Raw genomic sequence first — 52629 nt, forward strand, 5'->3', positions numbered from 1 at the left:
TATTAACGCTGGTTTGTTTCTGAAAAAAAGAAAAAATAACTGCTGATTCGCTATATTATTATGTAATTTCTTAATTTTTTTTCAAGTTTTAGTTTGTATTGATATTTAGAGTATTAGCAGTTTTATTGGGTTTTAAGAAAAGGTATTGAATTAATGAGAAATTGAGAAGAAAAATTTTTAACGTTTTTTTTGGATATGTTATTATTTTACATACATTTATCACATAAACGATAAAATGCCACACTTTGTCGATTATTTATAATTGATATAAATTATTTTTAATTAAAAAATCCAGATTAATGAATCCAAATTTACAAATTGAACTTAGACGTTTTATTTCTTCAAATGTTGTTTCAAAACTGAATAAATTTTATTTTGAAAATGACGCCTTATTAATTAAAGCTATTGATGCTTCTATCGGAACTATCTTAATAGGAGTTTATAATAAAATACACGAAGTCAGTTTGTATAATGAGTTGGTAGAGATTGTTGGGAATACAGATTTTTATAAAGAAATAGATTTTGAATCCGGAAGACTATTATCAGTCGATGAATGTTATAAAGACGAAGGCAATAAGTTATTAAAACGAATTTTTGATAACAAAAAGGGGCGAATTACCGAAATGGTCTCTAACGAAGTAGGTATTAAAAGCGAAACTGCTCGCGAAGTATTAAATTTTTCAGCACTATTAGTTCTTTCTTATTTTAGCTATAAAAAGCAAGTGCAAGAAGATCTCCAATTATTGCTAGAAGAGCAAAAAAGAGGTGTTTTAAATAGTATTCCTCTCGGAATCAAAATTATCTTAGGTTTTTCATCTTACGAAGTTGTCGAAGAAAAAAGGAAAACCAGATTTTCAAACTCAATTTTCAATCACATTTTTTCAAATAGTAATTCTTAAGAACTGTCTTTCGTTTTTAAGTCAAAAAAAAATCCCATTTTACATTTTGTAAAATAGGATTCTCTCGTTTATGTATAATTTGAAGATTTATACGTTCTTCAAATTGATAACTTCTTGTTCTGTTAAAAAACGCCAGTTACCTCTTGGTAAATTCTTTTTGGTTAAACCAGCAAAAGATACACGGTCAATACGTAAAACATCATATTCAAAGTGTTCGAAGATAGCACGAACTACTTTTACATTTGATGAACGTAACTTTAACCCAATTTCGCTTTTTGGCTCATTGTCGATATAGCTAATGTCTTCAACAAAAACACGGTGTCCGTCAAGAACTAATCCTTTGTTTATTTTTTCTAAATCTTCAAATTTCAAGTTTTTATCTAATGAAACCTGGTATATTTTAGATGATTTCTGACTTGGTAAAGTAAATTTACGAAGCATATCAGTATCATTTGTAAACAATAATAAACCTGTAGTGTTTTTATCCATTCTACCAACTGCAGCAATCTTTGCATTAGTCGAACCACGAACCAATTCTAATACGTTACGGTATTCCTGACCTTCGTCAAAAGCAGTCGTAAAGTTTTTTGGTTTGTTTAATAAGATGTATTCTTTCTTTTCTGGAGTTAAAGTTGCTCCGTCAAAATTTACTGTATCTCCTGGTTTTACTAAGTATCCCATTTCTGTAACAGGTACTCCGTTTACTTTTACATTCCCAGATTGGATGTAGATATCTGCATCACGACGAGAACATGCGCCAGAATTAGCAATATATTTGTTTAAACGAATCTCATCAGCAGCCTTTTGTCTTTTAGGTGCTTGATTCGGTTTTTTGGCAGCTTTTGCAGCAGCTTCTTCCTCTACTTTAGTAATCGGTTTCGCTTTTTTTGGCCCTTGTGCACGCTTTTGCATGGCAGGTTTTGGCTTATTTGAGTTAGGTCTTGAGCTATTTGCTCTTGGTCCTTTTCCTTTATTATTGCCTTCCTTATTATTCATAAATCCTGTAATTTGTGCAAAGATAGTTTATTATTGGTTAATAGCAGTAACTTGATTGTTGTTAGATTACTAGCTTTTAATACTATTACCAGCCTTTTAATTGAAAATAATCTAAAAATGCTGAAAATTTTAAATCAATTATATTTTTAAAAGTAAAGTTTTTCCATGCCACAAAACACTTGGATTAATAAGTACAATACAAAACACTCCCGAAACGATAAGAAATTTTAAAACATTGTGCAGAAGTAAAAATTGTGTCTTAGAATTTGATTTCCAAAGGTAAAGTAAGAAAAATATTAAAACAATAAAGCAGATGTAGAAATAAATGTCCATATAACCTACATCATATATTTCGATTAGAATGTAAACGGGAACAATAGTAAGAAAAGTTAAAAAGGTAATAATCTTTTTTGAAGTTCTCTCGCCATAAAGAATTGGAATGGTTTTGTAATTATTAACCAAGTCTCCTTTTAGGTTTTCTAAGTCTTTTATCATCTCACGAATAAGCAATAATAAGAATAGAAAAACAGCATGAGCAGAAATTACTGCAAAATGGCCTCTTTGGTTTTCTAAATCATCAAAAGAAATTTGATTGTAAAAATATACTAATATCGCAAAGAATGGTAAAACAGCAAGTAAGGCAGCCGTTAAGTTACCGATTAATGGATACTTTTTTATTTTATGTGAATAAAACCAGATTAAGAATATATATGCCGAAAAGAATAAAAATGCCCTCCAGGACACAATCAGCGCCATTAATGAGCCAATGAAGTTTAGTGTGAAATATACGCTCAGTTTTGTTTTTTGACTTACTAGTCGATCCAACATTGATTTGTTTGGACGATTTATTAAATCTTTCTGACTGTCATAAAAATTATTAATAATATAACCTGCTGCAATAGTAATTGCCGAAGCAAAAACAATTAAAAATAAATTGAAGTCAAGTAGTATGTCAAGCGCCCTTTTTTCGGGAGCCAAAATAAATATTGCCGATAAGTATTGTGCTAAAACGATAATAGGAATGTTGTAGCCTCTTATTACAGAGAACAAACTTATTATTTTCATCGCTAAGATTTTATTCTGTCGGCTTAACATTTCTTTTGTTAGAGGTTAGTGTTCTTTGTAGGATACAGATTATATATTGGTTTTAAAATTACTAAAGTACATCTTTTAATAATTTTGAAGAGCCATATCCCAATTTTCTTATGCATACTAAAGCCTCTTTTTGTGATATTGTGGTTTCTTTTATTCTTTCTTTTTCCATAAAATAGATAGAACCACTCCACGGACTTGGGGCATTTGGGATAAAAACCGTGCAATGTTCTTCGTCGATTTGTTCTATTAAAAAAGCAAATTGCCATCCATCATCTACACGAGCCAAAACAACTTTTAAGTCTTTAGAATTTTCAAGCCCTATGATGTTTTCATTCATGTTCTTCATAAACGAATATCCAGGGATAAGACTTAAAATACTAGTTTCTAATTTAATAATTAAGATTTTTGCTTGTTTGGTTCGAGCTAATAATCCAGCCAAAAAACAAATTAATATAATAATTAGTAGGCCTATTAATTCTTCTAGTGCCATTCCTAATACTCTCACTTTGGGTAAATTGCTAACTAACGGAATGGTAATCTTTTGTAAAATGTGATAGCCTTTCTCAAAAAGGACCAGGATTATGGCTAATGGAATCAGAAAAAGAATTCCGCCTACAAAAGTTGACTTGAGGATGCTTAAAATACTTTTCATATTAAATAACTTGCTAGATTGTGATAATTTTTAAAGAAAAAAAGGCACGTTAGTGGCATTTAATTTTTAGAGTCGAATATATATCGACTCTAAAAATTGTAACTATTTAATATTCTAAAATCTTAGAATTTGTATTCAGTATTTAAAATTGGTAAACTACTTCTAGTTTGTAGTCTTTTAATGATTGCTTAGCGCGTTCTAAATCTTGGGTAAAACCAAGAATATAACCTCCACCGCCAGAACCACATAATTTTAGGTAATAATCATTTGTGTCAATACCATTTTGCCAAATACCATGAAACTGTTCTGGAATCATAGGTTTGAAATTATTCAAAACTACTTTTGATAATTTTTTGGTATTACTAAATAAAGACTTCATATCGCCATGTAAAAAATTCTCTACACAAGCATCAGTATATTTTACAAACTGGTTTTTTAGCATAGTACGGAACCCTTTGTCTTTTAGGTTTTCCATAAAAATATTTACCATTGGAGCAGTTTCACCAACAATTCCTGAGTCTAATAAAAATACAGCTCCTTTTCCGTCAAAACTTTGATTAGGAATTCCAGTTGCCTCAATATTATCTTTAGAGTTTATTAAAATCGGGATGCTCAAGTAACTATTTAATGGATCTAAACCAGAACTTTTTCCGTGGAAAAAACTTTCCATTTGAGAAAAAATAGTTTTTAACTGTAATAATTTCTCGCGAGTTAAATTTTCTAGAACCGTGATTTTATTTTGAGCATATTTATCATAAATGGCAGCTACAAGTGCACCGCTGCTTCCAACTCCATATCCTTGTGGGATACTTGAGTCAAAATACATTCCTGTTTCAACATCATTCTTTAAAGTAACCAAATCAAAAGTAACCAATTCTGGTTGTTCTGCTTGTAATGTTTCAAGGTATGATGTAAATCTGCTTAAACTTGCATTTGAAGAAATGGCTTCTGCCGAAGGATTTTCGGTTCTCTTCAGTGCGCCATTGTAAAAATTATAAGGAATAGACAAACCTTTAGAGTCACGAATAATTCCGTATTCTCCAAAAAGTAATATTTTCGAGTAAAATAATGGTCCTTTCATATATTTATTTAATGTCTTTCTTAATTCTGTTTGGGTCTTGTCGTGTGTCGAAAAATGTAATTATTTCGACTCTTTTTGTGTTGAATTTATAATATATTGTTGTTTGCTTAGACAAGACACATTTGTGATAGTTTTTATTTAGTTCCGATTTAGGAAAAATTTCAGGTTCTATTTGTATTAGATAAATTACTTTGTCCAGATTTGATATAAATTTATTTTTTACTTTTTTTGACCATTTAATTTCTAAGTATTCAAATAATTTAAATAAACTTTTTTCTGCATTTTTTGAAAAGATTATTGTTCTTTTCATTAACGATGCTTTTTCATCATATCTTCATACAAAACAAATTCACCTCGTTCAATTTGTCTTTCCCCTTCTTTAATTTCTTCTTTTTGTTCATCAGTTAAATCGTCCCACCAATCTTTTTTCTTTTTGGTTAACAATTTTTTGACCGCCAAAATGATTGAAAGGTCATCTGTACCTTCCAGAATATCTATCACTTCACGTTTTTCTAATTGAATGTCCATGATCTAAATTTTAATTAAAGATACGAAAATTATAATGCAATTGAACCCAATCCAATTTCGTCGCAAAGGTACTGACCATTCTGACAAAATACAACTAAATCGTCCTGAATAAATTGTAAGACTTTTGCGCTAACGTTTTCGGGATACAAAACATGAACATTTGCTCCTGCATCTAGTGTAAAACAAACAGGGATTTTAGTTTCGGCTCTAAATTTCCAAATTGCGTTAATAATCTGCAGAGTATTTGGTTTCATTAAGATAAAATACGGCATTGATGTCATCATCATAGCATGTAATGTCAATGCTTCGCTCTCAACAACTTTGATGAATTCGTCCAAATCTCCAGTTTTAAAAATAGAAATTAGTTTATCTAAGTTTTCATGCGCTTGTGCAAAACGTCTTTCGGCATAAGGATGGTTGTGCATTAAATCATGACCTACAGTACTCGAAACTTGTTTTTCGCCTTTATCAACTAATAAAATAGTGTCTTGGTAATTTTTAAAGTTTTCATGAATTGTATTTGGAAATTCTACTCCAAATAAATCAGAACTTCCTTTTATATTTGCTTGATTTCCCCAAACAACTACGCTTCCTTTTACACTTCGGCAAGCACTCCCTGAACCTAAACGGGCTAAGAAAGAAGCTTTTTGAAAGAAATAATCATCGGTCATTTCTGGGTTTAAAGTTTTTTCTAAGCTCATAAAATTCATTGCCAAAGCTGCCATTCCAGATGCCGATGAGGCTATTCCTGAACTATGCGGAAAAGTATTTTGAGTGTCAATTGTAAAATGATACTCTTTCAGGAAAGGGAGATAAACGAAAACACGTTCCAAAAATTTCTGTATTTTCGGTTTGAAATCTTCTTTTGGTTTTCCTTCAAAAAGTAAATCGAATGAGAAATTATCAGTTGAAATGTCTTTTTTAGCGAAAGCTAGTTTAGTAATTGTTTTACAATTGTTTAAAGTAAAGCTTACTGAAGGATTTGCCGGAATTTGATTGTCTTTTTTTCCCCAATATTTTACCAAAGCAATGTTACTTGGAGCGCTCCACTCAAAATTGCCTTGATCTATAGTCGAAGTATATTTTTTTGGAATAAAATCGTTTGCTGTAAACATAAAAATATAAAATTTACGCAAAGATACTTTTTTTGAATTATACCTTTTGCACTTTTTGATAGGCTATAAAAATGTTTACCTTTATTAACTCAAAAAAAGAATATAAAATGAATAAAATCACTCGAATTTTAGCTGTTGTTGTTACTTGTCTTGCTATTGGATATTTTTCGGGAATTGTTACCAGAACTAGTGTTGATACTTGGTATCCGACTTTAATCAAGCCAAGCTTTAATCCGCCTAATTGGGTTTTTGCACCAGCTTGGAGTCTGTTATATCTTTTGATGGGGGTTGCAGCTGGATTGGTTTGGGACCGAATAGAATATGAAAAAGAAGCAGTTAAAAATGCATTGGTTTTCTTTGCAATTCAATTGGCTCTAAATGCTTTGTGGTCGTATTTATTCTTCGGATTAATGAATCCGTTATTAGCGCTTCTTGAAGTTTTTGTTCTTTGGCTGATGATTTATGAAACACTTTTAAAATTTATAAAAATCAATAAAATCGCTGGTTATTTATTAGTTCCTTACTTGCTTTGGGTAAGTTACGCCACAGTTCTGAATGCTAGTATCTGGTGGTTGAATAAGTAATCCTGAGTAGCAGTTTACAGTTGCGGTATTCAGTCTCAATCAAGAAACTGAGACTGTTACTGAATACTTTAAACTTTTTTCACAGTTTCTTAAACATTTCGTTTTTTGCATACAAAAAATCCATTGTAGCTAATACATTATTGTTTTCTAAAAGGTTCTTGGATCTTGGATCAGCATCGCAAAATTCAATAAAAAGGTCTTTTTCCTCGGGTTTTAACTTTAAATTTTTGGTGAAAAAATCTGAAGGTATTGATTTTGCTATAAGTTTTTTGAAATCAGTTTCCGAAGTTTTCTTTTTAAGTTCTTCCTTATCTTTTTTAAATAAATTAAAAAGGCCTGTTCCCATTCGGGTGAAGTCCATACCATTTGGAATAGTTCCGTCGTAAACGCCAGTATATTTTTGTAAAGATCCAGCTTCTTTATAGAGTTTTACGTTGTCTAGATCTTTTTGAGAAATTTTTACAGGATTAAATTTCATAGTAGTTACGACTACTTCATCTAATTCTTCGGCTTTGATAGCCATATTAACAATAATATTATTTTTATCAATATTGGCCTGAGTTATTTTTAGTCTTGTGAAAAAGTAATCTTTAGAGAAAAAAAGTAGACTATCTTTTACTTTTACCGGAATGGAAAACTCTCCCAAAGCATTTGTTCTGGTGCTGGTTTTCGCTGTTTTATTAATAACTTCTACTTCTTTAAGAGGATTGTTGTTGGAAAAAACTTTTCCGTGGAGTAATTTTTCAGTTTGAGAAATGCTAAGTTGATAGGTAAGTAACGAAATTGTTGTAAGTAATTTTACTTTCATATATGGTTAATTGGTTGAAAGTAAAATTATTAGAATTGTCTTAACTAAAACTTATAGAATGTTTAAAGTCTTGTTAATTCGGTTTTTAAATCATCAGTCTCAATGTTATTACCAGTCGTAGTTCTTAGAGTTGAAAACTGCGACTGGTACTGAATACTAAATTGCAGAAATTTTATTCACGAATCGAGCTAATTCACCGTTATTTATTAGAACAGGGCCATGACCAAAACATAATATTTTTGGGTTTAACTTGGCTAGTTTTTTTATGGATTCCCTATTTTTTTGTTGATTGGTTGTAAACAAGTTTGGCGGTTCATGTAATCCAAGAACAGTGGTTAATAAATTCATGTTAGTCATTACATCACCAACTATAAGAACACCATCGTGTTCTCTAAAAAAAGATAAATGCCCGCTGGAATGCCCAGGAGTTTCAATTACAGTAAATCCGCCTACGATATCTCCTTCTTTAATAATTTTGGATACTTGACAACCTTTTCCAGCCCAGACTTTTGCCTGAAAATTAGAAATTATATTATTTGGATTTGGGTATTCAATAGTTACATTTCCGCTTTCGGCCGCTTGTTTTTCGGGTTCACTACACCATAATGGGATTTTTAAAGTATCACAAATGATTTTACTGCTTCCCTGATGATCGGCATGAGCATGGGTGAGTACGTGGGTATTTACTTTTTTATTTTTTATAGCATTTAAAATTTTGGATGCCGAGCTTCTTATTCCTGCATCAATAAGTACATCTTCAATTAAATAACAATTAATACTGTTTCTGGGTAATACCGGTATTTGGTACACATTTTTGGCTACGTTTTTCATTTTATCAAATTTTATTATTGACAAAGATGAAAAACGAAAATACTAACCTATTTGATAAATGTTAAGAAATGCTTTGTCTAATGCGACTTAAAGATTCGGGTGTAATACCCAAAAAAGATGCAATGTATATAAGTGGTGTACGCTTGATAATCTTTGATGGTGCGGTTTGTAAAAAAGTAAGGTATTTTTCTTTGGCAGGAATCATTTGTAGTTTCAATAATCGATCTGCCATGCATAGGTAGTTTTGTTCGGCCAGAATTCTTCCAACACGTTCCCAATTAGGAATTTCATTGTATAATTGTTGCATTCTTTGATGGCTTATCGAAAGAACTTCGCATTCCTCAATACATTGTATGTTTTCGAAAGAATGAGTTTGGTTTATAAAACTGGAGTAGGAGGCAATAAAGCCATCATCACAGCTTAAGTAGGTCGTTATTTCTTTTCCGTTTTTTAAATAATAAACTCTGGCGAGCCCTTTAATAATGAAATAAATTTTATTGCTGGTTTTCCCAATAGTAGCTAAATATTCTTTGGCTTCAATTTTATCATATTCAAAACAAGAAACAATCTTTTTAATTTCGTCCTCGGTAAATGAAGCGATTGCTTGTATTTGTTTTTCTAATGAAATTGAATTCATAGTTAAGTCTTTTAGATACTATTTGCTACAATAAAACCACTTGTCCATGCATTCTGAAAATTAAATCCACCAGTAATTGCATCGATGTTTACAATTTCTCCAGCGAAGTATAAGTTTTCATGAAGCTTGCTTTCCATCGTTTTAAAGTTGATTTCTTTTAAATCGATTCCGCCTGCGGTTACAAATTCTTCTTTAAAAGTACTTTTTCCGTTTACCTGGAAAGTTCCATTTGTTAACTGATTAGCTAAATTCTGAAGTTGAACTTTAGATAAATCTGCCCATTTGGTTTCTACTTCTATATTAGAAGCCAAAACTAAACTTTCCCATAATCGATTTGGGAAATCGAAAGGGGACTTTTTGGAAACAGCTTTTTTGGCGTGTTCTTGTTTTAGATCTTTTAGAATCTTTTCGGCATCTTCGGTATCAATATCATTTAACCAATTTACAAAAATCGTAAACTGATAATTTTTGTCATGCAAAATACGTGCTCCCCAAGCCGAAAGCTTTAAGATTGCCGGACCACTCATTCCCCAATGGGTAATTAATAATGGACCTGTTGATTCCAGTTTGGTGTCTTTTACCTTTACTGTAGCTTGTGCAGCAACACCAGGTAACTCTTTTATTCTTGGGTCTTTTATATTAAAGGTAAATAGGGAAGGGACAGGGCTTACTATGGCATGCCCAAAAGTTTGTAGCATTTCCCATATTTTAGGATTGCTTCCTGTTGCTAAAATCAATTTTTCGGCTATATAATTCTGGTTTTGCGTTTCGATTTTCCAGAAGTTTTCTTTCTTAAAGATAGATTGTACGCTTTGACCCGTAAGTACTGTGATTCCTAATTTTGCGGTTGCTTTTAAAAAGCAATCAATGATAGTTTGTGAAGAATTAGATACTGGGAACATTCTTCCGTCATCTTCAATCTTTAGTTCTACACCATGTTTTTCAAACCATTCTATGGTATCTCCGGAACAAAACTGATGGAATGGTCCTCGTAGTTCTTTTTCGCCACGCGGATAAAATTTAACCAATTCATTAGGCTCAAAACAAGCATGAGTTACATTACAACGACCACCACCAGAAACGCGAACTTTTGTTAGTACTTCGGAACCACGTTCTAAAATAGCGACTTTTAATTTTGAGTTTTTCTCTACAATATTAATTGCTGTAAAAAATCCTGCTGCTCCGCCACCTACTATTATTATATCAAAATTTTGAGTCATATTTTTATTTTAACCTCTAAGTATCTTTGTCAAAGTTTTGAACTTTGACAAAGATTAATTGGATGTTGATTTTTATATTCTATCTGGGAAATCACTAATGATTCCGTTTATGTTGTATGTTTTTATTCTTGCAATGTCTGCTGCTTCATTGACTGTCCAAGGAAAAATCTCAAATCCTTTTTCTTGTATTTGTATTGCGTTCTCTTTGCTTAACAAATTAAAATCAGGATTAATTGCTTTTGCTTTTATCGCTTCTGCAAAAGTAATAGCCGAGTCAATATCAGTTTCGGTTAAAACGCCAACGGGTATTTTCGGATTTAGTAAAACTATTTCTTGTAAAAAATCCCATTCGAAACTTGAAACAATAAAAGAATTGTAATTCCAGTTTTTTTCCGAAACGTATAATTCGATTAATACAGCTACAGCATTGGCAGTTCCTTGACCTTTTAATTCTATATTAATAAAACATTGCTGGTTTACTAATTCAAAAACTTCTGGTAATGTTGGAATTTGCTGCTCTTTTTCTGTTCGGAACGCTTTTAATTGCTGCAAAGATAATGTATTTACAAATCCTTTTCCGTTGGTAGTTCTGTCTATTGTTTCATCATGAATTACAATAATATGACCATCAGAACTTAGGTGTACATCTAGTTCTATTCCGTCAGCATTTAAGTCTAATGCTTTTTGAAAGGCCTTTAAGGTGTTTTCGGGTTCGTAACCTCTTGCGCCACGATGTGCTATTTTTAGCATTTATTGAGATTTATTGGCAAAGGTCGGAAAAAATAGATTTGTTGCGTATAGTTTTACCACAAAGAGCGCAAAGTTTTACGCAAAGTCCGCAAAGCTTTAATTAAAAAAAGAATAGCCACAGATTATAATGATTCATACAGATTTCAAAAATCCATTTTATCATTATAATCTATGGCTAAAACCTTGTGTTTAGATTTTAACTTTTATTCTAGTTCTAATACTATTGCAGATTTTGGTTCTAGAGTAATTTCAGATGTTAAATCGAACGTTTTTCCTGTAAGGATGTCTTTTCCTGATTTAAAGTTTTTGATGTTTTCTTTAAAACGATTTGTTTTAAGAGATTGCGCTGTAGCATTGTTATTAAAAACAACCATTACAGTTTTAGCATCAGTATATCTAAAATAAACATAAGTATTATTCTCAGGGATATAATGTGTCATTTTTCCGAAATGAACGGCTTCGTTTGATTTTCTCCATTTGAATAATTTTGAAGTAAAATCGAAATATTTAGCTTGTTCTGCTGTTCTTCCTGCTGCGGTAAAAGCATTGTTTTTATCGCCATTCCATCCGCCAGGGAAATCTTGACGAATATCAGCATCGCCTTTGCTTTTATCACCACCCATTCCGATTTCTGAACCATAATACAATTGCGGAATTCCACGAACAGTTGCCAATAAAGTCATTGCCAATTTGTATTTTACAAAATCATATTTGTAAACATCATTGATTCTATTTGTATCGTGATTTTCTGCAAAAACCAAAATATTGTCTGGGTTTGGATATAGATAATCTAATGCAAAATTGTTGTAGAATTTAATCATTCCGTTATCCCAAGTTGCTTCACTTTCGTTAAAAGCAGAACCAATTTGATTATGTAATGTAAAATCCATTACACTTGGTAAATTAGAATTGTAGTTTTCAATCGCACCTATTTTACTGTCTTTTTGCCAAAAGGCTAAATTTGCCTGATTGTGCATCCAGATTTCTCCAACAATATTAAAGTTTGGATATTCATTAGTAATTGCTTTTGCCCAATTTGCCATCGCAGCAGGATCTGAATAGTTGTAAGTGTCTACTCTAAATCCGTCAAGATCCGCATACTCAATCCACCAAATCGCGTTTTGAGTTAGGTATTTTGCTACTAAAGGATTTTTTAAATTTAAATCTGGCATTGAAGGCACGAACCAACCATCAATGCAAACTTCCTGATCTAATTTTGAGGCGTGGATATCCGTAATTACTTCACGTCTGTGATGCGTCTGTGTGAAAGTTTCAAATTGATTGAACCAAGTTTTTGTTGGCATGTCTTTAATCATCCAATGCGTGATTCCCCAGTGATTGGTTACATAATCCATTACTAGTTTCATGTCTTTTTTATGCATTTCTGCAGCAAGACGAACATAGTCTTCATTGGTTCCGTAGCGAGGATCTATTTTATACACATCCGATTGTGCGTAGCCATGATACGAATGTTGTTTGTCATTGTCTTCGTTTAAAGGCGTATTCCAAATAGTTGTTGCTCCTAATGACGAAATATAATCCAGGTTTTTGATGATTCCTTCGACATCACCACCATGACGTCCGCTTGGGTCTTGTCGGTTTCCTTTTTCTGTTAGAGTAGCATTAGTATCATTTTTAGAGTTTCCATTTGCAAAACGATCTGGCATGATTAAATACATCACATCCGATGCATCGAAACTTTTGCGTTGAGCAGAATTTTCTCTTCTCTTTTTTAAAGAATATTTTTGTGTAAATGCAACTTTGTTTTTGTTTTTAAATGAAAAAACTAACTCAGATGCAGGAATGTCTTTAGTGTCGATTGTTACGAAAATGTAGTTAGGATTTTCGGTTTTTTTAATGTCTTTAATAGTTACATTATTAGAAACAGAAGGTTCGTATTGGGCTATGTCTTTTCCGTAGAACATAATCTGTAGTTCTGGATTTTTCATTCCTGCGTACCAGAATGGCGGCTCTACTTTCTGGATTTGCGCTTTCGCGGAAGCGGAAAACAACAAAACCATTAGTATTAGGTTTTGGAATAATATCTTGTAAAATTTCATGTTTTTTCGTTTTTAGTTTGTATTGAGGATTTAGTAAGATGATTGCTTTAAAAATCATTACGAATTAAATCATCATTAATTATCATTAAATTTCCAGAAATAATAGACTCATGAACAATATCTTTTCCAAATTTTCTTTCTAAAACAGAAAGCACTTTTTTTCTTTGGATTTCATTGTTTATTATTATGTATCGAATGTTTTCTAAAGAATTTAATGATAAAGTAAATTCAGGTAAATGAGGTTTTTTTTGATATTTTGTTTCCTTTAATTTTATGAATTCATCTTTAGATAATAATCGGTCATTAATCAAATTAGGAATATATCTCCATTCTCTTTCATGATAAGTTCTGATTACTTTTCCTTTATAAATTGTTTTCCAATTTTTGAAAAATTGAATTGCTGGAATTGCAATGTCTCGAATGCTTTCTAAATTTTTATCATATTCTGTATAATCAAAATCTTTGAAATCTTTTTCTAAATTTTCTAATGTTTTATTATCAAACATTTTCTGTAACATACTAGAAAAATGCATTTGAAGAAGCTTTGAATGAATGTCTTTAAATGGTGTTGTTTCATGTATATAAACAACAGGAGAAATAGAATTTTTTATAGCCCATTCTAAACTCATTCCTATTCCAAATTTTCCATATCTCATATATAAATCAACATCTCTTAAAGGAATATTACAGAAGCTTGTCATTGGAATGTAATAATCAATATCATTTATTTTTTCAGCACAGAAAGAAGGAGAAAATCCATCTCTTAAAATTTTTAAGAGAAATTCAAAATTGTTTGTGTAATGAACAATATGATTGATTTCCTTTTGGTTAAAGGTAAGATCTACATTTTCTGTTTTTTTGAGCTTCTTCATGGGTGTATTGAATTATAAATTTACAATCCTAAAAATAGTACAAAAAGAGCTGGCTCTATGAAATAAAATGATATTAAAAAGACAAGTAATCTTGGAGAAAATCACTTGTCTTTTTTAAGTTTTATTTAGTTTCGATTATGCTAATTGCATAACCACCACCTGGAACAGATAACTGTGATAATTTTGATTTATTTGTTACAGCTATTTTCTTGATAGTGTAAGCTTGAGGATTTGTTTTGTAGTGTGCATCTTTTGCATCAGCATAAATAGTTGCTGTGTATTTCTTTCCTTTTTCAAGGAAATCAAAGTTGATGTTTGATGTACGACTAACATCTCCGTTTACATTACCTACAAACCAGTTGTTAGTACCTTTTGCTTTACGAGCTACAGTAATATAATCACCTGGTTCTGCTTCAATATATTTACTTTCATCCCAATCGATAGCAACATCTTTGATGAATTGGAAAGCATCTGCAAATTTGTTGTAGTGCTCAGGAAGATCGGCTGCCATTTGTAATGGGCTGTACATAGTAACGTATAATGCCAATTGATTAGCAATTGTACTGTTTACATGCGATTTGTTATCAGGATTAAGTTTGCTAATGTCCATTTCGAAAATACCTGGAGTATAATCCATTGGTCCACCAATTAATCTTGTAAATGGTAAGATTGTTACGTGATTTGCTTTAGATCCACCAAATGCTTGGTATTCTGTTCCTCTTGCAGATTCGTTACCGATTAAGTTAGGATATGTTCTGCTAATTCCTGTTGGGCGAACTGCTTCGTGTGCATTAACCATAATTTTATATTCGGCTGCTTTTTCCAATGCATATTGGTAATGGTTTACAATCCATTGGTCATAATGATTTTCTCCTCTAGGCAAAATATCACCTACGTAACCACTTTTTACAGCATCATATCCATTGTCTTTCATGAATTGGTATGCTTTGTCCATATGACGCTCGTAGTTACGAACTGAACCTGAAGTTTCGTGGTGCATGATGATTTTTACACCTTTAGATTTTGCATAAGCGTGTAATCCTTTTACATCAAAATCCGGGTAAGGAGTTACAAAATCAAAAACATAATCTTTTGAATGTCCAAACCAGTCTTCCCAACCTTCATTCCAACCTTCTACAAGTACGGCATCAAAACCATTTTGAGCAGCAAAGTCAATGTATTTTTTTACGTTAGCATTAGTTGCTCCGTGAGTTCCGTTTGGTTTTGCTTTAGAGAAATCAGAAACTCCAAGTTGTACCGTTGGGAAATCGTTAGTGTATGACCAAGAACTTTTTCCTGTAATCATTTCCCACCAAACACCTACGTACTTAACTGGTTTTATCCAAGACGTATCTTCAATTTTACAAGGATCATTTAGGTTTAATGTCATTTTTGAATTAAGAATTTCTCTTGCATCATCGCTAACAATAATTGTTCTCCAAGGAGAATGACTTGGTGCTTGCATGTATCCTTTATCACCTTTTGCATCTGGAGTTAACCATGATTCGAAAATCATGTTTTTATCATCCAGATTTAAGTGCATACATGAATAATTAATTAATGCTGCTTCATGAAGATTGATATATACTCCTTCGGCAGTTTTTAGCATAAGCGAAGTCTGAACTCCTGTTGGAGAAAAAGACTTTTGTGATACGTTTGCAGTATATGCTTTTTCAGATAATCCACGGATTTCAGATAATTTTGATTTTGTATAATCGTATTCTTGTGTGTCGTAATCACCAGGAATCCAAAATGCAGTATGGTCGCCCGTCATTGCAAATTGTGTTTTTTCTTCTTTGATTACAAAATACGTAAGGTTCTTTTGAGTTGGGAATTCATAACGGAATCCTAGTCCATCATCAAATAAACGAAAACGGATTAACAATTGTCTGTCTGTTCCTTTTTGGTTTAAGGTTACCGCAAGTTCATTATAATGATTGCGAATAGAAGCTACTTCTCCCCAAACTGGTTTCCAGTTTTCGTCAAAAGTTGTAGTTTTTGTATCAATAACCGTAAAATCATTTAGTAACGATTTTTTATCGTCTTTAAGCTCAAGTCCCAACTTACTGGATTTTACAACCTCTTTGTTTTTGTATTTAAGATTGTAAGTTGGAGTTCCGTCGCTTTGTAGCGAAAACTCCATGACAAATTTTCCTTCAGGCGATTTTAGTTGTTGTGCTTTTGTAATGTTACAAAATGCAACTAGAATGAAGGCTGTGAAAATGAAATTCTTCATGTTGATAAATTAAAAAATGTTATAAAAATATATAGAAGCTACTATTTATGCAATTGCATATTTTGTAGCGACTACGGTTTGACCATTAACGACAATGGCTAAGTCGGTATCTCCATCTACAGAAAACGTAGTTTCGTTATGGTTTATTGACACTTTTAGAATTTGATTTCTAAAATTGATTTTAAATGAATATCCTGTCCATTCTTTCGGAATTTTTGGAGAGAAATGTAAGGTGTCGTCTTTTACACGCATTCCTCCAAAACCTTCTACAATACTCATCCAGGTTCCTGCCATCGATGTAATATGACAACCTTCTTCTACTTCTTTATTATAATCGTCTAAGTCTAAACGAGAAGTTCTTAGGTAGAATGTATATGCCATATCCATTTTATCCAATGCTGCTGCCTGAATGGAGTGTACGCAAGGTGAAAGTGAACTTTCGTGTACGGTAAAAGATTCGTAAAACTCAAAATTACGCAATAGTTCTTCTTTTGTAAAATGGGCCTCAAAAAAGTAAAAGCATTGCAAAACATCGGCTTGCTTAATATATGGTGAACGCAATACGCGATCCCAAGACCATTTTTGGTTTATAGGACGTTGCGAGCGGTCTAAATCTTTTACAGGAACTAAATCTTTATCTAAAAATCCATCTTGTTGTAAGTAGACATTATGTTCTTCTGAAAATGGGAAGTACATATTATTAGCAACTTTTTTCCATTCCTGAATTTCGTTTTCGGTAAGTTGTACTTTCTCGATAATTCTTTTGTGGTCAGCAGGATATTCGGCAGCGACTTTTGTAATTTGTTCTTCGGCATAATCAATACACCATTTTGCAACATAATTGGTATAGAAATTATTGTTGATGTTGTTTTCGTATTCGTTAGGACCTGTAACTCCTAAAATTACATACTGATTTTTGGCTGTAGAGAACGAAGCTCTTTGATGCCAAAAACGTGCAATACCAATTAATACTTCTAATCCTTTTTCGGGAATATAAGAGTAATCTCCTGTGTAACGGTTATAATTGAAAATAGCAAAAGCTATCGCTCCATTTCTGTGGATTTCTTCATGCGTGATTTCCCATTCGTTATGGCATTCTTCCCCATTCATAGTTACCATTGGGTATAAAGCAGCTCCATCTTTGAAACCCAAATTGTCTTTGGCATTTTCAATAGCTTTATCCAATTGGTTGTATCGATAGGTCAATAAATTTCGGGCAACTTGTTGGTCTTTGGTCGCCATATAAAATGGAATACAATAAGCTTCGGTATCCCAATAGGTTGATCCTCCGTATTTTTCTCCAGTGAATCCTTTTGGTCCAATGTTTAATCGGTTGTCTTTTCCTGAATAGGTTTGGTTTAACTGAAAAATATTGAAACGAATTCCTTGTTGTGCTTTTACATCGCCATCGATAGTAATGTCTGACATTTCCCAAACTTTAGCCCAAGCTTCAATTTGCTCTTGTAATAATTGGTCATATCCTTTGCTTAATGCTTCCTTAATTGCTTTTTCGGCAGCAGCAAGAGTGTTGGTATGGTTTAATGAAACGGTGTAACCACCAATTTTTTGTATAGATGAGGTTTGTCTTTTAGCAATGATTACGCCATAAGTATATTCTACTTTATCTGTTGAAGAATCTATTGTAGAAGGCGAAATATTAATATTCTCGTTATTAGCAAAAATACTATTATGCATAAAAGTCGTAACCTTAAAATGTGTTTTATAGGTTTGAGCAGTTACATAAGCTTCATTTGTAGCTTTTTTTACTTCAAGAGGTTCCCAGAATTTTTCTTCCCAGTTTGCATCTTCATTGGTAACACCAGCGTCCAAATATGGTTTGTAAAGAATTTTTGCATCTTTATTTAATGGAGTAATCTCGTATTTGATAATACCAACTTCATCCAGATTCAAAGACAGAAAACGACGTACGTTAACAGCAATTTCGGTTCCGTTTTTTAATGTTGCTTCAAAGGAACGATTATACCAACCTTCTTTCATGTTTAATTCTCTACGAAAGTTTTTTACTTCGGTACAAGAATTTAAATCGAAAGCTTCTTCGTTAATTTCAACGTTGATACCAATCCAGTTTGGAGCATTAAGTACTTTGGCGAAGTATTTTGGATATCCATTTTTCCACCAACCCACTTTTGTTTTATCTGGATAATAAATTCCGGCAATATAACTTCCCTGGAAAGTTTCTCCTGAGTATTTTTCTTCAAAATTGGCACGCTGTCCCATGGCACCGTTTCCGATACTAAAAAGACTTTCAGATGATTTGACTCTTTCAACATCAAAGCCTTCTTCTATTATTGACCAATTGTCTGGTTTTATATAATCTTGATTCATTGTTTTTAAAATTTGACAATTCGTGAATTAGAAAATGAGATAATTAAGCAGTTTGAGAATTATCTAATGGAGTATCTAATTGATTAATTGTTTTTGATTGATTTGTTTATTTTGTGATTAATGATTTGATGAAATTTTGATCTATTAAGGTAAAATCCTCAAAGATGTATTTTGCTTCGTGCAAGACTGTTTTGGAACCAATTCCTACACTAGTCATTTTTGCAATATTAGCTGCTTGAACTCCTGCAACTGAATCTTCAAAAACGATAGAATCTGTAGGACTTATGTTTAATAATTGAGCCGCTTTTAAAAAAACTTCTGGGTCTGGTTTAGCATTTGTAACATCATTACCATCTACGATAACATTGAAGTAGGAGATGATTCCTGTTTTTTCAAGAATCGGACGCGCATTTTTGCTAGCTGAACCTAATGCAATGGCTTGTTTATTCTCTTTTAAAAATTGTAGAACAGGGAAAACTCCAGGAAGGATTTCGCTTTCATCCATATCTACTAAATAAGTCAGATAGTCTTCATTTTTTTGGATGAGCCATTTATCTTTGTCTTCTTGTGAAGCCTGAATGTTTCCTAATTCCAGGATAATATCTAGAGAACGTACACGACTTACTCCTTTTAAGAGTTCGTTGTGTTCGTGTGTAAAGTCAATGTTTAATGCATTTGCAATTTTTTGCCACGCTAAATAATGATATTTAGCTGTGTCAACAATTACGCCGTCCAGGTCGAATATAAACGCTTTTGTATTCATTTAATAATATGCTTATTTTGTATTTCTTTTCGAAAAAGTATTTAAATTTTGATTGTAAGGAAACCATTTCTCATTTCATCAGAAAGAGAATTTTTTAGATGTGAGTTTTAGATTTTAATGTCATCTACATCTTTCACTTTGTAAACTAAAACTGCGGCTATCAAAAAGCTGACTCCACTCGTGATTAAAGCGTACATAGCATCACCGTTATAAAGGTATTTTACGATTGGCCCTCCGATTATTGCGTTTATTATTTGAGGAATTACGATGAAGAAATTGAAAATCCCCATGTAAACCCCCATTTTTTTAGGAGCAATAGATCCAGCCAGAATAGCATATGGCATTGCGAGGATACTAGCCCAAGCCACACCAATTAATACCATAGATAGAATAACCCAATTTTCATCAGGCATGAAATAAATAGAAATTAAACCTATTCCTCCAATAACTAATGAAAGGGCATGAGTTGATTTTCGTCCAATTTTTTTTGCAATCATCGGAAGAAAAAACAAGGCTATAATTGCCGAAACAAGATTGTAAACTCCAAAAAGAATTCCAACCCAATCCCCAGCATCTTGATAGGTTTGACTTGAATTATCGTCTAATGGTAATCCGTAAATATGATGTGCAATTGCTGGAGTACTAAATACCCACATACCGAAAAGTCCGAACCAAGAGAAAAATTGCACCCAACTAAGCTGACGCATAGTAGTTGGCATTTTTGCAAAATCCGTAAAAATGTCTGTAAGTCTTGATTTTTCTTCAGAAGGAACATCAACTTCACTTTGAGGATCTTCAAAATTGGCTAATTCTTCTGGAGAATATTCTTTGGTTGTAAATAAAGTTACCAGGATAGATCCAATTAAAACAACAGCTCCCAAAATAAAGGAAAGTGTAAGATTTAAAGGAACGCTACCAGGAATAGTACTGTTAGAAACTCCAAACCATTTGGTTAATACATAAGGTAATGCCGAACCAATTACGGCTCCAAAACCAATAAGTGCTGTTTGGATACTGAATCCTGCTGTGCGCTGGTCTGTTCTTAAATTGTCTCCAACTAAAGCACGGAATGGTTCCATGGCAATATTAAACGAAGCATCCATAATCATAAGCATTCCGGCTCCAACCCATAATGCAGGTAAAACAGAAATAAATATGTTTGCTTGTGGCATTAATATTAATCCAACCGAAGCTAGAATAGCACCTACTAGAAAAAATGGTTTTCTTCGACCAAATTTCCCCCAGGTTTTATCACTATAATGTCCAATGATAGGTTGAACAATTAATCCCATTAAAGGAGCAATTATCCAAAACCATGAAAGTTCGTGTACGTCGGCACCAAAAATTTGAAGAATTCTGCTGGCATTTGCATTTTGTAGAGCAAACCCCATTTGTATTCCTAAGAAACCGAAACTCATGTTCCAGATTTCCCAAAAACTTAATTTACGCTTTTCCATTATCGTAATTTAATGAATGTACGATAAGCGCTTTGCTTATCAAAACTTAACTTATTTTTCGAAGTAAAAGTAAAAGTTTTGAGCTGGCGTAAATTTATAAATTATTTTTCTAAAGAAACAAATAAAAACCCATTAAATAATTTTAATGGGTTTTTGTATGTGATTATTTAGGGAGTTAATCTGTAGATTCTCTTTCTATAAGATGAGTTTCAATGACTTCAGTTTTGTAATTTTCTTCTTCTTCCTCGCCTTCTTCGGTTTCTAATTCCAGACGATCTATAAGCATTTTCGCAGCTTTATTCCCCATTTTGTTCCCGCTCTGGCTTACGGTAGTAATAGTGGGAGTCGAATATTTGGATATAATTCCATCTGTAAACGCAATAACGGCTACATCCTCGGGAACTCTAAGTCCCATTTTGCTGGCTGTTTTTATTATTGTAACGGCAAAAAGTTCGTTAACTGCAAAAACTGCATCTATAGCCCGATCTTCTAATAATTGACTAATAATTATTTCGCAAGTGTCTACATCTTCAATCTTAATAATAAGGTCTTCATTAAAAGGTATGTCGTTGTCTAATAATGCTTTTGTGTATCCATCTGTTCGTAGTTTTCCAACGCTTACGTAATCAACAGTTGTAACTAAAGCTATTTTTTTACGGCCCTTATCAATTAAACTCTGAACTGCTTCATAAGCTGCCGATTTATCGTCGATAATTACTTTGTCGCATAAAATTTCATTGGTAACCCTGTCAAACATAACGACTGGCATTCCTTGATTTATAACTTCGGTTATATGATGAAAATCGCCTTTAAATTGTGTTTCTTTAGATAATGATATGATAAAACCATCGATACTTCCGTTGGCAAGCATTTCCATATTAAGCACTTCTTTATCAAATGAATCATCAGATAAACATATGATAACACTATAGCCATTTTCGTTAGCAACTTCCTCGACTCCGTTAATGACTGTTGAGAAAAAATGATGTACAATTTCGGGAATAATAATACCTATTGTTTTGGTTTTACGATTCTTAAGGCTAAGGGCAATATTGTTGGGTTTGTAGTTATAGAATTTGGCGAAAGCCTGAACTTTTAATCGGGTATCTTCTCCGATTTCGAGGCTGTTTCGAAGTGATTTTGAGACGGTAGAAATAGATACATCAAGCTCCTTCGCAATTTGTTTAAGGGTTATTTTGCGTTTCATACTGTTGATATGGAAAAAATTGTTTTGTTAATAAAGATATGGTTTATTTTTAAAAATGACAGTATTATGCTTAAAAACTTATATAATATAGAAAGTTTTCAACACTATCACGTTTTCGTAAGCTGATATGATTTAGGTCATGTCGGGCATGTTAATAAATCCTTAATTTTGAAATTCGAAGTAAAAATAAAAGTTAAATATTCAACCAAAACTCAATTTTAATTTAAACAAAAAGTATGAAAACAATTTATAAAAAGTTGTTATTTTTATTCTTACTCCTTCCTTTTAGTGTGTTTGCTCAGAGCACATTAGATGGTGTTGTTCTTGATAAAGCAACAGGGCAACCGATTCCAGGAGTAAATGTAAATGTACAAGGGGGTACCAATGGTACTTCGACTGATTTTGACGGAAAATTTAAACTGTCAAATGTAAAAAGTGGGGATAAACTTGTCGCTTCTTTCATAGGTTATGTTAGTGCAACTATTAGTTTTAACGGACAAAAAAACATAAGTATTTCTTTAGAAGAAGATGCAAATCAACTTAGGGAAGTTGTAGTACAAGTAGGTTACGGAACTGTTAAGAAAAAAGACGCAACAGGTTCAGTATCTCAAATTTCTGCTAAAGAATTTAATAAAGGAATTAACGTAACTCCAGAAAGTTTAATCAGCGGAAGAATTGCTGGTGTAAATGTTGTTGGAGGTGGTGCTCCTGGAGCAAAAGCTGATATTAGAATTCGTGGAGGATCTTCATTAAGTGCTTCAAACGAGCCTTTAATTGTAGTAGATGGTCTTCCTATGAGTAATGCTAAAACAGAAGGGGCAACAAGTATTTTATCTACAATTGATCCTAATGATATTGAGTCTTTTACTGTTTTGAAAGATGCTTCGGCAGCTGCGATTTACGGTTCTAGAGCTGCAAATGGTGTAATTGTTATTACTACTAAAAAAGGTACAAAAGGTGGAGTAAAAGTTAATTTTAGCTCTCAGGTTGGTATCAATACTGTGGCTAATACAGTAGATGTTTTAAGTGCAGACCAGTTTCGTACTCTTGTAAATGAAAAAGGTAATGCTGCACAAAAAGCTTTACTAGGTACAGCAAATACAAATTGGCAAGATGAAATTTTTCATACTGCTTTAACAACAAACAATAACATTTCGGTTAGTGGTGCTTTATTTAATAAATTACCGGTACGTTTATCTGTTGGAAATGTTGATAACCCTGGAATCTTAAGAAACACTTCTTTTGAAAGAACTACGACATCGATATCGCTAAACCCTGTTTTATTTGATAATCATTTAAAAATTGATATTACTGGAAATTTAGCTTTTGGAAAAAATCAATTTCAAGATGAAGGTCCGGTAATTAGTAGTGCGATTATGTTTGATCCAACACAACCTGTTTATCAAGAAGGTTCACGTTATGGAGGTTATTTTGAATGGTTGGAAGCAAACGGTAATGTACCATTATTGCCAGCGAGAAATCCAGTTGCAAGATTGAATCAAGATGAGCGTAGAGCAACTTCTACCAGAAAATGGGGTAACATTAGGATAGATTATAAACTTCATTTCTTTGAAGATTTAAGAGTTGTTGCTGAGGCAGGTATCGATAAATTTGATACTAATGGTTATACCCGAGTAAGTACGGAGAGTATTTTAGGATATCAACCTACTACATTTGATAAAGGGAACTGGACTAATTTAGGAGGGTATACTGGTTATACAGATAGTCGTCAGAATAAAAACTTAAATACTTATTTTAACTATACTAAAGATTTAGGGAAATTTAAAATTGATGCTACTGCCGGATACAACTATCAGTTGTTTCAACGTGAGGGATATAACTCAGGTGATATTATGCGACCAAATCCGCCATCAGATGTTACTACAGATGCAGATGTTAACTTACAATCTTATTTTGGACGTTTGAATTTAGGATATGATAGTCGTTATTTATTAACGGTAAATTATAGAAGAGACGGTACTTCTCGTTTCTCTAAAGAAAACAGATGGGGTAATTTTGCCGGAGGTGCTTTTGCATGGAATGTTGCAGAAGAAGACTTCTTAAAAGGAAATGAAACACTATCTAGTTTAAAGTTAAGAGTTGGATACGGAACTACAGGACAGCAAGATATTCCACCTGCATACGATTATTTGCAGCGTGTAACATTAGGAACGCTTAGTACACAATACCTTTTTAATGGTGTTATTTACAGAGCGGCAAAACCTGAGGGATACAATAAAGATATAAAATGGGAAGATTTAGCTGAGGCAAACGTAGGAGTTGATTTCGGTTTTCTTAACGATAGAATAACAGGAACACTTAATTATTTTGATAAAAAATCTAGTGACCTTTTAGCAGAGATTCCAGTTCCGGATGGTGCAAATATCAGAAACCAAGGATATAGCAATATTGGTAGTGTAAGAACAAAAGGGGTTGAGTTTAATCTTCAATCAGACATTATCAAAAATGATAAATTAACTTGGAATGTTGCTGCTAATGCAACTTACATTGATCAAAAAATATCGGATTTAGGGACAACTGTTCCAGGATTTCAAGGGTATATTACAGGAGATGTTATCGCTGGAGGTACAGGAAATCAAGTATTAATACATTCTGAGGGGTATGCTCCAAATTCATTTTTTGTATTTGAACAATTATATGATGAAAACAAACGACCTATTCAGGGTGCATATGCAGACAGAAATGGAGACGGTGTTATAACAGATGCTGACCGTTATAAGTTTCATAAACCAGCAGCAGATTACACTTTCGGATTATTCTCTACTTTAAATTATGGGCAGTTCGATTTTACAATGAACTGGAGAGCTAGTGTTGGGAACTATATTTTTGATAACGTAAGTTCTGATAAAGGGTATTTACAAGCAGGTTTAAGAAGAGATTCTGATTTGTCTAATATTAGTTCTGATTATTACAATACTGGTTTTACTACTGAAAGTAATTCTAATGGAACACAACGTAATTACTCTGATTATTATGTAAAAGATGCTTCTTTTATTAAGTTAGATAATGTTGTACTTGGATACACTTTTAATAAAACGTTACTAAAAGCTGCTTCATTGAGGTTTACAGTTGGAGTTCAAAATGTTTTCGTTTTAACAAAATATGATGGCTTAGATCCTGAAAAATTCAACGGAATAGACAATAATGTTTATCCAAGAGCCAGAACATTCTTGTTTGGAGTAAATGCAAATTTCTAATAGTACGTTGAAAAATAAAATTTTAAAAATAAACAAAATGAAAATATCATTTAAATATATATCTTATTTTCTCCTATTCATTTTAGGATTGAATATGACCCTTACTTCATGTACGAGTGACTTAGATGTGAAGCCAACAGATGATGATGAGTTCCTTTCTGATGACTTTTTTAAAGATCCGGCATCATACAAACAAGTAATGGCGAAGTTATATGCAGGTTTGTATGTAGGAGGAAATGATGGAGATGCTTCTCCGGATATTTTTGGTCTTGGGGGTGATTTCAGTAGTTATTTACGATTGTTATTTGTTACACAGGAATTCCCTACAGATGAAGCTATTGTAGCTTGGTCTGATGATGGTTTACCAGCTATAAATGGACAAAAATGGAGTCCTAGTAATCAGTTTTTGTATGGAATTTTTTCAAGAGCTTTTTATGAAATTAGTATTGCCAATGAGTTTTTAAGACAAACGTCAGAGGAGAAATTAGCTGAAAGAGGCGTTGATGCTAATTTGAAAGCTGAAATTGTTAAATTTAGAGCAGAGGCTCGTTTTTTAAGAGCGTTCTCTTATGTTAATTTAATGGATTTGTTTGGAAATGTACCAATTACTACTGAAAACGACCCTGTTGGTTTCTTTTATCCAGAACAAAAATCAAGAGCACAAGTTTTTGCTTTTGTAGAGTCAGAATTAAAAGATTTGGATAATACTTTAGCTGCTTCTGGTGCAAATGAATACGGAAGAGTAGATAAAACTGCGGCTAAATTTTTATTAGCACAGATTTATTTAAATTCTAAAGTATATACAGGAACTGAAAGAAACAATGATGCTGCTATTGCATGTAATGAAATTATAACAGGTTCTGCTTATAGTTTTGCAGATGTTCCATATCGTTATTTATTTGCTGCGGATAATGACAGAAACGGAGCTCAAAGAGAAGTAATCTTCCCAATTGTTGGAGATGGTAATGCTATTAGAGCAATAGGTGGAGGTATGAGTTTTATTATTCATGCATCTATTGGTGGTAAGATGGTGGGTGCCGATCAAGGAATGGACGGAGGCTGGTCAGGAACAAGAGCAAGACCAGAATTTGTTAAATTATTTCCTGATGCAACGGCAACAGCTGATCAAAGAGGTACTTTCTATACTAATGGACAAACTCTGGATATTGCTGATTATGGAGTTTTCAGTAATGGTTATGCTGTTACAAAATTTACCAATATCAATTCTGATGGTAGTGCTGCTCAAAGAAATGATGTGCCAGACACAGATTTTCCAATGTACAGATTGTCAGATGTGTATTTAATGTATGCTGAGGCAACACTTAGAGGTGCAGCATCTGGAAATGTTGCAACATCACTAGAGTATGTAAATAAAATTAGAGTAAGAGCTAAAGCGGGTGTTGTTACAACTTCAGATTTAACACTGGACTTTATTTTAGATGAGAGAGGAAGAGAATTGTTTTGGGAGTGTCACAGAAGAACAGATTTGATTCGTTTTGGAAAATTTACAGGAGGATCTAAAATCTGGCAATGGAAAGGTGGCGTTAAAAATGGTAGTGGTACAGAAGAATTTAGAAACTTGATGCCTATTCCTTCAAAAACAATTCAGGCTAACCCAACTTTAAAACAAAATCCAGGATACTAACTAATCTTATAAAAAAATAAATAAAATGAAAAATATATATAAAATTTTAATCGCATTCATTGGTGTTTTAACGGTGTCTTGTAATGGAGATGATGTAGAAAACAGACCAGTAATACAACCAGTTACAGCTCCAGTTTTATTAAGTCCTCAGAACGATTTTAATATTGTTCTTACAAAAGAAAGTGAAAAAGAGATTGCTACAACTGTAATTTGGAATGATGCTAAGTACGATGGTACACCAACCGTTGTAAATTATACTATTGAAATCGCAAAAGCAGGAACTAAATTTGCAACTCCTGTTGCAGTAACTACAACTACAGCTCGTTTCAAAGCTTTGACAGTAGCGGAATTAAACTCTGCTTTAGTTAACGGAGGTTTTATTGAGAAAGAGGAAAATGATGTTGATATTCGTATTAAAGCTACTTTAGGAATTGGTGCTGAAGCACAGTATTCTAACTTCTATACTTTTAAGGCAACTCCTTATCACGTACCATTAGCAAGTTCTCATTGGTTAGTTGGAGAAGCAACTCCAGGTGGATGGTCATGGGATGGTGATGCTGAAACAGAATTTCCTTTAGTTGCAGGTCAAACAGATATCTATCAAGTAACTATTGTTCTTAAAAGTGGACAAGCATTTAGAGAATTTTTATCAAATGATTTTACAAGTGGAGGAAATTGGGGTGCAGGCAATAGTCGTAACTACCCATATTATTCAGGTAAAGGATATACTATCGATGCAGAATTAGAAAATGCAGAAGATGGCGATAAAAACTTCAAATATACTGGACCAACTGGACCTAGAGTTCTTAAAATTGATAATGTTGCAAAAACTATAACATTAGATTAATTTTTAGTATAAATAATTTAAAGGCTATCCCTATGGGTAGCCTTTTTTATACAAACTAACCAATCAACCAACCAAGATTATGAAAAAAACTTTACTATTATCTTTCTTTTTGTTGTGGGGTATTGTTACTCATGCGCAGCAAATAACAGTATCGCCTGCTGTGTTTCAGGTTAACGAACCTATAACAGTTACTGTATCTTTTGCATCGGCAACTTGTAATGAAATGGGAGCAAATCCCACAAAAGTATATATGCATGCAGGAATAGGGACAGAGGCTAACCCGTGGGCAACTGCAAAAGGAAATTGGGGTGCTGATGACGGAATTGGATTAATGACCAAAAATCCAAATGGTACATGGAGTATTGTTATTACGCCAAGTGTTTATTTCGGATTAACAACAATACAACAAGCCGCTGCTGTAAAAATGGGAATGGTGTTTAGAAATGCTGCTGGTTCACAAACATTAAAACTAGCACCATCTTGCTCGGACTTTTTTATTAAGGTTGGTGCTTTTCAGGTTAGTTTAACTTCACCACTAGAAAATAGCAATACTATTGTAGCAAGTGGAGGAAACTTAAATATTACTGCTACAAATACAAATGGAGTTGCGAGTTATAGTCTAAAATCAAACGGAGCAGTCATAAATACTAATCCTGGTACTTCGAGTTATGTGTTTAATCATGTGAATATTACTGGGAATCAGAGTTATGATTTAAGTATTACTCAGAGTGGAACAACGATTATTAAAAAGTTTACAGCAATAGTTAATCCGGGAATTGTATCGGCAGCTATGCCAGCTGGATTAGTAGATGGAATAAATTATAATGCTACAGATGCTACAAAAGCAACACTAGTTCTAGATGCTCCACTTAAAGATTTTGTATATGTAGCTGGAAGCTTTAATAATTGGGTTCCTACTAGTACTTATGCAATGAAAAAAGATCCAACTTCGGGTAAGTTTTGGTTAGAGTTAACAGGATTAGTTTCGGGAGTAAATAATACCTATCAATATTGGGTTGTTGCTAATTCGCCAATAGCTAATTCACCTTCATTAGTAAAAACGGCTGATCCTTATTCTACATTGGTATTATCTCCTTTTGACGATGCAGGAATTCCGGCAACAAGTTATCCAAATATGCCAGTTTATCCAGTAGGACAAGAACGAGAAGTTACTGTTTTAAAAACAGGACAAACAGCATATCCTTGGCAAGTAACAAATTTTGCTAAACCCGAAAAAGAGAAATTAGTGGTTTACGAAGTTTTGGTTCGCGATTTTGATGCAAACAGGAACTATCAAAGTTTAATAGATAAGATTGATTATTTCAAGAATCTAAAAATAAATGCAATAGAATTAATGCCTATTATGGAGTTTGAAGGCAATGAAAGTTGGGGTTATAATACTTCATTTCATATGGCTTTAGATAAATTTTATGGCACTTCAGATAAACTTAAAGAATTTATTGATTTATGCCATCAAAACGGAATAGCTGTTATTCTGGATGTTGCGTTAAATCACGCATTTGGTCGAAATCCAATGGTGAGAATGTGGATGAATGATCCAGATAATGATGGTTGGGGTTCGCCATCGGCAGATAACCCTTACTTTAATACTGTTGCAAAACATAGTTATAGTGTTGGGGAGGATTTTAATCATCAGCAAGCAAGAACTCAAAGTTATGTAAAAAGAGTAATCCAACATTGGGTTGAAGAATATAAAATTGATGGTTTACGTTGGGATTTAACTAAAGGCTTTACACAAAACTGTACTGCAGGTGATGAATCGTGTACAAATAGTTTGCAACAAGATAGGGTAGATGTATTAAAATCTTATGCTGATTATTCTTGGAGTCTTGATCCTACACATTATACTATTTTTGAGCATTTGGGTAGTGATGCCGAAGAGAAACTATGGGCTAATTATAAAATTGAGGAGACACCTAGTAAAGGAATCATGATGTGGGGGAAAATGACCAATGCATATAATCAATTATCAATGGGATATGCTACCGAAAGTAATATCTCCAGAATGACAAGTACTAGTCATGGTTTTGATGCAAATAGATTGATGGGTTATGCCGAGAGTCATGACGAAGAACGATTAATGTACAAGAACATACAATATGGTAATAGTAATAACGCAAGCCATGATGTCAAAAACTTAAATGTTGCTTTATCTAGAATGTCGGCTATTGGAGCAGTGTCCTTATTGATTCCTGGTCCAAAGATGATTTGGCATTTTGGCGATTTAGGTTGGGATGCTTCTATATTTGCATGTAATAACGGAATCGTTAATGATGAAAGTGGAACAATTCCTGGCGATTGTAAACTTGATACAAAACAGCAACCACAATGGACAGGTAATTGGTTAGGAAATTCAGGCCGAAGCAAGATTTATAATGATTGGACAAAAATGATTACCATGAAAACCGTAGAACCTGTTTTTTCAGGGGCAGTTACTGTGTCTAATACAAATTCATTATCTCCAAATATAAAAATTACAAATGCAGCATTGACATCAACACAGTTAAAAGACGTGTTGATTCTGGCAAATTTTGATGTAACTACTCAAAGTGTCGCTACTGGTTTTCCGTACACAGGAGTTTGGTATAATTTAATGGATAATACAACTATCAATGTTACTGATGTTGCAGCTGCAATTGCAATTCCAGCAGGAGAGTTTAGGATTTATGGTAATAAGGAAGCATTGTTGGCAATAGAAAATTTTGAGAAACCAAATGCGATTACCTTACATCCTAATCCAGTTTCAGATTATTTTACTTTAAATACTGAGGTTTCAAGGGTAGAGATTTATTCTTTGTCTGGACAATTAGTGAAAAGCTTTAGCGGAAGTGAAAAAATAACTTCTCAGTTCTCAGTGAGTGAATTAAATACAGGATTGTATATCGTGAAGGCAATAGATGAAGACAACAAGACTCAAGTAATGAAGTTCTTGAAAAAATAATTTTATTTGGTTAGTTAGTTAAAAAGCTGTCTATAGATTGTTATAGGCAGCTTTTTTGTTTTAAGTAGTTTTAGCAAATAGAAAAATGTAATTTATTTTCTTTTGTCATATTCTCCAATCAATGAAAAATACCCAAAAGTACCAAGTCCTAAAACGATAAGAGGAGTAAGGATAAATAGAATTATAATTCCGAAAACTAAATCGTCCTGTTTGTCGGAAACAAGTTTTGGTAATCCAAATTCAAAAATGCAAAAGTAAGCAGCAGCAATAGATAGTATTATCCATAGTATTCCCAATATTCGTTTTAGTACATTCATTGTGATAGGATTAGATGTGAGTATTTTTGTCTTTATTGTCAATATAAATCATTCCGATAACAAAACATATCGAAGCTATAATAATAGGATACCAAAGCCCATCGAGATAAAAGTCGGATTTGCCAACTTCTTTAGAGTGGGTTACAAAATAGGTTGAAATTGCAGGAAGTAAACCGCCAAATATTCCGTTCCCGACATGGTATGGCAAAGACATCGATGTGTATCTTATTTTTGCAGGAAACATTTCTACCAAGAAAGCTGCAATAGGACCATAAACCATGGTAACGAAAAGAACTTGAACAAATACCAGAAAAATCAATGCCCATTTATCTTGAGAATTAATAGTGATTGTAGTTTGTCTTTCGGGGTTAATTTTTTCAGCATGACTTATTTGTTTAATCGCTGCAGTTGTCCCGTCTGAATATTCATTGTTTGTAATAACGTAATGTTCTTTTTTGTCATTGTTATCGGCTTCAGTTGTATATGTATTCGAAATAACCTTGTTATCCAGATTCACAGTTTCATACATTTGTTTGTATATAGGTCTGTAGAGTAGGATAGCGAGTAACATGCCACCCATCATAATATATTTTCGACCGATCTTATCACTTAGCCACCCAAAGACTATAAAAAACGGAGTACCTAACAATAATGCAATTCCTAGTAATCCATCTACTTGTGAAGAATCTATACTCATTACAGTTTTCATAAAACTCATGGCGTAAAACTGTCCAGTGTACCAAACTACACCCTGTCCCATTGTTGCGCCAAATAAAGCAAGCAAGACAAATTTTAGATTATATCTATTCCCAAAACTTTCTTTTAAAGGGTTTACGCTTATGCTTCCTTCCTTTTTTGCTTTAGCAAAAACAGGAGATTCATCCATGTTTTTTCGTATCAAATAAGAAACTCCTACCATTACAATCGAAACCCAAAACGGAACACGCCATCCCCAAGAATCAAATGATTCCGCCGAGAGAGAATTTTTTGTGATTAAAATGACCATCAAAGAAATAAAAAGCCCAACAGTTGCAGTAGTCTGAATCCATGAAGTCCAATATCCGCGTTGACCCACAGGAGCATGTTCGGCAACATAGGTTGCAGCGCCTCCATATTCTCCGCCAAGTGCAAGACCTTGTAATAATCGTAAAATCAAGACTAATAATGGTGCTAAGAAACCAATAGTCTCATAGCTCGGAATACATCCAATTAAAAAAGTAGAACATCCCATTAATAATAGGGTCGCCATAAAAGTGTATTTTCTCCCAATTAAATCTCCAAGACGTCCAAAGAATAAAGCGCCAAAAGGTCTAACGACAAATCCTGCTGCAAAAGTGGCTAATGTTGCCAAGAAAGATGCTGTTGGATTATCGGAGGGGAAAAATTTGGTCGAAATAACCACAGCCAAACTCCCAAAAATATAAAAATCATACCATTCTATCATTGTCCCCATAGAAGAGGCCGAAATAACTTTCCAAATTCCTTTTGTAGATGTGTTACTCATAAAATGGCTGTGTTTTTAATAGTAAATAAAAGTATAAGGTATCATTTTACGAATATATAAGATATTTTTATATTTAGTTGATGGTTTTTTAACAAATAGGGTTTGTTTGTTGATTTAACATTTGTTCAGTAAATCAAAGTTTCATAATTCAAAATAAATTATAGTTTACAGAGATGTTCAAGGCCTTTAAAATAAATAACTATTGCTTTGTTACGAAAGAAAACACTAGTTTTGCAACTCAAATTTTGAAACAGAAAATGGTTGTCATATCGATATGATATTGACATTAAAAGGGAATTTGGTGTAAATCCAAAACTGTCCCGCAGCTGTAAACTCATTAACCGAAACCCTTTAATACGTCACTTTTCATTTAGAAAGGGAAGGCTGGGTGTAGGGAGTAAGTCAGAAGACCTGCCGTTTTTATAGTAATAAATAGCTTTCGGGGATTGAAGCTTGAATTAAGAATAATACTTTTCACTTTGTGTGATAATGGTATTGTTTGTCTATTCTATTCTCGTAAGCCAAAAATGGAATTTATGAGATTTTTTTTCTGCAAATATAATATCGCAAAAGCAATCTTTTTTTTGGAAGCTTCTCCTTTCGATATTTTCTTTTTCTCCACTAAAAAAATCATTAAAACGTATCGCTTTACAATATGCTATGCTTTTACAAAAGTTTATTTATACAACTTTTGTAAGGGTGAATTGTATTTCGATTTAAAGAATTAAGTAATATAATTTTTAAATATTGAATAATGAAAAACCGATTTTTTTCCAAGCAATTAATTGCAATTGCTTCTTTGATGATGCTAACAGTTTCGTGTAATAATGATGACGATTTTACAGAGCCACCAGTAATAAAAGGCGAACAGCAATTAAAAGATACTTTAACTGTTGGGAAAACACTTCAATTAAGCTCAAAATTAGCAGATAGAAAGAACGTTTCTTTTGAATGGGCGATAGACGGAAAAGTAGTAGGATCTGATTCTACCTATATCTTTAAACCAGAAACGAGGGGAGATTTTAAAATTACAATGATAGCCAAAAATGATGGCGGAAAAGTTTCTCTTACTTATGATATCCATGCATGGGGAGCATATGAAAACGGTTTCTTTATGATCAACGAAGGATGGTTTGGTCACGGAACTGGAACGGTAGGATTTTATAGATACGATACAAGAGCTATAGAAGACAGTATTTTTGTAAAAGTAAATCCAGATAAAGATTTAAAACCGGCATCATCTACATTAGAATTTGGAACCATCATTAATAAAAAACTATTTTTAGTTTCTAAAGTTGGCGGACCTGTTGTAGTAGCCGATGCTTATTCGTTAAAAGAAGAAAAAAGAGTCCCTGCTAAAGGCGGAAACGACTGGCGTGCAGTTGTGGGTATTGATGAAAATCAAGCCCTTTTGACTTCTGGTAAAGGGATATTTAAGCTTAATCTTAATACGATGGAGGTGAATGGACAAATCGAAGGCGTTACAGGTCAGGTTGGAGATGTTGTTAAGACCAATGGTTATATTTTTGCATTATCTGCTTCAAAAGGGGTTATTGTAATAAATGCTTCAACATTGGTAGTCGAAAAAACGATTCCGGGTATGGTTTTAGGATTTGCTGTTACCGATGATAAAAAAGTATGGGCAGCAGGAGGAAAAAATCTTATAAGTATAGATTCAAATACTCTTGAAGTAAAAGAAATTGCATTAGGTTTTCAGGCTTACGGAAGCTGGGGAGCTTGGCATCCGGGATCTATTACGGCTGCTAAAAATGATGTTTTTATTGCTAAAAACGGAAGTTTTAGTGGTGGTAAAGAAATTTACAAATACACTGGTACTCCAGAGTCATTGACTGCGCCTTTTATTACATTAACAAATTCAAATATTTTATATGGTGCAGGAATTGGTTATGACCGAAAGAAAAATACTTTGGTGGTAAATACCTTAAATTCAGGTTTTGGTGTGAATTTCTCTATAAACAATCTTTATATATTTAACGCTGATTCAGGAGCAAAAACAGCATCGGTAAATTTTTCAGGATATTATTTTCCTGCAGTTTCTGTATTTCATCAATAATTTTTTTAAACTGTAAAGAATTTTTACCGCAAAGTACGCTAAGATTTACGCAAAGGTTCGCAAAGCTTTATGATGAAGCTTTGCGAACCTTTTTTTTGTAATATTTATAATCATGCCAACGGTTTTAACCGTTGGAGCGCAATATGTAATCATAATCCGTCTCCCACGGTTGAAACCATGGGCTATATTTGAAATATGGTAATTTCTGATACGGAGTTTCTTCTCATAAAAAAAAATCACAGGTCTATAATTTAAACTTTGCGAACTTTTGTGTTGGTACAAATATATAAATGTAATTTGAGTATTCGTATACATTGTTTTAAAAAAAATCTCTATTTTTTTGAGTTTTTTGTTAAATTTAATTTAAGTATCCCATTTTAATGGCTTAATTTCCACTGACTAATGTGTTATTTAAGTTCATTCTAAAATCTGGATTTGCTTTAATATTAGGCTCTGTAAATAATGCGACATTTCTTATAGTTGTATATTCTAAGTTAAATGCTGGGTTTTGATACCAGTTTTTAATGCCCGAATCAAAGTTAGAATTTTCGCTTAAAATAGCACCTTGACAGTTATTGATTATTAATCCGTTTAGTTTAATTTTTTCTAGGTTAACAATTCCATCTCCAATTTTTCCTTGAAAAACCATAAAGGGTGTAAAACCTGAGATTACACTATTATTTAAGGTAAAATAACTATTTTCTCCTATATGTGCAGCTTCGCGAACAAGTCCTTGATTGCTTTCTTCCAGATTTACCAAGGTAATATTATTGGCAGTTATCTTGGTTAGTTTTTTGCTTGTATCTGTACTTTCTATTTTGTCATACGAATCGATTTCAAAGCATCGTGAACCTGAAATATCCGAAGAGTAGGGGTGACGAATGGCAATACTATTATTTATAGTGCATTGTACTCCTTGTGTAAAATCAAAATCATCATCGGTAGCTCGGTAGGAAACTAAGTTATTCATAACGACATCTCCGCCATAAGATTCAAAAGAATCATCATTAGAATAACTGATCTGAATATATTCTAACTTGGTTTTACGACCAACTCCAGCCAATGATAAACCATTAATTTCTTTTAGAGCATTTAATTTTCTACCAGAGTATTCGATACGTATGTATTTTAAAATACCAGAGTTATCGTCAGTATCTTGTCCGCCATAGTGATTTACAACAGGATCTAGATTAAAATCTAAGAAACTAACTCCGCCCATTTTATTAATCGGTGCTTTTCCCAGAAGGATTATTCCGCCCCAATCTCCAGGTTTTCTTTCGGCAACATTTTTATTAGATGTAAATATAATTGGGTCAGTTTCTAACCCTTCGGCCATTATCTTAGAACCATTTGTTATTACCAGCGTACCACAAGTTTTATCATCTCCTCTTATTACCGTTCCGGGTTCAATCGTTAAAACGGCATTATTGGTTAAATATACAACGCCAACTAATTGATATGTATTTCGTTTATATAATTTGGTATCCTTATCGATAGTTCCAGCCAGAATATTTGTAGCTTCATTATATTCGATAGAAGCGGGTTTAAAATTAGTCCATTTATTCATCCAGTTTGATGCGCCAACAATCCCTTTTTGTTGTTGTGCATTGACTATAATACTACTTACTAAACAAATAATTACAAGGTGTAAATTTTTTTTCATAGTGGTGTCTTTAGCAAAATTTGATTTTTGGATAAAAGTCTTTTGGTTGAGACAAAGACTCTTTTTTAATTGTCCCAAAAGTAAAAGTGGTTTGTTAATCAAAGAATGGTAAGATATTATGAAAGTGTTATTATACCTTTAAGAACGTTATTTTATTTGTTCGTAAAGCCATTGTTGTATTTAAATATCAAAAATTAAGGCATAAAAAAATCCCATTCGCCGTGGCGAATGGGATTTTAAGAATTAGTAAGCTTGTGTGATATTAGAATTTTAAAGCTACAGTTAATTCAAAATCATCATTGATGGTTTTGTCTCCTAAGTTTTCAAAGAAGTTTCCTGAGTTGTATTTAATATCATATTTAGTTCTGTCAACTTTAAATGCAGTTGTAGCAGTGTTACCATTTACAGTAATATCAAAAGTTACTGGTTTAGTAATTCCTTTGATAGTTAAATCTGCAGTTACTGTATAAACATCAGTTGCTTTTGCTCCGATAGTTTTGAAAACTAATTTAGCAGTTGGGAATTTTTCAGTTCCAAAGAAATCATCTGCTTTCAAGTGACCGTTTAATTTTCCTTGGTATTCACCAGAAAGGTCAGTTGCGTTAATAGATGTCATATCTACAGTGAAAGTTCCACCAGCTAATTTTTTCCCTTTAAATACTAAAGCACCATCTTTTAGGTTTACAGTCCCAGAGTGTTCTCCAGTTACTTTTTTTCCTACCCATTTAACAGTACTTGTTTTAACGTCAACTTTTTTAGTTTGTGCGTTAATTGAAACTGATGATAAAGCTACTACTAGAGCTAAAGCGATTGATTTTAAATTTTTCATTTTGTTTGATTTTAATAAATTTGGATTAATAATTATAGTGTGATAAATAATTCTTCTTGAGATTTTCTTACTTTTTTATGATGCTGTGTTGCATCTTCTTCGTGTCTGTATCCTACAGTTGCGATAACAGAAGCGTTTAAATTTAAAGCATCTAAGCCTAAGATTTCATTAAAAGCAGCTGGGTCAAAACCTTCCATTGGCGTAACGTCAATTTTTAATTCAGCGGCAGCATTCAATAAATTACCTAAAGCTAAATAAGTTTGTTTAGATGCCCAGGTATTTTTTACATCTGCTGGAAGTGTAGAGATTTTAGATTTCATAAAATCGCTATATCCAGATAATGATTCAGCTGGAATTCCTCTTGTTTCGCTAATATTTTTGATAAAACCATCAATTTCAGCATCACCAATATTAGTATCATTTGCAAAAACAACCAAATGAGATGCTTCAACAATTTGAGATTGTCCCCAAGCTACTGGTTGTAATTTTGCTCTTAATTCTGGTGACTCAACAAAAATTACTTTATATGGTTGTAATCCGTATGAAGACGAACTTAAACGTATCGCTTCTTTAAGTGTATTTAAATCTTCTGTTGAGATTTTTTTGGTCGCATCAAACTTTTTGGTTGCGTATCTCCAATTTTGATTTTCTAGGAAAGTATTCATGTTATTTATTTGTATTAATTTTTTTGATTTCTAAATTTCTCTAATAATTCATTTAATAATTCTAATTCTTCTGTTGTCAGGTTTTCAGAAAAAACAGTTTCGTGTTCAATTACTTTAGGATCTAATTCTTTTAAAACACCCAATCCTTTTTCTGTAATCGATACTTCTATTTTTCTTCTATTATTTGGGCATACATTTCTGGTGACAAAATCTTTAAGTAATAATTTATCGACTAATCGGGTTGTATTGCTTGTTTTTGCCAGCATTCGGTCCTGTATAACACACATGTTAGCTGGATTTCCTTTTTGACCTCTTAATATACGCAACACATTATATTGTTCTCCTGATAAATCATAAGGTTTTAAAACCTCATTAAATTTATCCTGAAGTACATTTTGTGTATACATGATATTCAGAATAACTCTTTTTGGATTATCCATCTTAACGGTACTTTTTATTACATCTTCAATTGTCATAGTCGTCAGTGTATAATTTGTATATACAAATGTAGTATGTTTTTATTGTTGTATATACAAATGTGTTGTTAAATTTACGTTAATATTATTGAAGGGGATTTTTTTGTGGTTGGAAATCGAGTTTAAAATTAGGAAAATATAATTTATAATTTGAATTTAAGGTATTGATTAATTGAAGTTTAATTGTTTCTTAAAGTGGCGTGAGACTTTGCGTGGGGCTTGAATTTAGACAAAGATTTCTGACTGAAGTACAAAAAAGAAACCCGACAAATTTTTAAAATCTGTCGGGTTTACTGTCTTAAATAAGTGAAATATAATATAAGTTATTTTTCACTTAAGGATTCTTCTATAAAGGTATTTATTGTTTCTTGTTCTTCGATTGTTGCGTCATTGTCCATATCACTATGATTAATAGTTGTGAATAGAACTTTGATTCCATATTTTTTTTGTTCTTGCTCCGTAGGTAATACACCTTCGTCTGCACTATAGTTTTTAGAGCGCAACGTATATACTCTAGGTTTATAAACTCTGGGAAGAGGCATTCTTCGGTTATCCATTGTTATAATTCTATAAACCGATTCAGGATATTTATCAGCAAATAGAGCTGTCATATCTCCACCATTCGAATGTCCGATTAAGGTTAGATGTTTAAAATCTAACTCAGGATTTGTTTTTTTTAATTCATTCAATACATATCGAATGTTTTCAACGCCTCTATCCCAATTTGGTCTTCTGGTAATTCTTAAATCTCCTTCCATTGCAAGAAGGTCATCAGTTGGTAATTCGTGTTGAATACTGACAACAAAATATCCTTTTGACGCTAAATTTTTAGTTAAATGGGAATAAATCATATTATCTCCACCTTTGTTTTCTCCATATCCATGACTGAAAATTATTACCTGTTGGTTATTTATTTTCTTGTCTGTATTTGGATGATATATGGCAACAGGAATTTTTCTATCCCTTGAATTATCAAATATTTCTATGTTGTCCAACTTAACGTCATAAGTAGTATTTGATACTTGACTATTCGTTTTCTTATTGCCTGAACAACTTATCAATAGTAAGCAAAGTAAAATCTGAGAATATATTTTGGTCATTTAGCTATGCTTCTATAAAATTTGTTTGCGAGGATATCTAATAATTAAGTTTAGGAAAAATATTAATGAGGCAAATTATCTTTAAAATAACCATAAGCCCAAGTTCCTAATATTGCGCTTACCAATGTTACTGCAATTACTGTAACTCCAGTTCCTATTTGTGCAAATAGGGGACCAGGACAAGCTCCGGTAATTGCCCAACCAAATCCAAATAACAATCCGCCATAAATCTGACCTTTACTAAATGTTTTAGGCTCAATCTTGATTTCTTCTCCCTGAATAGTTTTTACTTTGAATTTTTTTATCAAAAAAACAGATAGCATTCCTACTGCAACTGCGCTTCCGATTACACCGTACATAAAGAAAGATTGTAAACGGAACATTTCCTGAATACGATACCAGCTGATGATTTCGGCTTTTACGAATACTATGCCGAATACAATTCCGACAAGCATATATTTTAAGTTTGAAATTTTCATTTTTAAAGTTTTAAAGTGAAAGTATATAAGGAAGAATCAGGTTTGCCATAACAAATCCGCCAATCATAAAGCAAATAGTTGCTACCAGCGAAGGCCATTGCAAATTAGAAATTCCCATGATCGCGTGTCCACTTGTACATCCTCCCGCATAACGCGTTCCGAAACCTACAAGAAAACCACCTACTACAATCATTATAAAACCACGTAGGGTTAATAAACTTTCCCATGAAAAAAGCTGAACTGGCATTAATCCCGAATTATCGGTAATGCCATAAGTCGCTAACTCAGTTGTAAGTTTTGAGTTTATTTCGATAGCATTTGGATTCGATAAGAAAACAGTTGCTATTATTCCGCCTAAGAATATTCCGAAGACAAAGAATAAATTCCAGCTTTCTTTTTTCCAATCATATTTAAAGAATGAAATATTTGCTGGAATGCACATAGCACATATATGGCGTAATGATGAACTAATACCAAATGCTTTGTTGCCAAAAATTAATAAAATAGGCACAGTCAATCCAATTAACGGACCTGAAACGTACCAAGGCCAAGGTTCTTTTATAATTTCAATTAAATTCATTTTTCTTTTTTATTTAGGTTCAAAGCGGCAAAGGTTCAGAGGTTCAAAGGTTGAAATCTTTGTCGTTTTGTGTCTTTGTTACTTTTTTATTTAGGTTTGGAGTGGCAAAGATACAAAGGCTAAAACCTTTGTTGCTTTGTACCTCTGTACCTCTGTTACTTATTTATTTTAAAACTTTACTTTGACAAACGAAATCTGATTTTGGAATTGTAGTTTTTGCAATAGCATTAAAACCACCTTCAACTTCAGTGAAGTTTCTAAATCCGCGTGCTTGTAATATCGATGCAGCAATCATACTTCTATATCCACCAGCGCAATGCAAATAAAAATGCTCTTTTGGGTCGATATCTTTTACCCAGTCATTAATATAAGCCAAAGGTTTGTTGTAAGCATCTTCTATATGTTCGGCACTATACTCGGTTTCTTTACGAATGTCGATTACTTTGTTTTCTTCAACCTTAAATTCACTTGCAAATTGGTCAGGTGTAATTCTGTTCACCGTATCAATTTCGTAACCTGCATTTTTCCAGGCATCAAAACCACCTTCAAGATGTCCGATAATCGAATCAAAACCTACACGACTTAATCGGGTTACAGCTTCTTCTTCCAGTCCTTTTTCGGTTACTAATACAATAGGTTGTTTTACATCGGCAATTAAAGTACCAACCCAAGGAGCAAAATCACCGTTGATACCAATGTTCACCGATTGCGGAATAAATCCTTTGCTAAAATCGCCATTATTTCTAGTATCCAAAATCAAAGCACCAGTTTCTTCTACTACTGCTTCAAATTCGTCAACTTTTATAGTTTTCATTCCGTTATCTAAAACAGACTCAAAACTTTCATAACCACTTTTGTTCATAGCCACATTCATGCTAAAATAAGCAGGAGGAGGTAATAAACCATCAGTTACTTCGGTAATAAATTCAGCTTCGGTCATATTAGCACGCAAGGCATAATTGGTTGCTTTTTGGTTTCCAATTGTCGATACCGTTTCTTTACTCATGTTTTTACCACAAGCACTTCCTGCACCGTGAGCTGGATATACAATAACATCATCTGCCAAAGTCATTATTTTAGTTCGTAACGAATTAAATAATATGGCTGCTAATTGTTCTTGTGTCATCGAAGTGGCTTTTTGAGCTAAATCGGGACGACCAACATCTCCAATAAATAAAGTATCTCCAGAAAAAATCGCATAATCTTTTCCGCTTTCATCAATTAATAAATAAGTAGTGCTTTCCATGGTATGCCCAGGAGTATGCAACGCTTTTATTGTGATGTTTCCTAATTTAAACTCTTGTCCGTCGGTTGCAGAAACACAATCGAATCCACATTCGGCATTTGGACCATAAATAATCGGTGCACCAGTTTCTTTACTTAAATCAACGTGTCCTGAAACGAAATCGGCATGGAAATGTGTTTCGAAGATGTATTTTAATTTTACTTGGTCACGATTTAAACGGTCTAAGTAGGGTTGTATTTCTCTAAGTGGATCTATAATCGCAGCTTCGCCATTTGAAGTAATGTAATAGGCGCCCTGTGCTAAACATCCGGTATAAATTTGTTCAATTTTCATTGTTGTGTAATCTTAAATAATGTTTTACAAAGGTAACTTTGTTTTTTTGGAAAATAAGTGACTAATGTTACAGAATTTTTTTTGAGCTAAAAAAAAGAAAAATTGAACTGTATGAGTGATATAAGTAAATAGTAGTCAGCCTATTTATATAAAAGTTAAATTAACTTAGATCACTTATAATCTAAAAAAAAATAATGGTAGGGTAGTTAAGTAAGTAATTCACCATATAAGTGATATAAGTAAATGTAAGTTAAGCTATTTGAGTGAAACTTAAATGGGCTTAAATGACTTAAATGGTTTAAAAAAATAATGGAATAGTGTTTAAGTAAGTAATGCTTGTTTTTAGTTGTGTGATTTTTATGTAATTAGTGTTTTAGCTGTTTTTGAACTAACTAAAAATTTTTATAAAGGCAAGGTGATAAAGTTTTTTTTATGTCATTAAATGTTACATTTAATAGGTAAATTTGCGAAACCTCATAATAAAATAAAATACGCTAGTATGGAAGAAATGCTTTTTTATGACCGAATGCAATTCGCATTTACAATAACTTTTCACTACCTCTTTCCGCAACTTACAATGGGACTTTCCTTAATCATTGTATATTTTAAATGGAAATATTTAAAAACTCAAAACGAACAATACAATCATGCCACTCATTTTTGGATGAGAATCTTCGCGTTGAATTTTGCAATGGGTGTTGTTACGGGAATTCCGATGGAGTTTCAGTTTGGAACCAATTGGGCTAAGTTCTCGGAATTAACTGGTGGAATTATTGGGCAAACTCTTGCCATGGAAGGGATGTTTTCCTTTTTCTTAGAATCATCGTTTCTTGGAATATTTTTATTTGGAGAAAAACTACTCGGACATAAATGGCATTTTGTTACTGGATTATTGATATGCATTGGTTCGTGGGCTAGTGGGTTTTTAATTATTGCTACACATTCGTGGATGCAAAATCCTGTAGGATATGAAATTCTTGAAAACGGAAGATTTGTATTAACCAATTTTCAAGCTTTGTTCCTTAATCCTTGGTTGTGGCCTTCATATTTACACAATCAGGCAGCTTCGATGGTAACAAGTTCATTTGTTGTTGCAGGAATTGGTGCTTTTTATATTTTGAGTAAAAAGAATTTGACTTACGGGAAACTATTCGTGAAAACGGGTGTTATCTTCGGATTGATTTCGTGTGTAATTGTTGCAGTTCCTACAGGTGATTTACTGGCTAAAAATGTGGTAAAATACCAGCCTGTAACTTTTGCAGCTATGGAAGGAATTTTTCATACTGAGAAAAAAGGTTCTGAAATTGTTCTTATCGGTCAGCCTGATGTAAAAGATAAAAAACTAGATAATAAAATAGCCGTTCCTAATATATTGAGTTTCTTAACTTACGGAAGCTGGCATGAAGAAATAAAAGGATTAGATCAGTTTGACGAAAGTGTTCATCCTACTAATATATCTGGATTGTATTATGCTTATCATATTATGGTAGGATTAGGGACAATTTTTATAGGATTGATGGCTATGGCAGTTTTGCAACTTTGCCGAAAAAAACTATTCGAAACCAAATGGATTTTATGGTCGCTGCTTTTTATGCTTCCGTTTCCTTATATCGCCAATACTACAGGATGGTACACTGCCGAATTAGGACGTCAGCCGTGGTTGGTTTATAATTTATTACGCACTGCCGAGGGTGCTTCGCCAACGGTTTCCTCAGGGAATACATTATTTACATTATTAGGATTTATAGGATTGTATCTTTTATTGGGCATGTTGTTTTTGCTTATGGTTGGAAAAATCATCAATAAAGGACCTCACACAGAAAAAATATAATTATGGAGTTTTTTTGGTACGTAGTTTTAATGGGAATTCTAGCTGTTTACATTGTGTTAGACGGTTATGATTTTGGTGCAGGAATTATTCATTTATTTTTTGCTAAAACAGAAAAAGATAAAAAAGCAATAACTAGTGCGATTGGTCCTTTTTGGGATGCCAATGAGGTATGGATTATTGCAGCGGGGGGGGTATTATTTTTTGCTTTCCCGATTTTATATGCGTCATCATTCAGTGGGTTTTATTTGCCATTGATTATGATTTTATGGTTGCTTATTTTTAGAGCAATCGGACTAGAAATGCGTGGACAGATTCATCACCCGATGTGGGAAGTAATTTGGGATAAAGCATTCGGAATCGCGAGTTTACTATTGGCTTTATTCTTTGGGATTGCTTTAGGGAATATTGTTCGTGGTGTGAATCTAGGTATGGTTGTAAATGGTGTATCGACTCAGGAAGCTCATTTTTTCTTTTTGCCTTTATGGAATCCGACTTTTAGTCCGCAAGCCCATGAATTAGGGATTATCGATTGGTTTACGTTGTTTTTGGGGATTGTAAGTGTTGTAGCACTTACGATTCATGGCGCAAACTGGATTATTTTTAAAACTAATTCTTCATTAAATGAAAAGCTTAAAAAGGTAGTTTTTAGACTCAATATCGTATTACTGATTTTGGTATTTATATCCTTGCAAATCTGGCATTTTATTGAGCCAAAACCTTTTCATAATTTTATTGAAACTCCAATACTTTGGATATTCCCATTAATTACCTTTATTGGGATTGTAGGATTGTTTAAGGTGCGCACGTACAAAAAAGACGGAATGGGGTTTGTGTTTTCAACATTGTTTCTTGTGGGAGGTTTTGCTTCTACAGCAGTTTCAATTTTCCCGAATGTTTTACCATCTACTAACAATGTAAATCCTTCATTAACGATTTATAATACGGCTGCTCATGAATACGGATTAGAGGCTGGAATGAGTTGGTTTTTTATCGCCTTGGCTCTAGTTATTGTATATTTTATTATTCAATACCGGGTTTTTAGTGGTAAAATGGATGATATTGGATATGGGGAACATTAAGTTTTTAGCCACGGATTTCACAAATTAATTATATGATTAGCAGTTAATTTTCTGCCACAGATTATATGATTTAAAAGGATTTTAATCTTTGTCAAAGTTCTTTTTACTTTGACAAAGATGGCTTTAGATATAGCAACACGATAGTGCGGATTTTTAATTCGTGCCCACAATCTAAATCAGAAAATAGTGCTTTGGTTGGAACGGGCATAGATTAAAAATCCGCGCTATTTTTGTGTTGAAAGTTGTTTTTTTAAAGTTTTATAAAATCAAAAATTATTATCTCTATGGTTGCGTTAGGGATAGGAGCGTTATCCTTTTTATTTTTTTCTAATAAAAAGATATAGCGGATAGCCCGACCGAAGGGAACGCCCAAAATATAATTCTAAATAATAATTTTAGTTATTTAGTTTCGAACGAATTATTTTAATAAATGAAATACATAATTACGCTGTTTTTTTTCTTTTTCGGATGTATTAATAGTTTTGCATGTGATTGCGATATTCCGAAAGCTATATTAGAGTTTTATTCTTCAAAAGAGGTGTTTACCGGAAGAATTATAAAAAAGACATTTGATAAAGATTCTTCTAATTATACGATCACATTTGAGGTTCTGAAAAGTTATAAAAATGAGAATATTCCAAATGAATTGTCATTTACCTTTAGATACAAAAAAAAAGGTGCTCAAAATTCTTGTTATTGGGAAGCTTTTGTAAATGAGGAATGGGTTGTATATGCCTCTGAAAGGAATGGGAAATTAGTGTTTGAAAAAAACTGCTCTAATTCGGCTTCATTGAAATGGACTAATAATGTTGTTCCCAATGAGAAGATGCTGGAAAATGGGAATAAATTTAAAATTGATGACTTTATTTATCAATTCGAAAGTGATTTTAATCTCCCTAATCCGATTTCTAACATTGATTCTATTTTTAAAACAGGGAAGCTTAAAGATTATGGAAATAAACATGCTTTATTGGGATTGTATATAGATAAAAACGGAAAATTAATTTCTCTTTTTACAGGTATAGATCTGGTAAACTCGGAAGGTGAGTTTAAGTATGATTCTATATATGGTTTGCAAAGGGAATTAAAAATTAAAAAGAAACGCCCATATACGGAATTTGAAAAAGATGCAATTGACTTAGCTATGTCAGTTAAAGACTGGGAAATAAAGCGCCATAATAGTACTAAGATTCCTGTTAGCCATATTCGGTATCTGAAAATTGAGTTTGATAATAAAGAAATGAAATGGAAATATGAGTTATAATCTTTGTCAAAGTAAAAAGAACTTTGACAAAGATTACTCTACGATGTCTTTTAGAAAATCAATGAATGAATCTGAGTATTTTTCGAATTCCCATTTTCCATTTCCGTGCATACTTGTATAGATTGGTGCATCATTGTTTGTGATGTTTGTAATATCAATACAATATGGGTCAGCACCAGCGTCGGCTATTACAATATAATTTGATGGCCAATCTTCGAGAATTTCGTTTGTTATTGAGTTGAAAGAATAACCATTTTGAGATTTGATTAAATCATCGGCTCCATATAAATTTAATCCCTGAAAGAATTTTTCATCGTCGATAAAAACTCTGATAGGAGAATAGTTTTTAAGAAACAGCAAATAATTCTCGGGTAGTTTCCACTTTTTTTCTATTTCAGCAATTTTGTTTTCGTCGGCAATTGCAAGCCAATCAGTTGGGTTTGATAAATCTTGTTGTTTGTTTCTTTCTATTTCTAGTTTATAGTTTAGTTTAGAAACTGCTTTCTCTAGTTCTGTTTTTGGATTTTTTAGTGTGGGATGAATTTGAGGTTCTTTATGGCCTGAGCCTTGGTTATATCCTTTGCTTTGCCAATCTAATAATTCGTCAATCCTAAAGTTTTCAATTTTCCAATAGCCAGGATCTTTTGGTAAATCACGGTCAAAAGGTTGCTTGCTGTGTATTGCAATACTTTTGATTGCTTTTGCACGAACTTCTGTTGGTAAGCTTTCGTTTTGAGCTAACTCAATGAGAGTTTTATATGCTTTTATTCCTTTTGTTTTTATAAGTCCGTCGATTCCCCAATAGGTAAGTTCTGGTTTTGTAATTGTCCACTCGAAGAAGTCACTATAATTTGTTTCATCTTCTAGTACAAGGTCAATAATATCAGTCAACAAGAAATTTCTCCAATGCAGCATTTTGCCATCTTTTGAATATTGGATTAAAATTTCGATAACTTTTTCTCTGTCTGTAGTGGAGAAACTTTTTATTAGTTTGTCTTTTATTTTAGAAAATTTACTTCCGTCATCTTCTGTAAATAAACTTTCTTCGAAGTGTTTGATTGTTTTTGCCATAAGGTTGATTCGTAATGAATATCATTATTCTAAACGTACTAAAATAAAAACCTCAATTCTACTTTTGCTTAGTGAATTATGCGGTTTTAATCTTTGTCAAAGTAAAAAAAAACTTTGACAAAGATTGGCTTAAACTTAAAATCTTAAAAGAAAACTTCCTTTGTAATAATATAAAATCCCATTATTAGTACAAACCAACCAAACATTGGTTTTAGTTTAGTTCCGTCGATTTTTTTAGAGAGTTGTGTTCCTATGAGCATTCCTAAAAGTGCGATTCCAGAAATTTCTAATAAGAAGATATAGTTTACTGGAGTTCCGATATATAAATCTCCTCCAAAACCTATAGATGAATTAATGAATATAATAAGCAATGATGTTCCTACGGCTTGCTTCATAGGTAAATTGGCAAAAAATATTAGCGCTGGAATAATTAAAAATCCACCGCCAGCACCTAGAAATCCTGTTACAATACCCACAACAAAACCGATTATACTTAGTTGGGTGTAGTTTGTTGTTGTAGGTTTTAGTTCGGCTTTGTTTTTTCTAATCATAGAGATTGCAGCTGCTATCATTAATACAGAAAAAATAAGCATGATTAAAAAGTCTTTGGAAACGGTATAGGAAGCAACAGAGAATAATGTTGATGCGATTTGAGGGAAAATTACTTCTCGTATAATCAAAATAGAAACTACCGATGGAATAGCAAAATACAATGCCGATTTCAGTTTAAGATTCCCCATTTTGTAATGGCTATAACTACCAAATAAAGCAGTGATTCCGACTATAAACAATGAATAAGTTGTTGCTTGCTCTGGATTTATCTTAAATAAATAAACTAAAATAGGAATAGTAAGGATTGAGCCTCCTCCGCCAATTAAGCCTAACGAAAGTCCTATAATAATTGAAGCAAAATAACCTAAATATTCCATTGATGTTTTTTTTTGATACAAAGGTTGTTCCTTAAAACGTAAGGCACAGTAACATTTATCACATTGGGTTTATTAAATGCGAATTTCGTTTCAACGTTAAAAAATATTTACCATTAAGAGATTAAGAAAAATTAAGGTTTAGTGTATTTAAACTTAGTAAATACACTTAGATCTATTTGCTATTACTTTTCATTATCACATTAGGCGGAGTAAAAATGTTTATTCAAGTTCTCGACTCCGCTCGAACTGACAATAGAAGATATTTCATTTTAAATTTTAAAATTAAGTTCAAACCTTAATTTTTCTTAATCTCTTAATGGTAAAAAAATGTTTTAAATGTTTTTTTTAAATAAGCGCAATACATTTATCACACAAGATTTGCTATTAGTTTCAACGTTAAAAAATATTACCATTAAGAAATTAAGTTCCATTAAATTCAAACTTTAATTTTTCTTAATCTCTTAATGGTTAAAAAAATCAAACATTCTATTTTAAAAGTTCAATTTGGTTTCGGTTTAGTTTTACCAAACCACGTTGTTCCATTTTTTTTAATAAGCGCGATATTACTTCTCGTGAGGTATTAAGTTCTGTAGCAATTTCCTGATGTGATACTTTTAATTCGGTGCAACCACAAGCGTCTTTATGACGTTTTAGATAAAATTCTAATCGTTCATCCATAGAACGGAAAGCAATACTATCGACAACTTCTAAGACTTCTTCAAAACGACTTCTATAGGTTTCAATCACAAATTCGTACCAAGTACGGTGTTCCATCATCCATTTATCCATTAAGTTTAACGGAATCATGACTACCGAAACATCTTCGACTACTTTTGCCATTATCTGACTTTTCTCGCTCTTGGTTGCGCAAATCATCGATATGGCACAAGCTTGACCTGGTTGTAAATAATACATGAAAAATTCGCCACCATCTTCGCCTTCACGGTAAATTTTGATTTTACCTTTGGTTATTAAAACAGTGTTTTTTATGTATTGTCCAGTTCGCATTAAAATAGTTCCTGCTTCAGAATCCTGCATAGTAGCATTAGTTTCGATAGCTGAAATTAATTCGTTGGAAAAGTTCGGAAAGATATTTTTTAAAGGAGTTTGCATTGACGTTGTTTTTTGTACTAATTAGTAATGGTTTTATTCATTAAAATCAGCGCTTTCGATATAATAGGTATTGATGATTTTTTGAAAAGATTCTAATTTTATATTTTCGGATTTAATGATTTTTCCGTTTTTATAAATATGATATTCTCCGTTATTAGATGGTTTTTCAGTCCATAAAATTCCGTTTTTTATTTTTCCTGATTCATCTGTAATTAGATAAGCAGTTGTATTTGTTGCTGATTCAGCATTTATTTTGTCTCGATATTTACTCATATAAATTCTGTAAATAGCATCTTCTTTAGAGAAAAAATCGGCAATTTGATTAAAAATGGAGTCAACAGTTACATTGTTTTCTGATGTTTTTAAGAAGAGAAATAACTTATAGCTTTTTTCGAAATCATCTCCATGGGCATCAGCCATATTGTTTTTATAGAGATAGCTGGTTTTTTCATTATCATATATTCTATTCGAAATTTTGCTTTTTGCGGGTAAGTTGTTGATGTTAAAATCGATTACTTCGAGATAGAAAATTTGTTTGTCTTTATAAATAAATTCGCTAACCTTCTTTTTATCTTTTACATATATTTTAATAATAGCATCTTTCTCGTTTAAATTTTTAACCACAATTGTATCATTCTCTTTGGTAAAGAAAAAGGAGTTATAGTAGCTATTGGCATAAATTTGTACCGCAAAACTTTCGAGTTTATCATTATTATATTTTTTAATAATTTCTCCACTTTCAATCTTAATTTCTTCGGTTCTCAGATTATTTTTTTCGTTCTGTGCTGTAACAGATAAACCGCAAAATAAAAGTATTGTTATTATTAATTTCATTTTAATGTGCTAATTATGAGTAGGAAAGTTTTTGTAATAAAATCCAAATTTTGGTAACTTAATTACAAAGATAACCGATTATTATGGTATTAATTATATAGAGTTTATGTTTAAATGCCAATTTACTCAAATAATAATATCCTATTTTCTATGGGTTTTGTAGACTGTATTTTTGAAAATTATTTGTAGAAAACAGAATTCATTGATTATTATATCTTTGCTAAAACGTTTTCTACGAATTATAATATAAATCACAAATAGTAGGTTTATAGTTTGCCAAAAACGTTGTAATTTTACCTAAAAATACGATATCATGAATTTATCACAAGAAGATTGGGTAGCTCAATTTGAAGCTGACGAAAATGCAGTTATACTTGATGTAAGAACTGAAGACGAATACAATGATGGCTATATAGAAAATGCTCTTAATATTGATATCAATAAAGGACAGGCTTTTATTTATGAGCTAGAGGAGTTAGATAAAAATAAAAATTATTATGTGTACTGTCGTTCTGGAGCCAGAAGTGCAAAAGCGTGCCAAATAATGAATGAGATGGGGTTTAATAACGCCTATAATTTATTAGGAGGTATACTGGACTGGGATGGAGAAACAGTAACACCATAAAAATAAGAAGAGGCGCGTGCCTCTTTTTTATTTTCTAAAAACTAAATAACCAAAAAACAAAACAACCAAATAATGAGTTTTATACCAGAGGAATACCAAATAAATACTCCATTGGTACAGGATACCTATCTTGTAAACGGAGAGTTAAAAAAATGGACAGGGCAAACTACACCTGTTTTTTCTACCATATCATCTACCGAAAAATATACGCCTACTTTATTAGGATCTATTCCTTTTATGGGAGAAGCCGAAGCGATGGAAGTTGTAGAGTCTGCAACTGCCGCTTATAATAAAGGACAAGGTTTATGGCCTACAATGAAAGTTGTGGATCGTATAAAATGTATGGAGAATTTTGTTTCCCAGATGAAAGCCACCCGTACCGAAGTTGTAAAATTATTGATGTGGGAAATCGGGAAATCATTAGGAGATTCAGAGAAAGAATTTGACAGAACTGTAGAGTATATTTACGATACTATCGAAAGCTATAAAGAGTTAAATACTAGTGGAGCAAGTTTTACCAAAGTACAAGGTATAAACGCTATGGTACGTAGAGGCCCTCTAGGAGTTGTATTATGTCTTGGACCATACAATTATCCATTAAACGAAACATTTTCATTACTTATTCCGGCATTGATTATGGGTAATCCTGTAATCTTTAAACCAGCTAAACACGGTGTTTTGTTATTATCACCTTTATTAGAAGCCTTTAGAAGTAGTTTCCCGAGCGGAGCAATTAATATTGTATATGGTAGAGGTAGAGAAGTAGCATCGCCAATAATGAAATCTGGAAAAGTCGATATCCTGGCTTTGATCGGAAATAGTAAATCGGCAATTGCGCTGCAAGATCAGCACCCGAATAAAAACAGATTACGTTTGGTATTAGGATTAGAAGCAAAAAATCCTGCGATAATTTTACCAGATGCCGATTTAGATTTGGCTATTCAGGAATGTATCGTTGGAACATTATCTTTTAACGGACAACGTTGTACTGCACTAAAGATTTTATATGTGCATGAATCTATTGCCGAAGAATTTAATAAACGCTTTGCAGCAAAAGTAGATTCGTTGATTTTCGGGAATCCATGGGATAAATCAGTTTCGCTTACGCCACTTCCAGAGCCAGAAAAACCACATTATATTCATGAATTAATTCATGATGCAACTAGTAAAGGAGCTAAAGTAATTAATGAAAAGGGAGGATTACGCACGGATAATTATATATTTCCAGCGGTTTTATTTCCTATAAATAAAAAAATGCGTGTATATCACGAAGAACAATTTGGACCAGTTGTACCTATCTTGACCTTTAAGGATATTCAAGAACCGTTAAATGATATGGCTGAGTCTAATTACGGACAACAAGTAAGTTTGTTTGGTAAAGACATCAAAACGATTGCACCACTTATAGATACTTTGGTAAATTTAGTGTGCAGGGTAAACCTGAATAGTTCTTGCCAGAGAGGACCAGACGTTTTCCCATTTACTGGTCGTAAAGATTCGGCTGTAGGAACCTTAAGTATTCACGATGCATTGCGTTCGTTTTCTATTAGAACATTCGTAGCATCAAAAGATAATGATTACAATAATGCCATTTTGCAAGAATTATTAAATAGTAAAGAATCGAATTTTATAAATACCGATTATATCTTGTAGTAGCTATTTTTTAATGTTTAAAGCCGTCTTAATCCATTTGGAGTAAGGCGGTTTTTTTATTTTATATAAAGAGACTTAGTTTTAATTGTAGTATTTTTGCTTCAAATTATTATTTAGAATTACAAAAAATACCATGAAAAATTTTACGTTCCTTT

The 52629-nt window shown here is 32.6% G+C and carries 45 protein-coding genes and 1 riboswitch; of the genes, 12 read left to right on the top strand and 33 right to left on the bottom strand.

The window, feature by feature from the left end:
- The first annotated feature begins 299 nt into the window (after window positions 1-299).
- The gene (locus B8T70_RS17835) at window positions 300-899 is read left to right on the top strand and encodes a DUF937 domain-containing protein (RefSeq protein WP_039112545.1); all 600 of its coding nucleotides are present in this window, start codon (window positions 300-302) and stop codon (window positions 897-899) included.
- 87 nt (window positions 900-986) lie between these two features.
- Here the strand turns inward: B8T70_RS17835 and B8T70_RS17840 are convergent, their stop codons facing one another.
- The 7 genes from B8T70_RS17840 to B8T70_RS17870 all read right to left on the bottom strand — a co-directional run bounded on the left by B8T70_RS17840 (window position 987) and on the right by B8T70_RS17870 (window position 6366).
- Window positions 987-1895 carry a pseudouridine synthase gene (locus tag B8T70_RS17840; protein WP_039112544.1) on the bottom strand — a complete coding sequence of 303 codons (909 nt, stop codon included), beginning with the start codon at window positions 1893-1895 and terminating at the stop codon, window positions 987-989.
- 138 nt (window positions 1896-2033) lie between these two features.
- The gene (locus B8T70_RS17845) at window positions 2034-2990 is read right to left on the bottom strand and encodes a geranylgeranylglycerol-phosphate geranylgeranyltransferase (RefSeq protein WP_039112543.1); all 957 of its coding nucleotides are present in this window, start codon (window positions 2988-2990) and stop codon (window positions 2034-2036) included.
- Between the two features lie 61 nt (window positions 2991-3051).
- The gene (locus B8T70_RS17850; RefSeq protein ID WP_039112542.1) at window positions 3052-3642 is read right to left on the bottom strand and encodes a DUF502 domain-containing protein; all 591 of its coding nucleotides are present in this window, start codon (window positions 3640-3642) and stop codon (window positions 3052-3054) included.
- 142 nt (window positions 3643-3784) lie between these two features.
- Window positions 3785-4723: a mevalonate kinase gene (locus tag B8T70_RS17855; protein WP_086895714.1), complete on the bottom strand. Its 939-nt coding sequence runs from the start codon at window positions 4721-4723 to the stop codon at window positions 3785-3787.
- Window positions 4724-4727: 4 nt separating this feature from the next.
- Window positions 4728-5033: a type II toxin-antitoxin system RelE/ParE family toxin gene (locus tag B8T70_RS17860; RefSeq protein WP_086895715.1), complete on the bottom strand. Its 306-nt coding sequence runs from the start codon at window positions 5031-5033 to the stop codon at window positions 4728-4730.
- On the bottom strand, window positions 5033-5251 hold the full coding sequence (locus tag B8T70_RS17865; protein WP_086895716.1) for a hypothetical protein: 219 nt from the start codon (window positions 5249-5251) through the stop codon (window positions 5033-5035). The genes B8T70_RS17860 and B8T70_RS17865 overlap by 1 nt, the downstream gene beginning before the upstream one ends.
- 29 nt (window positions 5252-5280) lie before the next feature.
- Entirely contained in the window at window positions 5281-6366 is a 1086-nt protein-coding gene (locus B8T70_RS17870) for a diphosphomevalonate/mevalonate 3,5-bisphosphate decarboxylase family protein (RefSeq protein ID WP_086895717.1), read from the bottom strand.
- Window positions 6367-6473: 107 nt separating this feature from the next.
- Here B8T70_RS17870 and B8T70_RS17875 point away from each other — a divergent pair, with 107 nt between their 5' ends.
- Window positions 6474-6950, top strand: a complete 477-nt coding sequence (locus B8T70_RS17875) for a TspO/MBR family protein (RefSeq protein ID WP_039112569.1) — start codon at window positions 6474-6476, stop codon at window positions 6948-6950.
- A 79-nt stretch (window positions 6951-7029) separates the two neighbouring features.
- Here B8T70_RS17875 and B8T70_RS17880 read toward each other — a convergent pair whose 3' ends face one another.
- The 12 genes from B8T70_RS17880 to B8T70_RS17935 all read right to left on the bottom strand — a co-directional run bounded on the left by B8T70_RS17880 (window position 7030) and on the right by B8T70_RS17935 (window position 22137).
- Entirely contained in the window at window positions 7030-7758 is a 729-nt protein-coding gene (locus tag B8T70_RS17880) for a hypothetical protein (RefSeq protein ID WP_086895718.1), read from the bottom strand.
- A 156-nt stretch (window positions 7759-7914) separates the two neighbouring features.
- Window positions 7915-8589 carry an MBL fold metallo-hydrolase gene (locus B8T70_RS17885; protein ID WP_086895719.1) on the bottom strand — a complete coding sequence of 225 codons (675 nt, stop codon included), beginning with the start codon at window positions 8587-8589 and terminating at the stop codon, window positions 7915-7917.
- Between the two features lie 61 nt (window positions 8590-8650).
- Window positions 8651-9226, bottom strand: a complete 576-nt coding sequence (locus B8T70_RS17890; protein WP_086895720.1) for a Crp/Fnr family transcriptional regulator — start codon at window positions 9224-9226, stop codon at window positions 8651-8653.
- Between the two features lie 11 nt (window positions 9227-9237).
- On the bottom strand, window positions 9238-10446 hold the full coding sequence (locus tag B8T70_RS17895) for an NAD(P)/FAD-dependent oxidoreductase (protein ID WP_086895721.1): 1209 nt from the start codon (window positions 10444-10446) through the stop codon (window positions 9238-9240).
- 72 nt (window positions 10447-10518) lie between these two features.
- Window positions 10519-11196 (bottom strand): glycerophosphodiester phosphodiesterase family protein, encoded by a 678-nt coding sequence (locus B8T70_RS17900; RefSeq protein WP_086895722.1) that lies wholly within the window; start codon window positions 11194-11196, stop codon window positions 10519-10521.
- Between the two features lie 203 nt (window positions 11197-11399).
- Window positions 11400-13256 carry a glycoside hydrolase family 13 protein gene (locus tag B8T70_RS17905; RefSeq protein ID WP_242667516.1) on the bottom strand — a complete coding sequence of 619 codons (1857 nt, stop codon included), beginning with the start codon at window positions 13254-13256 and terminating at the stop codon, window positions 11400-11402.
- Window positions 13257-13303: 47 nt separating this feature from the next.
- Window positions 13304-14128, bottom strand: coding sequence for an abortive infection system antitoxin AbiGi family protein (locus tag B8T70_RS17910; RefSeq protein ID WP_086895724.1), 825 nt, complete (start codon window positions 14126-14128; stop codon window positions 13304-13306).
- A 121-nt stretch (window positions 14129-14249) separates the two neighbouring features.
- Complete coding sequence (locus B8T70_RS17915) at window positions 14250-16364, bottom strand: glycoside hydrolase family 97 protein (RefSeq protein ID WP_086895725.1); 2115 nt, start codon at window positions 16362-16364, stop codon at window positions 14250-14252.
- Between the two features lie 45 nt (window positions 16365-16409).
- Complete coding sequence (locus tag B8T70_RS17920) at window positions 16410-18710, bottom strand: glycoside hydrolase family 65 protein (RefSeq protein WP_086895726.1); 2301 nt, start codon at window positions 18708-18710, stop codon at window positions 16410-16412.
- A 106-nt stretch (window positions 18711-18816) separates the two neighbouring features.
- Complete coding sequence (gene pgmB, locus B8T70_RS17925; RefSeq protein ID WP_086895727.1) at window positions 18817-19473, bottom strand: beta-phosphoglucomutase; 657 nt, start codon at window positions 19471-19473, stop codon at window positions 18817-18819.
- A gap of 107 nt (window positions 19474-19580) precedes the next feature.
- The gene (locus B8T70_RS17930) at window positions 19581-20930 is read right to left on the bottom strand and encodes an MFS transporter (RefSeq protein ID WP_086895728.1); all 1350 of its coding nucleotides are present in this window, start codon (window positions 20928-20930) and stop codon (window positions 19581-19583) included.
- Window positions 20931-21105: 175 nt separating this feature from the next.
- Window positions 21106-22137: a LacI family DNA-binding transcriptional regulator gene (locus B8T70_RS17935; RefSeq protein WP_086895729.1), complete on the bottom strand. Its 1032-nt coding sequence runs from the start codon at window positions 22135-22137 to the stop codon at window positions 21106-21108.
- A 236-nt stretch (window positions 22138-22373) separates the two neighbouring features.
- Between B8T70_RS17935 and B8T70_RS17940 the strand changes: the two genes are divergently transcribed.
- The 4 genes from B8T70_RS17940 (at window position 22374) to B8T70_RS17955 (ending at window position 30809) form a co-directional block, all read left to right on the top strand.
- Window positions 22374-25355 carry a TonB-dependent receptor gene (locus B8T70_RS17940; RefSeq protein ID WP_086895730.1) on the top strand — a complete coding sequence of 994 codons (2982 nt, stop codon included), beginning with the start codon at window positions 22374-22376 and terminating at the stop codon, window positions 25353-25355.
- Window positions 25356-25392: 37 nt separating this feature from the next.
- On the top strand, window positions 25393-27000 hold the full coding sequence (locus B8T70_RS17945; RefSeq protein ID WP_086895744.1) for a RagB/SusD family nutrient uptake outer membrane protein: 1608 nt from the start codon (window positions 25393-25395) through the stop codon (window positions 26998-27000).
- A gap of 25 nt (window positions 27001-27025) precedes the next feature.
- Complete coding sequence (locus B8T70_RS17950) at window positions 27026-27847, top strand: SusE domain-containing protein (RefSeq protein WP_086895731.1); 822 nt, start codon at window positions 27026-27028, stop codon at window positions 27845-27847.
- A gap of 79 nt (window positions 27848-27926) precedes the next feature.
- The gene (locus tag B8T70_RS17955) at window positions 27927-30809 is read left to right on the top strand and encodes an alpha-amylase family glycosyl hydrolase (RefSeq protein WP_086895732.1); all 2883 of its coding nucleotides are present in this window, start codon (window positions 27927-27929) and stop codon (window positions 30807-30809) included.
- Window positions 30810-30901: 92 nt separating this feature from the next.
- Here the strand turns inward: B8T70_RS17955 and B8T70_RS17960 are convergent, their stop codons facing one another.
- Together B8T70_RS17960 and B8T70_RS17965 are read right to left on the bottom strand one after the other, a co-directional pair.
- Window positions 30902-31126 carry a DUF6814 family protein gene (locus tag B8T70_RS17960; RefSeq protein WP_086895745.1) on the bottom strand — a complete coding sequence of 75 codons (225 nt, stop codon included), beginning with the start codon at window positions 31124-31126 and terminating at the stop codon, window positions 30902-30904.
- Window positions 31127-31136: 10 nt separating this feature from the next.
- Entirely contained in the window at window positions 31137-32630 is a 1494-nt protein-coding gene (locus tag B8T70_RS17965; RefSeq protein WP_086895733.1) for an MFS transporter, read from the bottom strand.
- 241 nt (window positions 32631-32871) lie between these two features.
- Window positions 32872-33064, top strand: a riboswitch (cobalamin riboswitch).
- A gap of 320 nt (window positions 33065-33384) precedes the next feature.
- On the opposite strand from B8T70_RS17965, the gene B8T70_RS17970 reads away from it, so the two are divergent.
- Window positions 33385-34704, top strand: coding sequence for a DUF5074 domain-containing protein (locus B8T70_RS17970; protein WP_086895734.1), 1320 nt, complete (start codon window positions 33385-33387; stop codon window positions 34702-34704).
- Window positions 34705-35089: 385 nt separating this feature from the next.
- Here B8T70_RS17970 and B8T70_RS17975 read toward each other — a convergent pair whose 3' ends face one another.
- The 8 genes from B8T70_RS17975 to B8T70_RS18010 form a co-directional block, all read right to left on the bottom strand.
- Window positions 35090-36367 carry a hypothetical protein gene (locus B8T70_RS17975; protein WP_086895735.1) on the bottom strand — a complete coding sequence of 426 codons (1278 nt, stop codon included), beginning with the start codon at window positions 36365-36367 and terminating at the stop codon, window positions 35090-35092.
- Window positions 36368-36629: 262 nt separating this feature from the next.
- A complete protein-coding gene (locus tag B8T70_RS17980) occupies window positions 36630-37196 on the bottom strand; it encodes a YceI family protein (protein ID WP_039116031.1) in 567 nt (188 codons plus the stop codon).
- 32 nt (window positions 37197-37228) lie between these two features.
- A complete protein-coding gene (locus B8T70_RS17985; RefSeq protein WP_039116030.1) occupies window positions 37229-37861 on the bottom strand; it encodes an NAD(P)H-dependent oxidoreductase in 633 nt (210 codons plus the stop codon).
- A gap of 14 nt (window positions 37862-37875) precedes the next feature.
- The gene (locus tag B8T70_RS17990) at window positions 37876-38337 is read right to left on the bottom strand and encodes a MarR family winged helix-turn-helix transcriptional regulator (protein WP_039116029.1); all 462 of its coding nucleotides are present in this window, start codon (window positions 38335-38337) and stop codon (window positions 37876-37878) included.
- A gap of 323 nt (window positions 38338-38660) precedes the next feature.
- The gene (locus B8T70_RS17995) at window positions 38661-39437 is read right to left on the bottom strand and encodes a serine aminopeptidase domain-containing protein (protein WP_086895736.1); all 777 of its coding nucleotides are present in this window, start codon (window positions 39435-39437) and stop codon (window positions 38661-38663) included.
- Window positions 39438-39499: 62 nt separating this feature from the next.
- Window positions 39500-39916, bottom strand: a complete 417-nt coding sequence (locus B8T70_RS18000; RefSeq protein ID WP_086895737.1) for a DUF6691 family protein — start codon at window positions 39914-39916, stop codon at window positions 39500-39502.
- Between the two features lie 10 nt (window positions 39917-39926).
- On the bottom strand, window positions 39927-40496 hold the full coding sequence (locus B8T70_RS18005; protein ID WP_039116026.1) for a YeeE/YedE family protein: 570 nt from the start codon (window positions 40494-40496) through the stop codon (window positions 39927-39929).
- A gap of 163 nt (window positions 40497-40659) precedes the next feature.
- A complete protein-coding gene (locus tag B8T70_RS18010) occupies window positions 40660-42075 on the bottom strand; it encodes a rhodanese-like domain-containing protein (RefSeq protein WP_086895738.1) in 1416 nt (471 codons plus the stop codon).
- A gap of 499 nt (window positions 42076-42574) precedes the next feature.
- Here B8T70_RS18010 and B8T70_RS18015 point away from each other — a divergent pair, with 499 nt between their 5' ends.
- The 3 genes from B8T70_RS18015 to B8T70_RS18025 all read left to right on the top strand — a co-directional run bounded on the left by B8T70_RS18015 (window position 42575) and on the right by B8T70_RS18025 (window position 46249).
- Entirely contained in the window at window positions 42575-43906 is a 1332-nt protein-coding gene (locus tag B8T70_RS18015) for a cytochrome ubiquinol oxidase subunit I (protein ID WP_039117822.1), read from the top strand.
- 2 nt (window positions 43907-43908) lie between these two features.
- Window positions 43909-44985: a cytochrome d ubiquinol oxidase subunit II gene (gene cydB / locus B8T70_RS18020; RefSeq protein WP_039117821.1), complete on the top strand. Its 1077-nt coding sequence runs from the start codon at window positions 43909-43911 to the stop codon at window positions 44983-44985.
- Window positions 44986-45415: 430 nt separating this feature from the next.
- A complete protein-coding gene (locus B8T70_RS18025; protein ID WP_086895739.1) occupies window positions 45416-46249 on the top strand; it encodes a hypothetical protein in 834 nt (277 codons plus the stop codon).
- 33 nt (window positions 46250-46282) lie between these two features.
- On the opposite strand, the gene B8T70_RS18030 is transcribed toward B8T70_RS18025, so the two are convergent.
- From B8T70_RS18030 to B8T70_RS18045, 4 genes are all read right to left on the bottom strand, one after another.
- The gene (locus B8T70_RS18030) at window positions 46283-47320 is read right to left on the bottom strand and encodes an SMI1/KNR4 family protein (RefSeq protein ID WP_086895740.1); all 1038 of its coding nucleotides are present in this window, start codon (window positions 47318-47320) and stop codon (window positions 46283-46285) included.
- A 143-nt stretch (window positions 47321-47463) separates the two neighbouring features.
- Entirely contained in the window at window positions 47464-48249 is a 786-nt protein-coding gene (locus tag B8T70_RS18035) for a sulfite exporter TauE/SafE family protein (RefSeq protein ID WP_039117818.1), read from the bottom strand.
- 486 nt (window positions 48250-48735) lie between these two features.
- Complete coding sequence (locus B8T70_RS18040; RefSeq protein WP_086895741.1) at window positions 48736-49362, bottom strand: Crp/Fnr family transcriptional regulator; 627 nt, start codon at window positions 49360-49362, stop codon at window positions 48736-48738.
- 33 nt (window positions 49363-49395) lie between these two features.
- Entirely contained in the window at window positions 49396-50196 is an 801-nt protein-coding gene (locus B8T70_RS18045) for a hypothetical protein (RefSeq protein WP_086895742.1), read from the bottom strand.
- A 313-nt stretch (window positions 50197-50509) separates the two neighbouring features.
- Between B8T70_RS18045 and B8T70_RS18050 the strand changes: the two genes are divergently transcribed.
- Both B8T70_RS18050 and B8T70_RS18055 read left to right on the top strand, forming a co-directional pair.
- Complete coding sequence (locus B8T70_RS18050; protein WP_039117816.1) at window positions 50510-50821, top strand: rhodanese-like domain-containing protein; 312 nt, start codon at window positions 50510-50512, stop codon at window positions 50819-50821.
- Between the two features lie 72 nt (window positions 50822-50893).
- On the top strand, window positions 50894-52474 hold the full coding sequence (locus B8T70_RS18055; protein WP_086895743.1) for an NADP-dependent glyceraldehyde-3-phosphate dehydrogenase: 1581 nt from the start codon (window positions 50894-50896) through the stop codon (window positions 52472-52474).
- Window positions 52475-52629 lie beyond the last annotated feature (155 nt).

The sequence above is a fragment of the Flavobacterium sp. AJR genome (genome assembly GCF_002156885.1).
Taxonomy (GTDB): domain Bacteria; phylum Bacteroidota; class Bacteroidia; order Flavobacteriales; family Flavobacteriaceae; genus Flavobacterium.

What these genes read in the sequence shown, in the direction of transcription:
- B8T70_RS17865 (WP_086895716.1), bottom strand. Translation starts at nt 5,251, where the DNA reads ATGGACATTCAATTAGAAAAACGTGAAGTGATAGATATTCTGGAAGGT.
- B8T70_RS18040 (WP_086895741.1), bottom strand. Translation starts at nt 49,362, where the DNA reads ATGCAAACTCCTTTAAAAAATATCTTTCCGAACTTTTCCAACGAATTA.
- B8T70_RS17845 (WP_039112543.1), bottom strand. Translation starts at nt 2,990, where the DNA reads ATGTTAAGCCGACAGAATAAAATCTTAGCGATGAAAATAATAAGTTTG.
- B8T70_RS18030 (WP_086895740.1), bottom strand. Translation starts at nt 47,320, where the DNA reads ATGGCAAAAACAATCAAACACTTCGAAGAAAGTTTATTTACAGAAGAT.
- cydB (WP_039117821.1), top strand. Translation starts at nt 43,909, where the DNA reads ATGGAGTTTTTTTGGTACGTAGTTTTAATGGGAATTCTAGCTGTTTAC.
- B8T70_RS17885 (WP_086895719.1), bottom strand. Translation starts at nt 8,589, where the DNA reads ATGAAAAACGTAGCCAAAAATGTGTACCAAATACCGGTATTACCCAGA.
- B8T70_RS17930 (WP_086895728.1), bottom strand. Translation starts at nt 20,930, where the DNA reads ATGGAAAAGCGTAAATTAAGTTTTTGGGAAATCTGGAACATGAGTTTC.
- B8T70_RS17890 (WP_086895720.1), bottom strand. Translation starts at nt 9,226, where the DNA reads ATGAATTCAATTTCATTAGAAAAACAAATACAAGCAATCGCTTCATTT.
- B8T70_RS18015 (WP_039117822.1), top strand. Translation starts at nt 42,575, where the DNA reads ATGGAAGAAATGCTTTTTTATGACCGAATGCAATTCGCATTTACAATA.
- B8T70_RS18050 (WP_039117816.1), top strand. Translation starts at nt 50,510, where the DNA reads ATGAATTTATCACAAGAAGATTGGGTAGCTCAATTTGAAGCTGACGAA.
- B8T70_RS17855 (WP_086895714.1), bottom strand. Translation starts at nt 4,723, where the DNA reads ATGAAAGGACCATTATTTTACTCGAAAATATTACTTTTTGGAGAATAC.
- B8T70_RS17870 (WP_086895717.1), bottom strand. Translation starts at nt 6,366, where the DNA reads ATGTTTACAGCAAACGATTTTATTCCAAAAAAATATACTTCGACTATA.
- B8T70_RS17840 (WP_039112544.1), bottom strand. Translation starts at nt 1,895, where the DNA reads ATGAATAATAAGGAAGGCAATAATAAAGGAAAAGGACCAAGAGCAAAT.
- B8T70_RS17895 (WP_086895721.1), bottom strand. Translation starts at nt 10,446, where the DNA reads ATGACTCAAAATTTTGATATAATAATAGTAGGTGGCGGAGCAGCAGGA.
- B8T70_RS17910 (WP_086895724.1), bottom strand. Translation starts at nt 14,128, where the DNA reads ATGAAGAAGCTCAAAAAAACAGAAAATGTAGATCTTACCTTTAACCAA.
- B8T70_RS17880 (WP_086895718.1), bottom strand. Translation starts at nt 7,758, where the DNA reads ATGAAAGTAAAATTACTTACAACAATTTCGTTACTTACCTATCAACTT.
- B8T70_RS17950 (WP_086895731.1), top strand. Translation starts at nt 27,026, where the DNA reads ATGAAAAATATATATAAAATTTTAATCGCATTCATTGGTGTTTTAACG.
- B8T70_RS18010 (WP_086895738.1), bottom strand. Translation starts at nt 42,075, where the DNA reads ATGAAAATTGAACAAATTTATACCGGATGTTTAGCACAGGGCGCCTAT.
- B8T70_RS18045 (WP_086895742.1), bottom strand. Translation starts at nt 50,196, where the DNA reads ATGAAATTAATAATAACAATACTTTTATTTTGCGGTTTATCTGTTACA.
- B8T70_RS18005 (WP_039116026.1), bottom strand. Translation starts at nt 40,496, where the DNA reads ATGAATTTAATTGAAATTATAAAAGAACCTTGGCCTTGGTACGTTTCA.
- B8T70_RS17965 (WP_086895733.1), bottom strand. Translation starts at nt 32,630, where the DNA reads ATGAGTAACACATCTACAAAAGGAATTTGGAAAGTTATTTCGGCCTCT.
- B8T70_RS17970 (WP_086895734.1), top strand. Translation starts at nt 33,385, where the DNA reads ATGAAAAACCGATTTTTTTCCAAGCAATTAATTGCAATTGCTTCTTTG.
- B8T70_RS17940 (WP_086895730.1), top strand. Translation starts at nt 22,374, where the DNA reads ATGAAAACAATTTATAAAAAGTTGTTATTTTTATTCTTACTCCTTCCT.
- B8T70_RS17900 (WP_086895722.1), bottom strand. Translation starts at nt 11,196, where the DNA reads ATGCTAAAAATAGCACATCGTGGCGCAAGAGGTTACGAACCCGAAAAC.
- B8T70_RS18025 (WP_086895739.1), top strand. Translation starts at nt 45,416, where the DNA reads ATGAAATACATAATTACGCTGTTTTTTTTCTTTTTCGGATGTATTAAT.
- B8T70_RS17985 (WP_039116030.1), bottom strand. Translation starts at nt 37,861, where the DNA reads ATGAATACTTTCCTAGAAAATCAAAATTGGAGATACGCAACCAAAAAG.
- B8T70_RS17850 (WP_039112542.1), bottom strand. Translation starts at nt 3,642, where the DNA reads ATGAAAAGTATTTTAAGCATCCTCAAGTCAACTTTTGTAGGCGGAATT.
- B8T70_RS18035 (WP_039117818.1), bottom strand. Translation starts at nt 48,249, where the DNA reads ATGGAATATTTAGGTTATTTTGCTTCAATTATTATAGGACTTTCGTTA.
- B8T70_RS17905 (WP_242667516.1), bottom strand. Translation starts at nt 13,256, where the DNA reads ATGAAATTTTACAAGATATTATTCCAAAACCTAATACTAATGGTTTTG.
- B8T70_RS18000 (WP_086895737.1), bottom strand. Translation starts at nt 39,916, where the DNA reads ATGAAAATTTCAAACTTAAAATATATGCTTGTCGGAATTGTATTCGGC.
- B8T70_RS17975 (WP_086895735.1), bottom strand. Translation starts at nt 36,367, where the DNA reads ATGAAAAAAAATTTACACCTTGTAATTATTTGTTTAGTAAGTAGTATT.
- B8T70_RS17960 (WP_086895745.1), bottom strand. Translation starts at nt 31,126, where the DNA reads ATGAATGTACTAAAACGAATATTGGGAATACTATGGATAATACTATCT.
- B8T70_RS17945 (WP_086895744.1), top strand. Translation starts at nt 25,393, where the DNA reads ATGAAAATATCATTTAAATATATATCTTATTTTCTCCTATTCATTTTA.
- B8T70_RS17995 (WP_086895736.1), bottom strand. Translation starts at nt 39,437, where the DNA reads ATGACCAAAATATATTCTCAGATTTTACTTTGCTTACTATTGATAAGT.
- B8T70_RS17990 (WP_039116029.1), bottom strand. Translation starts at nt 38,337, where the DNA reads ATGACAATTGAAGATGTAATAAAAAGTACCGTTAAGATGGATAATCCA.
- B8T70_RS17875 (WP_039112569.1), top strand. Translation starts at nt 6,474, where the DNA reads ATGAATAAAATCACTCGAATTTTAGCTGTTGTTGTTACTTGTCTTGCT.
- B8T70_RS18055 (WP_086895743.1), top strand. Translation starts at nt 50,894, where the DNA reads ATGAGTTTTATACCAGAGGAATACCAAATAAATACTCCATTGGTACAG.
- B8T70_RS17955 (WP_086895732.1), top strand. Translation starts at nt 27,927, where the DNA reads ATGAAAAAAACTTTACTATTATCTTTCTTTTTGTTGTGGGGTATTGTT.
- B8T70_RS17860 (WP_086895715.1), bottom strand. Translation starts at nt 5,033, where the DNA reads ATGAAAAGAACAATAATCTTTTCAAAAAATGCAGAAAAAAGTTTATTT.
- B8T70_RS17915 (WP_086895725.1), bottom strand. Translation starts at nt 16,364, where the DNA reads ATGAAGAATTTCATTTTCACAGCCTTCATTCTAGTTGCATTTTGTAAC.
- B8T70_RS17835 (WP_039112545.1), top strand. Translation starts at nt 300, where the DNA reads ATGAATCCAAATTTACAAATTGAACTTAGACGTTTTATTTCTTCAAAT.
- B8T70_RS17920 (WP_086895726.1), bottom strand. Translation starts at nt 18,710, where the DNA reads ATGAATCAAGATTATATAAAACCAGACAATTGGTCAATAATAGAAGAA.
- B8T70_RS17980 (WP_039116031.1), bottom strand. Translation starts at nt 37,196, where the DNA reads ATGAAAAATTTAAAATCAATCGCTTTAGCTCTAGTAGTAGCTTTATCA.
- B8T70_RS17935 (WP_086895729.1), bottom strand. Translation starts at nt 22,137, where the DNA reads ATGAAACGCAAAATAACCCTTAAACAAATTGCGAAGGAGCTTGATGTA.
- pgmB (WP_086895727.1), bottom strand. Translation starts at nt 19,473, where the DNA reads ATGAATACAAAAGCGTTTATATTCGACCTGGACGGCGTAATTGTTGAC.